The organism is Aliiglaciecola lipolytica (genome assembly GCF_018860635.1).
In the GTDB taxonomy this organism is placed as follows: domain Bacteria; phylum Pseudomonadota; class Gammaproteobacteria; order Enterobacterales; family Alteromonadaceae; genus Aliiglaciecola; species Aliiglaciecola lipolytica_A.
Genome location: NZ_JAHKPT010000021.1, coordinates 94,674 through 152,344 on the forward strand (window position 1 = coordinate 94,674; position 57,671 = coordinate 152,344).

General features: G+C 39.1%; 47 protein-coding genes (1 of these 47 only partly in view). 27 read left to right on the forward strand and 20 right to left on the reverse strand.

The window, feature by feature from the left end:
* Positions 1-35: 35 nt before the first annotated feature.
* The gene (locus KO530_RS08935; RefSeq protein ID WP_216048079.1) at positions 36-329 is read right to left on the reverse strand and encodes a hypothetical protein; all 294 of its coding nucleotides are present in this window, start codon (positions 327-329) and stop codon (positions 36-38) included.
* 162 nt (positions 330-491) lie between these two features.
* On the opposite strand from KO530_RS08935, the gene KO530_RS08940 reads away from it, so the two are divergent.
* Positions 492-854, forward strand: a complete 363-nt coding sequence (locus KO530_RS08940) for a DUF3192 domain-containing protein (protein ID WP_216048080.1) — start codon at positions 492-494, stop codon at positions 852-854.
* Between the two features lie 70 nt (positions 855-924).
* On the opposite strand, the gene KO530_RS08945 is transcribed toward KO530_RS08940, so the two are convergent.
* Positions 925-1,155: a DUF2789 family protein gene (locus tag KO530_RS08945; protein ID WP_216048081.1), complete on the reverse strand. Its 231-nt coding sequence runs from the start codon at positions 1,153-1,155 to the stop codon at positions 925-927.
* Positions 1,156-1,438: 283 nt separating this feature from the next.
* Here KO530_RS08945 and KO530_RS08950 point away from each other — a divergent pair, with 283 nt between their 5' ends.
* Positions 1,439-2,083: a GNAT family N-acetyltransferase gene (locus KO530_RS08950; RefSeq protein ID WP_216048082.1), complete on the forward strand. Its 645-nt coding sequence runs from the start codon at positions 1,439-1,441 to the stop codon at positions 2,081-2,083.
* 746 nt (positions 2,084-2,829) lie between these two features.
* On the opposite strand, the gene KO530_RS08955 is transcribed toward KO530_RS08950, so the two are convergent.
* Positions 2,830-6,393, reverse strand: coding sequence for a response regulator (locus KO530_RS08955; protein WP_216048083.1), 3,564 nt, complete (start codon positions 6,391-6,393; stop codon positions 2,830-2,832).
* Between the two features lie 332 nt (positions 6,394-6,725).
* Between KO530_RS08955 and KO530_RS08960 the strand changes: the two genes are divergently transcribed.
* The 3 genes from KO530_RS08960 (at position 6,726) to KO530_RS08970 (ending at position 9,974) form a co-directional block, all read left to right on the forward strand.
* The gene (locus KO530_RS08960; RefSeq protein ID WP_216048084.1) at positions 6,726-8,252 is read left to right on the forward strand and encodes a M20/M25/M40 family metallo-hydrolase; all 1,527 of its coding nucleotides are present in this window, start codon (positions 6,726-6,728) and stop codon (positions 8,250-8,252) included.
* Positions 8,253-8,400: 148 nt separating this feature from the next.
* Entirely contained in the window at positions 8,401-9,333 is a 933-nt protein-coding gene (gene lpxL, locus KO530_RS08965; protein ID WP_216048085.1) for an LpxL/LpxP family Kdo(2)-lipid IV(A) lauroyl/palmitoleoyl acyltransferase, read from the forward strand.
* Positions 9,334-9,362: 29 nt separating this feature from the next.
* A complete protein-coding gene (locus tag KO530_RS08970) occupies positions 9,363-9,974 on the forward strand; it encodes a TcpQ domain-containing protein (protein WP_216048086.1) in 612 nt (203 codons plus the stop codon).
* Between the two features lie 64 nt (positions 9,975-10,038).
* Here the strand turns inward: KO530_RS08970 and glnE are convergent, their stop codons facing one another.
* On the reverse strand, positions 10,039-12,915 hold the full coding sequence (gene glnE / locus KO530_RS08975; protein ID WP_216048087.1) for a bifunctional [glutamate--ammonia ligase]-adenylyl-L-tyrosine phosphorylase/[glutamate--ammonia-ligase] adenylyltransferase: 2,877 nt from the start codon (positions 12,913-12,915) through the stop codon (positions 10,039-10,041).
* 317 nt (positions 12,916-13,232) lie between these two features.
* On the opposite strand from glnE, the gene KO530_RS08980 reads away from it, so the two are divergent.
* Positions 13,233-14,135, forward strand: a complete 903-nt coding sequence (locus tag KO530_RS08980) for a DUF350 domain-containing protein (protein WP_216048088.1) — start codon at positions 13,233-13,235, stop codon at positions 14,133-14,135.
* 15 nt (positions 14,136-14,150) lie between these two features.
* Here the strand turns inward: KO530_RS08980 and KO530_RS08985 are convergent, their stop codons facing one another.
* Positions 14,151-14,513: a GIY-YIG nuclease family protein gene (locus KO530_RS08985; RefSeq protein WP_216048089.1), complete on the reverse strand. Its 363-nt coding sequence runs from the start codon at positions 14,511-14,513 to the stop codon at positions 14,151-14,153.
* A gap of 85 nt (positions 14,514-14,598) precedes the next feature.
* Between KO530_RS08985 and trhA the strand changes: the two genes are divergently transcribed.
* Positions 14,599-15,249 (forward strand): PAQR family membrane homeostasis protein TrhA, encoded by a 651-nt coding sequence (gene trhA, locus KO530_RS08990; protein ID WP_216048559.1) that lies wholly within the window; start codon positions 14,599-14,601, stop codon positions 15,247-15,249.
* A 65-nt stretch (positions 15,250-15,314) separates the two neighbouring features.
* Positions 15,315-16,742: a bifunctional D-glycero-beta-D-manno-heptose-7-phosphate kinase/D-glycero-beta-D-manno-heptose 1-phosphate adenylyltransferase HldE gene (gene hldE, locus KO530_RS08995; protein ID WP_216048090.1), complete on the forward strand. Its 1,428-nt coding sequence runs from the start codon at positions 15,315-15,317 to the stop codon at positions 16,740-16,742.
* A gap of 80 nt (positions 16,743-16,822) precedes the next feature.
* On the opposite strand, the gene KO530_RS09000 is transcribed toward hldE, so the two are convergent.
* Positions 16,823-17,665 carry a mechanosensitive ion channel family protein gene (locus tag KO530_RS09000; protein WP_216048091.1) on the reverse strand — a complete coding sequence of 281 codons (843 nt, stop codon included), beginning with the start codon at positions 17,663-17,665 and terminating at the stop codon, positions 16,823-16,825.
* Positions 17,666-17,866: 201 nt separating this feature from the next.
* On the opposite strand from KO530_RS09000, the gene KO530_RS09005 reads away from it, so the two are divergent.
* A complete protein-coding gene (locus tag KO530_RS09005) occupies positions 17,867-18,952 on the forward strand; it encodes an XrtA/PEP-CTERM system-associated ATPase (RefSeq protein WP_216048092.1) in 1,086 nt (361 codons plus the stop codon).
* A 736-nt stretch (positions 18,953-19,688) separates the two neighbouring features.
* Here the strand turns inward: KO530_RS09005 and KO530_RS09010 are convergent.
* The 4 genes from KO530_RS09010 to KO530_RS09025 are packed head-to-tail and all read right to left on the reverse strand — an operon-like array spanning position 19,689 to position 24,621.
* Positions 19,689-21,302, reverse strand: coding sequence for a TIGR03016 family PEP-CTERM system-associated outer membrane protein (locus KO530_RS09010; protein WP_216048093.1), 1,614 nt, complete (start codon positions 21,300-21,302; stop codon positions 19,689-19,691).
* Positions 21,303-21,314: 12 nt separating this feature from the next.
* Positions 21,315-22,334 (reverse strand): XrtA-associated tyrosine autokinase, encoded by a 1,020-nt coding sequence (locus KO530_RS09015; RefSeq protein ID WP_216048094.1) that lies wholly within the window; start codon positions 22,332-22,334, stop codon positions 21,315-21,317.
* On the reverse strand, positions 22,331-23,935 hold the full coding sequence (locus KO530_RS09020) for an XrtA system polysaccharide chain length determinant (RefSeq protein ID WP_216048095.1): 1,605 nt from the start codon (positions 23,933-23,935) through the stop codon (positions 22,331-22,333). The genes KO530_RS09015 and KO530_RS09020 overlap by 4 nt, the downstream gene beginning before the upstream one ends.
* A gap of 50 nt (positions 23,936-23,985) precedes the next feature.
* Positions 23,986-24,621, reverse strand: a complete 636-nt coding sequence (locus KO530_RS09025) for an XrtA/PEP-CTERM system exopolysaccharide export protein (RefSeq protein WP_216048096.1) — start codon at positions 24,619-24,621, stop codon at positions 23,986-23,988.
* Between the two features lie 158 nt (positions 24,622-24,779).
* On the opposite strand from KO530_RS09025, the gene KO530_RS09030 reads away from it, so the two are divergent.
* The 17 genes from KO530_RS09030 to KO530_RS09110 all read left to right on the forward strand — a co-directional run bounded on the left by KO530_RS09030 (position 24,780) and on the right by KO530_RS09110 (position 45,773).
* Positions 24,780-26,189 (forward strand): TIGR03013 family XrtA/PEP-CTERM system glycosyltransferase, encoded by a 1,410-nt coding sequence (locus KO530_RS09030; protein WP_216048097.1) that lies wholly within the window; start codon positions 24,780-24,782, stop codon positions 26,187-26,189.
* 28 nt (positions 26,190-26,217) lie between these two features.
* Positions 26,218-27,030 carry an XrtA system polysaccharide deacetylase gene (locus KO530_RS09035; RefSeq protein WP_216048560.1) on the forward strand — a complete coding sequence of 271 codons (813 nt, stop codon included), beginning with the start codon at positions 26,218-26,220 and terminating at the stop codon, positions 27,028-27,030.
* Positions 27,031-28,077, forward strand: a complete 1,047-nt coding sequence (locus tag KO530_RS09040) for a FemAB family XrtA/PEP-CTERM system-associated protein (RefSeq protein ID WP_216048098.1) — start codon at positions 27,031-27,033, stop codon at positions 28,075-28,077. It begins immediately after the preceding gene.
* A gap of 6 nt (positions 28,078-28,083) precedes the next feature.
* The gene (locus tag KO530_RS09045; RefSeq protein WP_216048099.1) at positions 28,084-29,277 is read left to right on the forward strand and encodes a TIGR03087 family PEP-CTERM/XrtA system glycosyltransferase; all 1,194 of its coding nucleotides are present in this window, start codon (positions 28,084-28,086) and stop codon (positions 29,275-29,277) included.
* On the forward strand, positions 29,274-30,728 hold the full coding sequence (xrtA, locus tag KO530_RS09050; protein WP_216048100.1) for an exosortase A: 1,455 nt from the start codon (positions 29,274-29,276) through the stop codon (positions 30,726-30,728). The genes KO530_RS09045 and xrtA overlap by 4 nt, the downstream gene beginning before the upstream one ends.
* Before the next feature lie 45 nt (positions 30,729-30,773).
* Positions 30,774-31,916, forward strand: coding sequence for a TIGR03088 family PEP-CTERM/XrtA system glycosyltransferase (locus tag KO530_RS09055; RefSeq protein ID WP_216048101.1), 1,143 nt, complete (start codon positions 30,774-30,776; stop codon positions 31,914-31,916).
* 10 nt (positions 31,917-31,926) lie between these two features.
* Complete coding sequence (locus tag KO530_RS09060; RefSeq protein WP_216048102.1) at positions 31,927-33,825, forward strand: XrtA/PEP-CTERM system amidotransferase; 1,899 nt, start codon at positions 31,927-31,929, stop codon at positions 33,823-33,825.
* Positions 33,826-33,837: 12 nt separating this feature from the next.
* Positions 33,838-35,034: a TIGR04063 family PEP-CTERM/XrtA system glycosyltransferase gene (locus KO530_RS09065; protein WP_252729130.1), complete on the forward strand. Its 1,197-nt coding sequence runs from the start codon at positions 33,838-33,840 to the stop codon at positions 35,032-35,034.
* A 26-nt stretch (positions 35,035-35,060) separates the two neighbouring features.
* Positions 35,061-36,245: a glycosyltransferase gene (locus tag KO530_RS09070; protein ID WP_252729065.1), complete on the forward strand. Its 1,185-nt coding sequence runs from the start codon at positions 35,061-35,063 to the stop codon at positions 36,243-36,245.
* Between the two features lie 3 nt (positions 36,246-36,248).
* Positions 36,249-37,607, forward strand: coding sequence for a phenylacetate--CoA ligase family protein (locus tag KO530_RS09075; RefSeq protein WP_216048104.1), 1,359 nt, complete (start codon positions 36,249-36,251; stop codon positions 37,605-37,607).
* Positions 37,608-37,686: 79 nt separating this feature from the next.
* Positions 37,687-39,018 (forward strand): putative O-glycosylation ligase, exosortase A system-associated, encoded by a 1,332-nt coding sequence (locus KO530_RS09080; RefSeq protein ID WP_216048105.1) that lies wholly within the window; start codon positions 37,687-37,689, stop codon positions 39,016-39,018.
* A gap of 10 nt (positions 39,019-39,028) precedes the next feature.
* Positions 39,029-39,727, forward strand: a complete 699-nt coding sequence (locus KO530_RS09085) for a tetratricopeptide repeat protein (protein ID WP_216048106.1) — start codon at positions 39,029-39,031, stop codon at positions 39,725-39,727.
* A 9-nt stretch (positions 39,728-39,736) separates the two neighbouring features.
* A complete protein-coding gene (locus tag KO530_RS09090; protein WP_216048107.1) occupies positions 39,737-40,729 on the forward strand; it encodes a hypothetical protein in 993 nt (330 codons plus the stop codon).
* Entirely contained in the window at positions 40,722-42,176 is a 1,455-nt protein-coding gene (locus KO530_RS09095; RefSeq protein WP_216048108.1) for an oligosaccharide flippase family protein, read from the forward strand. The genes KO530_RS09090 and KO530_RS09095 overlap by 8 nt, the downstream gene beginning before the upstream one ends.
* Before the next feature lie 34 nt (positions 42,177-42,210).
* Positions 42,211-43,962, forward strand: coding sequence for an asparagine synthetase B family protein (locus KO530_RS09100; RefSeq protein ID WP_354667869.1), 1,752 nt, complete (start codon positions 42,211-42,213; stop codon positions 43,960-43,962).
* Complete coding sequence (locus KO530_RS09105; protein WP_354667870.1) at positions 43,955-44,881, forward strand: polysaccharide deacetylase family protein; 927 nt, start codon at positions 43,955-43,957, stop codon at positions 44,879-44,881. The genes KO530_RS09100 and KO530_RS09105 overlap by 8 nt, the downstream gene beginning before the upstream one ends.
* Positions 44,882-44,954: 73 nt before the next feature.
* A complete protein-coding gene (locus KO530_RS09110) occupies positions 44,955-45,773 on the forward strand; it encodes a sulfotransferase family 2 domain-containing protein (RefSeq protein WP_216048109.1) in 819 nt (272 codons plus the stop codon).
* A 15-nt stretch (positions 45,774-45,788) separates the two neighbouring features.
* On the opposite strand, the gene KO530_RS09115 is transcribed toward KO530_RS09110, so the two are convergent.
* Complete coding sequence (locus tag KO530_RS09115) at positions 45,789-47,366, reverse strand: ArnT family glycosyltransferase (protein WP_216048110.1); 1,578 nt, start codon at positions 47,364-47,366, stop codon at positions 45,789-45,791.
* Between the two features lie 322 nt (positions 47,367-47,688).
* Here KO530_RS09115 and KO530_RS09120 point away from each other — a divergent pair, with 322 nt between their 5' ends.
* Positions 47,689-49,113 (forward strand): oligosaccharide flippase family protein, encoded by a 1,425-nt coding sequence (locus tag KO530_RS09120; RefSeq protein ID WP_216048111.1) that lies wholly within the window; start codon positions 47,689-47,691, stop codon positions 49,111-49,113.
* Positions 49,114-49,156: 43 nt separating this feature from the next.
* Here KO530_RS09120 and KO530_RS09125 read toward each other — a convergent pair whose 3' ends face one another.
* From KO530_RS09125 to KO530_RS09165, 9 genes are all read right to left on the reverse strand, one after another.
* On the reverse strand, positions 49,157-50,344 hold the full coding sequence (locus tag KO530_RS09125) for a glycosyltransferase (protein WP_216048112.1): 1,188 nt from the start codon (positions 50,342-50,344) through the stop codon (positions 49,157-49,159).
* The gene (locus KO530_RS09130) at positions 50,335-51,240 is read right to left on the reverse strand and encodes a sulfotransferase family protein (protein ID WP_216048113.1); all 906 of its coding nucleotides are present in this window, start codon (positions 51,238-51,240) and stop codon (positions 50,335-50,337) included. Before KO530_RS09130 ends, KO530_RS09125 begins: the two co-directional genes overlap by 10 nt.
* On the reverse strand, positions 51,240-52,373 hold the full coding sequence (locus KO530_RS09135) for a glycosyltransferase (RefSeq protein ID WP_216048114.1): 1,134 nt from the start codon (positions 52,371-52,373) through the stop codon (positions 51,240-51,242). The genes KO530_RS09130 and KO530_RS09135 overlap by 1 nt, the downstream gene beginning before the upstream one ends.
* A complete protein-coding gene (locus KO530_RS09140) occupies positions 52,370-53,323 on the reverse strand; it encodes a glycosyltransferase (protein ID WP_216048115.1) in 954 nt (317 codons plus the stop codon). Before KO530_RS09140 ends, KO530_RS09135 begins: the two co-directional genes overlap by 4 nt.
* A complete protein-coding gene (locus KO530_RS09145) occupies positions 53,313-54,512 on the reverse strand; it encodes a glycosyltransferase (RefSeq protein ID WP_252729067.1) in 1,200 nt (399 codons plus the stop codon). The genes KO530_RS09140 and KO530_RS09145 overlap by 11 nt, the downstream gene beginning before the upstream one ends.
* A gap of 93 nt (positions 54,513-54,605) precedes the next feature.
* Positions 54,606-55,574 carry a glycosyltransferase family 2 protein gene (locus KO530_RS09150; RefSeq protein ID WP_216048117.1) on the reverse strand — a complete coding sequence of 323 codons (969 nt, stop codon included), beginning with the start codon at positions 55,572-55,574 and terminating at the stop codon, positions 54,606-54,608.
* Positions 55,575-55,633: 59 nt separating this feature from the next.
* A complete protein-coding gene (locus KO530_RS09155; RefSeq protein ID WP_216048118.1) occupies positions 55,634-56,587 on the reverse strand; it encodes a glycosyltransferase family 2 protein in 954 nt (317 codons plus the stop codon).
* A gap of 10 nt (positions 56,588-56,597) precedes the next feature.
* Positions 56,598-57,620 (reverse strand): GNAT family N-acetyltransferase, encoded by a 1,023-nt coding sequence (locus KO530_RS09160; RefSeq protein ID WP_216048119.1) that lies wholly within the window; start codon positions 57,618-57,620, stop codon positions 56,598-56,600.
* A 7-nt stretch (positions 57,621-57,627) separates the two neighbouring features.
* Positions 57,628-57,671, reverse strand: partial view of a DegT/DnrJ/EryC1/StrS family aminotransferase gene (locus KO530_RS09165; protein WP_216048120.1) — the final stretch only. Its footprint extends 1,102 nt past the window's final position; 44 of the gene's 1,146 nt are visible here — the last part of the coding sequence; its start codon lies off the right edge, out of view; its stop codon occupies positions 57,628-57,630.

A 57,671-nucleotide genomic window follows, 5' to 3' on the forward strand; every position in this document is an offset into this window, starting at 1 on the left:
CCACCGCCTACAGGCCATGGAGTAGGGGGGTGCAATTATTTTTGCAGGGACTGGGTTAAATTCAATACTTGCTGTTCCAATGACTCGATGCGCTTTTCCAATGTAACAATATGCTGCATTAAATCATTTGGTTTTTGAGGCGATGCTTCCTCAACTGGTGTAGAAGGGAATTGATCTGGATCGTCTTGCCAGCGTTTTAGTACATCAATGATATCCCGCAATGGTAACGGACGATTTGAGGCCTTTTTAATTAATGCCACACTGGGAACTTTCCCGTTGGATTTTAAGTTCTTACATAGTGACGCAATATACTGAAACTGATTAGACATGATGAAAAACACTAATATTTAGCGAATGTGCCTATCTTAGCGGTATTGGTAATCACATGCATTAATTTTTTTATATATAAAACAATAAGTTAAATTTTGGCCTCGATTTTGTATTGTGGAATGCTAATTAACAAACATAAATACAACACCAAGGAAACTAAAATGAAAAAAACGCTTGTTGCTGCAGCATTAGTATTACCACTGACATTATCTGGATGTGTTATATCGGTCGGTGGGGAAGGGGATTACTCATACCAATCGGATTGGGAACAAAAAGAACGTAAAAATAGAAAGGCGATTGCAAGACTGGAATCCAATACAGCCATCGAAGATATTAGAAGTCGCATGGGCACGCCAGATTTCAGTGAACTATATCAACAAAATAATGATGAAATAAATGTTTTGTTTTATCGCACCCAGCGTCGCGAAGGTGATGGTGTCACAACTAAAGATGAATGCACGCCTTTGGTGTTCAAAAATGGTAATTTAATTGGTTGGGGCGACTCTGCTTACAACAATATCTAAGCTTCACTTTTTCTGCTACGCCTAGTTTGGAAGCAGCAGGCCAAGCCATATTCTTGGCCTGCTATTAATATTATCGTAGTCGATTGTCTAGCTGATCGATCAACTCAGTCCATTCCGCATCTTCAAAAAAAGATTGTCTAATAAAAGTCGATTGAGCCTGTGTCCAAAAACTAGCTTCTTCTAGTTTTGTCGATTTATCCAATCCTTTGTGTTTGGCTATAAAGTTTTCAATTGACTCCTCGTCATTGGCTAAACCTAATTGCAGAAACAAATCCTTTAACTCTAAATTTTCAGTTAGCATTTAATGTCTCCTTGATGGAATTTTAAACTCGAGTTGTGTTGGCATTTCATGTAGATTGATACTCGTTGAGAAAGTTTGGATTACTTGTTCTCACTAAGTCAATCAAGTTCATTGTCATTCGCACCCTTTCACTGCTTCTACTTAAGTCTTGGGGGGAATAGGCTATAAATCAACCTCATCTAGCCAAAATAGTAAAATTAGTTTGCCGTTATTTTTAATGAGTTGTTAACAATTGGTTAATAATTATGTAGAGTGAAACTTCCTAATTGAAGAGAGTCGAACTATGTCAAATACTGCACAAGACATAAATCCGCTAGATAAAATCAAAGCTGTTTATCTGGCCGCTGAAGATTTAAAAATTGCCGCATCAATTTTATATCAAGCTTATCATGATGATCCGCTGTTTTTAGATATATTCGATTCTGAGAAGGAAGGGTATGAATCCCGTTTAAGGGGCGCAATTAGAGAAGAGTTAAATGCCTTTTGGTCCGCTAAACAGCCAATGATTGGTCTTTTTGAAGATGAACGTTTATTGGCAGTAGCATGTATGATTAAACCTGATAGTGCGTTCAACCCCGACCGATTTTGGCATTGGCGCTTAAAGATGTTGCTTACCGCTGGTTATATAGGCACCAAGCAAATGATCGAAAAGGAACAGCGGGTAAGAGAGCGTATTCCCCATGAAAAATACCATATGTTGTCGTTTATTGGAGTGCATCCAGATCATCAGCACAGAGGTCTTGGACACGTTTTAATGAGTGCGATTGATAGTATTGTGCTAGAAGAAGAAAAAAGTGAAGGTGTTGGGGTTTATGTCACTCTACCTAAATGTTTGTCATTCTTCTCCGACGGAAAATATGACCATATTGATGAACTAAAAGTCTCACGCATAACTGGGCAAATAATGTTTAGACCTCGGTCAGAGTAAAAAACCGCGGAATTTATTCTAAAGGGTAAAGTAACCATCTTGCATTGTTTAGTCTTACTTTACCCTACTAATACCGTTTCTTATTGTCATTTTCAGCAATCTAAAATCCGCAAAATCAGTAAAATTTTAAATTCATTTTCATTAAATCCATTAGGTTCAAATTCTAGAGTAAGAAAATAACCTTTTTATTTGTAAGATATTTCGTACATGGCTGTAGGTCTTAAGCGGAATAAACACTTAGGGTAAAGCTTACCTTTTATTTAACTTTATGAATTTAAAGGCTTATTTTTCAAAATGTAGACTTTAGTATAATGGCTTACAAAATAAAGCTAGATTGGGTACTAGTAGAAACTTTTAATTGCTTTATCTTATACCTCGTCACAGGGAAATACGACGGGTCAGGAAGACTTAAGGAAAGCCAGAAGGACACTTTCATTGGATGAAAGAAAATGGTCAGGATGAGCATTTAGTAAAGGACTACAAACTCAAGGATAGATAGGGAAGACGAAGGACAATCTTAAGGATGAGAAATGCTGTAAGTAAGGATGTGCAGCTAAATAAGGAATAAAGGAAAGGGACTCACTTAGGAAGAGTGACTCACTTAAGGATGAGCGAGAATAGAGGGAAAGGGGCGTATACGGATGTTGACCGGGATGGTTTAATAGCGAAGGAAAGCTGAGAGGGATTCTCAAAATTCTGAAAGGTGTGTCTAATTTATTAGACACACCTTTTTTATTTGTTTAATGCTACTTTTCGATCCACTTGAGTATACCTTGCTCTAAATCTTCGATGATTATTGGTTTACTGATATATCCATCCATTCCAGCATCAAAGCACTTTTCCTTATCTCCTTTCATTGCATTGGCGGTTAACGCGATAATCGGAATGTTCGGATCAAAATTTACACCTTGATATCCACGTATTATTCTACTGGCTTCGTAGCCATCCATTATTGGCATCTGGCAATCCATTAGTACAATATCAAAAGGAGTCGTCGCTCGGCTCAACTGTTCAATTGCTTCCATACCGTTATTTGCTAACTCAGTAATACAGTCTAATTTTTTAAGCATTTCCTTTGCTACTGCTTGGTTAATCGCATTGTCTTCGACTAACAAAATACGCGGCACTGCTTTTGATGGACTGGTCGCGTTGTGTCGGGTTATTAATTCAATTTGTTGTTTTCTTGTTTCTGATTTAATGAGTTTTTGATTACTAATTTGGGTAATTGCAAAAAACAAATCGTCATTTTTAATGGGTTTATGAAAGTATGCATCAAAACCTATATTTTTAAACTTCTGAGCATCTCCTCGTCTTGCACTTGCTGTCATTAAAATCATATTCAACGATGCAAACCTTTCATCACTTTTAATCGCTTTGCCTAATTCTGTGCCATTGATACCAGGCATATCCGCATCGATAATTGCGATATCTATTTTGTCTCTAATTTCACAATGTTTACGCAGTGTTTTTAATGCTTCAGGAGAATTTTTGGCTTGCACAACCTTAATTTTTTCCGATTCCAGAATGGATGACAAAACGTCTCGACTGGTTTGGTTATCATCCACAACCAGCACTTTCAATTGCGCTAGATTTGCTTTGGATAAATCGTATTTTTGCGTGTTATGCTTGTTTACAGCAGGCTCAAACTGAAGGGTAAACCAAAATTCTGAGCCTTTTTGCCATTCACTGTTAACCCCAATTTCGCCGTTCAATAACTCTACCAGTTCTTTGGCGATGGAAAGACCCAAACCCGTGCCACCAAATTTGCGCGTGGTTGAGGCGTCTAATTGACTAAACTTGTGGAACAGTTGTTGTTGTTTTTCTTTGGAAATACCCATTCCAGAATCTATCACACAAAAGATCAGTTTATTTTCACTGGTCAAATTAACTTTAATAACGATTTCACCTTGTTGGGTGAATTTGATTGCGTTACTGGTTAAGTTTGTGAGTATTTGCCGTATTCTGCCAGGATCACCTTGAATCCACCTTGGAACACTTGGGTGCATGGAAAATATCAGTTCCAAATGTTTGTCTTCTGCTCGAATTGAGAAACTCTCAATAAATTTATTCAGCATTTCATGCAGATCAAATTCTATATTTTCGATTTCTAGCTTACCGGCTTCGATTTTTGAAAAGTCTAAAATATCATTAATTAAGGTCAGCAAAATGTGACCACTACTTTGCGCCAACTCTGCATATTTTAACTGTTGTTCTGACAACGGCGTATTTAGCAGAAGATCATTCATACCAATAATGCCATTTATGGGAGTTCGAATTTCGTGACTCATATTCGCTAAAAAGTCGCTTTTGGCCTGACTGGCAACTTTTGCTTTTTCCTCTGCTTCTTTTAATTCCGTTATGTCTTGAAATGCGCCTCGTAAAATAACCTCACCTTTTTGGTTGTGTTCTCTAAACCCAAAAGACTTCACCCATATTTTTTTGTTATTTGCGGTGATAAACGGCAATTGAAAATCGAATGGGATGTTGTTAGTGGTTGCTTCGGTTAATGCGTCTTGTACTTTTTGACGGTCTTCTGGCAGATAAAAATTAATCGCATTTTCAACATCAATTTTGCTACCGATGGGCAGTTCATGAATGCGATAGACTTCATCAGACCAATATATCTCGCCCGTTGTGAAATTCACTTCCCAAGCCCCTAATTTGGCTACTTTTCCAGTGGCCATCAATAACGAAGCACTGCGCTCTTTTTCTTCTTCAATGCGCTTAAGTTCAGTGATATCTCGCCCTATTAATAAGAAGCCTTCAACATCTTTGTCAGCATTCATCACTGGGGTTATCGTTAACTGAATTGGAATTAGCTTGCCACTCTTGCTTATAAATTGAGTTTCAAATTCGTCAGCAATCCCTTGTCTGGCGGAATAGGTTATTGACGCCATTCCTGACGGGATTTCTTTACCTAGCTTGGTGCTGAGGTGTTTGGCATGAACTGCTAATGACTCTGATTTAAAGAACAACTCTGGGGTTAATAGACCAACGACCGAACTTCGATGATATTCAAGTGTCTTTTCTGCAAAGTTATTGTAAGTGATGATATTGCCCGATAAATTGGTGGACATAATGAGCAGATTGGCACTATTTAGAATAGCGTCCTGCATGTTACTGTAGTTTACGAGCTCGAGTTCTTGTTGTTTAGATTTTGTAATATCTGTGGCAACAACTATGATTCGAACGATTTTGTCGTTCTCAAATAGCGGTTTTATATTTGCCCGAAACCAAAGAGTTTGACCTTGTTTATTATAATGAATTAACTCGTAACTGTGGCCCTTGCCATTAGCGATTGCTTGTTTGATTTTAAGCACCGTTGAGGTGTCTGTTTGAGGACCAAACAAAAACTCTTGAGGGGATTTACCGACGATTTCCGCTAGGGTGAAGCCACTCAATTTGATAAACGCCGGATTAACCCATTCGATTGTCATATCTGGGTTAAATATCATGATCGCGTTTTCGGATTCTTGCACAATGCTGGCTAAAAACTCATTTTCCGCCTTGCTTTCTAGTAGTTTTTGTTGGGTTTCATATTGCTCCGTTAAGTCAATATTGATACCCGTAATTTTAAGTGGGCTGTTGTCGCCTGTGCGTATAACCTGACCAAACGCTTGAATGTATTTTTCTTTTTCAGTTGCGGTTTTAATTCGAAATTCAGCTTCATATTTATTGTTTAATTTATTGGCTTGCTGAAATTCGTTGATCGCCATTTCTCTATCTTCAGGGTGGATAAATGAAAACCAATCTTGTATGTCAGTTGAGTAATTCTCTGGAGATACGTCGTACAATCGACACATCTGCTCGTCCCACACCATTTGTTTAGTAGAAAAGTCATATTGCCAAACACCAATGCCCGACTGTTTCGCCACTTCATACCTTGCCAATAGATTTTTAACGATGGTTTGAGCGGATAGCAGCTTTTTCGCAGGGCTGAAGGAAATGACCACACCTTGGAAATCATTGTTGGATAATTCATCGATTAAAACGGTGACATAACTAATGGCGAAAGTTGGGGTTGAAATAGCGATGGGATCGCCGTCATTTAATTCAAAGTGTAGGTTAAGTTCGTGGGGCGCATTTAACTGCTTAAATAATTCGACAAAAATAGCTCTGCTGTGATCTAAGGTGAAAAGCCCATCAACCGGATTGCCAATTATTGATGAGGTATCAACATCAAATAATCGCCGCGCCGCGTTGTTTAAATTGGCTACTTGGCCGGTGGTATTGCAGACTATCATTGCAATGGAACTTTGCTCGAATAACGATTGAGCTACATCAAGTTTCCAATTATCTTTTTTTGTCACGTTCAAATATCCTATAAGAGAATTCTCTACCCCTACCATTATAGATAAAGAATTCTTTTTTACGGTAAATACAATCAGTTTGTGTTTACCCTCTTTTACAACCAATCCAGATTTAACATTAGTGCAAAAGATCGTGTTATTGAGACCTGTCAATTTATTGAAAACAAATAATAATGACTAATCCATTTACAATACTCATATTGGCTTAAAGTTTGCCTTAAAAACACCTAAAGTTCGCAAACGGGCTAAAATTATTTAAATAAGTCTGAAAATCGCTAAGTTTGCGTCAATTGAGTGCAAAAAAATTCAACCTGAGAATAAAAAGGAGCAAAATGAAAACCCAAGTCAGTGCACATTTAACGCGGATTATTGCGGTCACTCTTGTTTTTGTTTCATTGACGGTAGTGGCCAAGTCTGATCTTGAATTACTTGTTGATGAAAATTTCAAAGAAACAATTTTACTGCACAAAGAACTGGTAAGTATCCCCAGTTTGCCTGCGAATCCTGAACAGATGCTTGAGAATATTCACTGGGCTGAAGCGCAATATAACAACTTGGGGTTCAAAACGACTTTATTAGAAACTCCTTCGTTACCTATTTTGCTGGCGGAAAGAGTCTTTGATCCAAGTTATAAAACCATATTATTTTACTTTCACATCGACGGTCAGCCTGTTAATCCAGCAGCTTGGGTGCAAGCAGATCCATTCGTACCTGAGCTGAAAGAACAAGACGCAAGTGGTGAATGGCGCACTATCGATTGGCAAACATTAAATCAACGTATTGACGATGAGTGGCGTATTTTTGCGCGTGCGGCTGCTGATGATAAGGCGCCTATAACAATGTTTCTCAGCGCCCTTAAAACTCTTGAGATGCAAGGGGAAAAGCCCAAAATCAACGTTAAAGTTATCTTCGATCCAGAAGAAGAATACGGTTCACGTGGGTTACAGTCCACCTTGAACAAATACAAAGCGCGTTATCAGGCCGATTATTTTATCGTGATGGATGGCCCCGCTCACGACTCTAATAAACCAACAGTCACATTTGGTTGTCGCGGCATAGCGACTGCTAGTATCACAACTTTTGGCGCTAAACTGCCGCAACACAGTGGACATTTTGGTAACTATTCTCCCAATCCTGTGTTTACTTTAGCGAATCTTCTGTCGTCTATGAAAGATGATAATGGTCGAGTGTTAATTAAAGATTATTACCAAGGAATAGTGCTAAATCCAGACACGCAAAAGCTTCTCAACGCAGTGCCCTTTGATGGCGAAAAAGTAAATCAAGCGTTAGGTATTCATTCCGCAGAACAGGTAGGCGCTAATTACCAGCAAGCATTGCAGTATCCATCACTTAATGTGCGTCAAATCGGTACATCTTGGAAAGGTGAGGGATTAAAAACGGTGATCCCTGAATATGCTACCGCTAACCTTGATGTCCGCTTGGTTCCAGAAACGCAAGGGGCAGTGCAGTTGGATAAGATTAAAAAGCATATTGAAGGTTTAGGATATTACGTCATTGATCGTGATCCCACCGACGCTGAACGACGTGAATATAAAAAAATTGTTAAATTCAATGGTTCAAAAGGGGTGAGTGCGTTTAGAACTGATCCAGATTCCGATTTCGGCTTACAGGTAAGAGCGAGCCTTGCTAAGGGCATGGGCGAAGAACCTGTGGTTATTCGTATGATGGGCGGCACGGTTCCGATTGTGCCAATCATAAATGCGCTGAATATTCCCACGGTGATTGTTCCTATGGTAAACATGGACAATAACCAACACAGCCCGAATGAGAACATCCGAATCGGAAATATACGCCAAGGCATTCATATCTCATTATCGCTATTGAACTCGGAATTTTAAATTAAGCCATGGCGGCACAGTTTCTCGTCATCAATGTCATTCAGTGGATAGTTTAATCTAGTGTCGCAATAATTTTCACGGTGACAATATTGGTAACTGTGGCGTTTGTTAATTACAATAGCGAAAATTTCTAATAAGAGGTTAACGCTTGTCGAACGCTCGGGTGACTGCCCCCCCATTTAAAATGTCTTTCTTACTGCCCCAATACTGGCCTGTTTGGATTGGTGTGGGGGTGCTCTATAGCATTTCATGGCTGCCTTACCGATTGCAGATATTTATTGGTAGAGGAATTAGCTTTTTATTAAAAATTTTTGGTAAAAAGCGTGTTGCCGTTGCCAAACGTAACCTCGAATTGTGTTTTCCAGAGAAAACTGAAGAACAGCGAGCTGAGATACTGGCTAAAAACATCGAGTATGCTGGCATGGCAGTCCTTGAGTCGAGTATGGGATGGTGGTGGCCAGATTGGCGGGTTAAGCGTCATGGGCAAATCGAAGGCTACGAGCACGTGCAGGCGATTTTAGATAAAGGCAAAGGTGTCTTTGGATTAGCTATCCATAATATGAATTTAGAACTAGGATGTAGAATAGCGGGTTTAAAAAATCCTTCAGTGGCATTTTATCGAAAACACAATAATGCGTTGATGGAATACATGCAGTATCACGGTCGGGCGCGTTCTAATAAGTACATGATTCATAAACGCAACGCCAAAGGATTAGTCAAGGCACTAAACCAAAAAGAAGTCTGTTTCTATTTGCCAGACCAAGATTATGGGCGTCATTTTAGTGAGTTTGTCCCTTTCTTTGCGGTTGAAGAAGTGGCCTCCACTAAAGGAACCATACTGTTTTCGAAAAATTCAAATAGCGAGATGGTGTTTATTGTATCGTTGCGCACCAAAGATGGTTATAAAGTCAAATTCGTACCAGGACTTAATAATTTTCCGTCTGGGGACGATAAACAAGATATAACTAGAATTAATCAAAAAATTGAAGAGTTGGTTAGTATTGCTCCTGAACAATACCTTTGGATGCATAAACGTTTTAAAACGCGTCCCCATGAAGATGACCCTTCGTTATATGATTAACCATTTAACTTGGAAATGAGGCTCGAAATATGAGCAAGAGAACATCGAACTTTCTGTTTTGGATTAGGCACATCGGCTTAGCTTTAGCGTTGATTATAATTGCCGCGATAGTTCTCAATTTTCAACGTTTTAATATGTCCAGCCCTAAACCTGAAGGGCAGTCAGAGCAAAAAAGTGTTTCCCAAGGTATGACTGACTTTTATGCTGCTTACCGGATGTCTTCATCGAAACCCTTTGAAGATGATATTGGTGATTTTGTGTTACCTGTCAATCCCCCCAAACAGCCCTTAGAAGAACGCTTGAAAAAAATGGAAAGTATTCAAAGTAATATTAATCCTAGGTGGGTTGGAGAACACAAGTATCGAAGTTTTCGAGCGGGTAGCACCCTTCGAGAAGCAATTACCAATTATGCTCAATCTGAGGGGATGCAAGTATTGTGGGAGCTGGATAAAGACTTCATTATTAAAAGTCAGTTCCAATTAGATGATACCATTACAGGCTCAATTGCCGAAATAGCCAGTGCTGTAAATGGCAGTTTTGAAGGGGAAGTAAAAGCTTATATTTGCCCCAAACAACGTTCGATGATTGTCACTCAAGAACTCAATGAGTATGTTCGGGAAAATTGTACTTTATTAGAGTAAGACGTGCCCTTTAACATCATATAAATTGAAAATGCAATGATGTTAAAGGGCTAACATAACTACGCTAATTACTTAGTTCAAATGTCGCATCCCAGATCTGTTTTACATTTTTTTGGTGTTCTGAATACTGGCTTTTATCGACTAAATTGTCTTTTTCTAACAAGGTTAATCTGTGAGAGCGGTTGCGGTAATCTAAGTAAGCTTCTTCTAGTTGTGTTTTACACTCAGCACTAATGCAATCAGCTTGACACAATTGTTCCAGTAATCGAATGTTATCAGACCAATCTACCATTTTAGGAAAATGCTGGGCATTTTTGAGCACCCAAAATTGCACTAAAAACTCGATGTCAGCCATAGCTCCAGCGTCTTGTTTAACATCTAACCAGTCCTCGTTTCCTTTATTTAAATGATCGCGCATTTTTTGCCGCATCTTTGCAACATCCTGTTGTAGAATTTGGTTATCTCTGGGGCGGCACAAGATATCCCGTCTAATAGCCTCAATGCGCTGGGTAAATTCTACCGTGCCATTTACTACTCTTGCGCGGACTAGAGCTTGGTGTTCCCATGTCCACGCTTCCTGCGATTGGTATTGTTCAAAGCCATTTATATGACAAACCAGCAAACCAGCATTGCCGGATGGACGCAAGCGCATATCGATATCGTACAATTGACCTGATGGCGTTTTGGTCATGAATAAGTGCATAATACGTTGCGCTAATTTCGTGTAGAACTGGTTGGCTTCTATTGATTTAGTACCATCGGTGACGGTCTGTGAATCACATTTGTGAACAAAGACCAAATCCAGATCTGAACCATAACCTAACTCTATTCCGCCTAGCTTGCCGTAGCCTATTACTGCAAACTTTTTATCTTGTTCAGAACTGCCTTCAGGAACACCATATTTTTCCTTCATTTGTTCCCAGGCCATATTCACCACTTCACTGATAATTGCCTCGGCTAAATAGGTGAGATGATCACTTACCTTCATTATGGGTAACACACCGGTGACATCTGCGGCTGCAATTTTAAGTTGCTGGATTTGTTTAAATTGCCTTAGGGTTTCCATTTGCAGTTCAAGATCATCCGGCTCTACTCGCAACAGTGATTGGCGCAATTCATCTGGGTATTCATGCAATTCTGTGGGGTGATATAACAACGCTGGGTTGAGGAGTTCATCCAGTAAAATTGGATATTTTGCTATTTGTTCGGCTATCCATGGGCTTGCATAACACAGTCTGACTAACTGATGCTGCGCTCCTTGATTTTCAACCAGTAATTGTAAATAGGTGGTTCTTCTTAAAACCGTTAATAGAATATGATTAATTCGGTCGAGTAACACCGATAATTCACTGCCATCTATATTCGATTCATCGAGGCTAATAATGTTCGCTAACAACTGCGGGACTAAAGTATTCAAGGCGACAATTGCTTTTGGTGATGGATGCTTTTTCTCAACCTGACTTTTTAATTCATTGATGTGTTGTGCAAGTAATTGCGAGGTTTCTGGTGAGGCCAATTGGTCGAATAAATCTGATATTTCTTGTATGCTCAGATCTAACTTCCATGCATCCATAAATGCAGTAATGTGAGTCAGGTCTTGGTCATCATTGTCACTTGGATTATCACCAATTAACATTTGAAACTGCTGATTTATCCAACTGCAATGCTTACTCAATTGTTGTTGCAATTCAGAATAATCCTTGCATTGCATAATACTACTAAGACGCTCTTCATCTAACGCTGTTTCTGGTAATACTTGGGTTTGTTTATCTGCAAATTGTTGCAGACAATGTTCAACTTTGCGCAAAAACAAGTAACTTTCTTTAAGCTGCAAGGATTCTTTTTCAGGTAACAGATCTAACTGCGTCAACTGCTCAAGGGTGTAGAGTAAACTTGGAAATTGTAAGCGCGGCTCTCGACCACCTTTGATAAGTTGAAAACTCTGCGCAATAAACTCCACTTCACGAATCCCGCCAGAACCCAGTTTAATATTATTGGTCAATCCGCGACGTCTAACTTCTTGATTGATTAACGACTTCATATCTCTGAGGGAGTCGATAGCACTGTAATCTAAATATCGTCGGTAAATAAAAGGTTTGAGTATGTCGTGTAATTCTTGTGCATATTCAGATTGATCGTTGAGGATGCGAGCTTTGACCATGGCGTAGCGTTCCCATTCGCGACCTTGTTCTTGATAGTAGTCCTCAAAAGCCGCCATGTGCATGACTAAGGGGCCGCTTTCACCTAGGGGACGTAATCGCATGTCTACACGAAACACTTGCCCCTGCTGATTGGTGTGGTTCAGGGCATGAATAAGGCGTTGTGCAAGTCGGCTAAAGAACTGCTGATGCTCTAGGGATTTTTTGCCATTATCTATTTCTCCTTTGCTTGGGTAGCAAAAAATCAGATCTATGTCGGAAGAAAAGTTGAGCTCTTTGCCGCCTAACTTACCCATCCCTAAAATTAATAGTGGCTGGGGCCCAAAGTCGCCCATAGGGGTGCCATAACGGGCACAAAAATTATCATATAACCAAGAATAGGCTCCGTTGATGAGAGTATCTGCCAACTCCGAGGTAAGGGTTAATGAACGTTCAATGGATTGTAGATTTAATAAATCTAAACCTGCAATAGCCATCATTTGTTGTTTTCGAAATATCCGCAAACAATCCAACAGTTCAGGCTCGCTGGTTACTTTTTCTAACTGCTCTGCTAGCCATTGTTTATATTCAAAATTCTGCGTGGGATTTTCGAGTGTTTGTATGAGTGGCTCTAGCTTCAGTGGATCAGCAAGTAAGGCGTCACTGATAAAGTCACTTAATCCTAGAAGCTGTTTTATCTTTTTCTGAATTGCACTTGGTTGCTGTTCAATAGCGGATATTTCAGATAACTGTTGCCAGTTTTTTTCAGCGGTTTTATTTACCAACGGGAAAGAAGTATTCATAGTGATTGCAACCAAATTGGAGTTGTCTTGAATGATCATAAATATCAATGCTATATCATGTGCCGCTACAATCAAAAGGTTAAATCAATTCTGTACTAGATCTGAACTTTTAATTTGTTTCTAACGTTTAATTATATTAATTGATTGTATTTCACTAGGGCGACAAGATTTTTCACGAATGAATTGTGAGGGATGCCAAATATAAAGCACAAAAGCAGCGAGTAAAATTCGTGCAGTAACGCTATCAACTCTAGTGTTTTCTAGCGTTAAACTGTTAATATGAAAATTGAAACATTAGAAGTTTGGAATTATTGTTTATGCAAGATTTGGTTAACTTAGTGCCATTATCACCTAAGACTTGGGTTTATCTGGGGATTGATATTTGCATCGCTATTTGCCTGTTATTTGCCTTGCGGTTAATGTCGGGAAAAATGGCATCAGTAAGTACCACCGAGGAACTTGGCTCGCAGGACAATATAGCCTTCGGCATTAGTGTAGCTGGACGCATGTTAGCGCTATGTTTGGTGTTATCTGCGGCTGCCGCGAGCTCTGACACAAATGGCTACCAAGAAGCTGCTTTGAGTATGTTGTTGTATGGTTTAGTCGGTATCTTTTTGATAAAAATTGGCAGAATTTTACACGACAAGATTATTTTAAATCGCATTAACAAAGAAGAAATGATCAAAGAGCGCAATACCAGCGTTGCAATGATAGATGCCGCTAGCTCAGTTTCTACCGCCTTGATTGTCAGTAACGTTATGTTATGGGTTATTGGCACCGATTTAAACGCTTTGTTTGCGGTCATATCCGGATTTATCGTTACCCAAGCTATTTTGTTAATCAGAACACGCATTTATGAACGTCGTTTTCTGGCCACTAATCAAAGTAGCACATTCCAACAAACCATTGGCAAAGGTCAATTGGCTGTTGCGGTTCAGCATTCGGGCAATTTACTTGCAACGGCAATCGTTGTTTCAGCCAGTAGTAACCTGCTGATTTATAATCCGATCGGTTACGTAAGTAATTTAACCGGTTGGTTGATTGTCGGTATGGGATTATCTTTATTATTGGTTGTTTTGGTGATTATCGCCAAAAAGGTTATTTTGGCTGGTTTGAATTTAGTTCAGGAGGTTGAACAGCAGCACAATGTGGGCGTAGCCAGTATTGAAATGGTGCTCAGTGTCGGCCTTGCATTAATCGTAAGCGGATTGTTTACTTAGTCTGACATTAATTATTCAAGTGTCAGGAGAGGTACCCTTCATCAATTTATTTTCGATTTGCTGTTGAAGCTCATTTAGTTGGCTCTGTTCAACTTTAATTGGGTCTGATGGCAGATTTAACTGCCCCTTAATTATTTTCAATTTTGTCGTTCTTGATTGTTTTTTGAACCAATACTCGAGCTTTAAAGCGCTTGAATGGTCGCCGACTATTGCCGCATATTTTAATACTAGCGGGCCTTTTCCCCGTAACGCTTTTGCGCAACGTTTGGAGTTGCTGGCATGTTCATAGAATCGCCTAGATAAATCAGTGCAAATTCCGCAATAGTTCATACCTAATCGGTTTTCGATCATGTAAATCGACCATTGTTTTTCTACCATCGTTCGCCTATAAATAATTCAGTGTACAAGTGTACGCTCAGTGAGTACACTTAAAATTCTGTCAACCTTAGAACAGGATTTAATCGTGAGACCGGCTCCATTAGTCAATACTTCCGAGCAAGCTTATTCCCACAAAGAAGAAGTCATGAATGTTGTGAGCCATGCTATTGGCTTAGTTTTCGCGATTATCGGTTTAGTATATCTTGTCTTAAGAAGTGACACAGCAACATCGGTCACATCATCTGCTATATATGGGGCAAGCTTAACCATTATGTTTTTGTCGTCGACAATTTATCATTGGGTGAGAGGCCCCCATGCCAAGCAATTTTTCAAGTTATTGGATCATAGTGCAATATATTTGTTGATAGCTGGTACTTACACGCCGATTTTGGCCATCAGTATTGGCGGTTGGGTTGGATGGGCTTCAATAGCTGTTATCTGGTCGATTGCAATATTCGGCGTGGTGTTTAAGTGTTTTGTTCGTCATCGTTTTCCTAAAGTATCTGTTATCACGTATTTAGTCATGGGATGGTTGTCGGTTATTTTGGTCTACCCGTTATACCAAAATTTGGCAGCATATGGCCTATTACTGCTGGTGGCCGGAGGGCTGTTTTTTAGTATAGGCGTAATTTTCTACGTTAAAAAACATCTGGCGTTTACCCATGCCATTTGGCACCTGTTTGTTATTGCTGGGTGTGCTTGTCATTATTTCGCTATTTACTATTTTGTTATTTAGAGTAAAGCAATTCCTTTTAACTTAAGTATAATTCAGCTAATTAAGTTTAGTTACGGAATAGGTTTATGCTGTTACCTGATTTTTCGAAAAGTCGTATCCTAGTCGTGGGCGATGTCATGCTCGATCGATATTGGACCGGTCCTACAGGACGTATTTCTCCAGAAGCCCCAGTGCCTGTAGTGGCGATTCGTGATATCGAAGACCGGCCAGGAGGAGCTGCAAACGTAGCAATGAATGTGGCAGCGCTAGGGGCTAATGTGACATTGCTGGGCATGACTGGGCAGGATGAATCTGCTCAGATTCTGCAGCGCGGCTTAAATTCTTTGGGTGTTTTGTGCGATTTTTGTCAAATATCCGGATTTGATACCATCACCAAGCTTCGGGTATTGAGTCGAAATCAACAATTAATTCGTTTGGACTTTGAAAAGAGTTTTGCTGACGTAGATAAAGCTCAATTGCAAGAGCGCTTTATTCAGCACCTAGAGAACGCCGATTTAGTTATACTGTCTGACTATGCTAAGGGCGCTTTAAGCGATGTGGAAACGCTGATAGCTCTTGCTAAACAGCATAATGTGCCAGTGGTTGTTGATCCTAAAGGGGACGATTTCGACAAATACCGTGGAGCTACGTTATTGACACCGAACATGGGTGAATTCGAAGCCATTGTTGGTCAGTGTCATGACGAAAGTGTTCTGGTTGAGAGAGCGCAGCAACTTATCTCAAACTTAGATTTAGATGCCTTCTTGTTGACCCGTTCAGAAAACGGTATGACGCTTTTGCAAGGCAATCAGGATGAAGTTCACTTCCCAGCTAAAGCCAAAGAGGTGTATGACGTAACTGGGGCAGGGGATACTGTTATTTCAACTTTGTCTGTCGCAATTGCTGCTGGTTGCAGTTTTTCTGAAGCAAGTTTTCTAGCGAACACCGCAGCAAGCATCGTGGTTGGAAAGTTAGGAACATCCACGGTAAGTAGCTCTGAGTTGCGTCAAGCAGTCGAGAAAGTTGAGCATTATGGTCGAGGGGTTATGACCCAACAGCAGTTGTCCATTGCTGTTCACAGTGCCAAGCGTAGTGGTGATAAAATTGTGATGACCAATGGTTGTTTTGATATTCTCCACGCAGGCCATGTTTCTTATCTGGAAAATGCCGCAAAACTCGGTGATAAATTAATTGTCGCAGTGAATTCCGATGATTCAGTGCGTCTTTTAAAAGGCCCTGGAAGACCGGTGAATAACGTTAATCGACGTATGTCGGTATTGGCTGGTTTAGCGTCAGTTTATTGGGTGGTTGAATTTGATGAGGACACTCCCGAGCGTTTGATTAGCGAATTGTTACCGGACGTGCTGGTCAAAGGTGGGGACTATAGTGTTTCTGAAATCGCCGGTGGCAAGCAAGTTATGGCAAACGGTGGGGAAGTGAAAGTACTGAATTTCGAAGACGGTGTGTCTACATCAAGTATCATCAAAACAATAGTGCAATCCACGGATACCTGATTTAGGTATCCGTAGTGTTCGTTATTTAGGTATCAGCAGTGCTCATTGCTGCATATTTACTGCAGCTAATTGCTGCCAATTTACTTAGCTTGAAATAGATGCACATCCCGTTGTGGGAAAGGAATTGTGATGTCGTTTTCGTCAAACGCGTATTTCACTTTTTCATGTAATCCGAAATGCACCTGCCAATAGTCTTCACTTTTTACCCAACAACGGGTGAGTATATTAATAGAGCTGTCGGCGTGTGCAGAAACAAAAATTTCCATCTCAGGATCGGTTAAAATGCGTTCGTCAGCACTTAATACATCTTTTAGAATTTGTTTTACTTTAGCAATATCATCGTCATAACTAATCCCAAAAGTGACTTCTACACGACGTTTTTCTTCGCAAAATAAATTAGTAACACAACCGTTAGAAAGTAATGAGTTGGGGATGACTACCCTTCGGTTATCAAGAGTCAGTACAATCGTATTAAAAATTTGAATTTCTTTGACTTTACCTAAAAATCCTTGAGCTTCAATGACATCACCGGCTTTAAAAGGTTTAAATAATAAAATCAGCACCCCGCCAGCAAAATTGGCCAAACTGCCCTGTAGTGCGAGTCCTATAGCCAAACCAGCTGCGCCAAGCATAGCGATTAACGACGCTGTTTCTACCCCTATCATTGAGGCAAACACTATTACTAACATTAGTTTGAGCGTGACACTGATTATACTGTGTAAAAATTTGTTTAAGGTCTCGTCAACTTTAGCCCCTGCCAAAGCTCGGTCAATGCCCTTTAAAATGACGCCAATGACCCAAAATCCAACAATTAATACGACCAAGGCGAGCACTAGCTTTGGCCCATAGGTCATTGATAACTCTATTCCTGTCTCAGTGATCATATCAATCGTATCTGAGCCATTTTGCATAGTTTCGTCCATTTTTTGTACCGCTTGAAGGTTGCTTGAATTGAGAGTATTGCAAAGTTTAAAAGAAAAGCATAAATTTTTATTTGCATATATCAAAAGGGTAGTTTTCTCCTTTTAAGCATCGTCATTTTGTATAAAAAATTTGCGACTTGCAGCACACCCCGCTAAGCTACTCACCTCAAAAGTAATCAGTATCTCAGGTGATTTTGCGCTATGTATGAAAATTATTATGGACTCTCGTCGAAGCCTTTCCAACTTACACCTGATCCTAGTTTCTTTTTTGCCAGTAAATGGCACAAAAGAGCTATGTCTTATCTTCAATATGGATTGTCGCAGGCGGAAGGATTTATCGTAATTACTGGTGATATAGGTACCGGTAAAACAACTATTGCTAATAGTCTTCTTGATAACATCGAAGATGATATTGTGGCTGCACAAATTGTGACGCCAAAGCTGTCGCCAGATGAATTAGTAAAAATGGTTGCTAGTAAATTTGAAGTCGATACGTTAAATAAAACCAAAGCTGACATTCTAAAAGACTTGGAAAAGTACTTATTTGATTTGCACAAGTTAGGCAAGCGAGCACTGTTGATTGTGGATGAGGCGCAAAACTTACCGTTGGAAACAATTGAAGAGTTGCGAATGCTGTCGAACTTTCAACAACAAGGTAAACCATTGCTACAGAGCTTTTTATTGGGGCAAGAAGAATTGCAACCGATTCTAAGAGCACCCAATATGGAGCAGTTTCGTCAGCGTATTGTTGCATCATGTCATCTTGCGCCTCTCAATGAACCCGAGTGCAGGGAATATATTGAGTACCGCTTAAAACATGCGGGTTTAGAAAATGACAAACTGTTTGCAGACGGTGCCTTTGACAAAATATATCAATTTACCAACGGCGTTCCTCGCCGAATAAATACACTAATGGATCGAATTCTTTTATATGGATTTTTAGAAGAGCTGACGTATTTAGATGAAAAGGCGGTTGATACCGTGACTGCAGAAGTGGCTGATGAAATGTTCCGTCCCGAAGAGGGGACAGGGGTAACACCATTGCCTGCTGCAGGACAACCGCAGCCCAAAGCCCCCGAACCAAAGACTGACGGTGGGGCTGAGGTGATGTCTGAGTTGACACCTGATGGCAGAGTCAAAGATGTACAATATTACAAAACCATGTTGAATGAATTGACTGACGCATTAGATAACGCTATCAGCCATAAAATAAAATTGACTCGCTATATCGACAATTTATTAAAGAAAAAATATAAAACTTATGTTCGCTTGAAATCGGATGACTAAAAACTAGACCTGAAATTTCAACTAATTGATTGAATTAATAGGTAAATTGTTTAAAAATGTTGTTTTACAATTTTACCTATGAAATTAATTGGTTGAAATTTGAACTAATTGTGTGTATTAATCTCTAATAGTTCTGGAGTATTTATTTTACCGATATTTTGGGGGAGCCATGAGACCGTTAAAAAGTACAGGAAACAGTGGGGCTAGATTTCACGACCAATTTAGAAATAGAAGAAAGGCGTATTTTCACGGTAAATATAATCGAGAAATATTTACCGTATTAATTGCTGTATCTATCTTAAGTTGGGTTTTGGCTAGCGCTAAAGTTATTTGACAGAACCTTACCGCGCTCATTGATTAAAACTAAAGAAATATTAGTTGAGTGACTGTTGAGGGAAGTTAGCTATTGGCTGTGGATTTATCGGTCGATTAATCCTCCGTGTGTCCCATTTTCTCGGTAATTAATTCCTAAAAACGTATTTATAACGCAGGCAGTATTTATTTATCTTATTTTGGTTTGAAGTTACTTTGATGTGTAAAAATAAAGATATATACATTACAGCTGAATTAAGAGATGAGGAACTAGCATTGAGTTCTTAACAATAATTTACCCTCGTATTAAGAACTATCCTCTTTAACACTTCTATTTTCGCCGCAGTTGACTAATCTTAAATTACTATAACTTTAAATCAATGTTAGTTTAAGTTAAGTCGAGACTTATACACCAACCGCAGAATTAAAACAGTTTGTATTTTAGCTGCAATGAAATTCGGTCAGAATCAAAATCCCGATTTTGCACGGGGGAGCGACGAAGTGTATGTTGATAACTAATCGTAGCGTTGAGATCTCGATTTATTTTTCGAGTGAAGTTGATATTTGCACTTAATACTTCGTCGTTATCTGCGCTCAATCTATCTTCATCTACTGTATTATCAAAACGAGTGTAAGTTAAAGAACCGCTAAGAGTCGACTTACGATTCATTTGTAAGCTGTTATTCAACGATATGGTTTGGGTTTGCTGTTCCCGTGAGCCGTCTAAATATTCTGTATTTGTATTTCTAAACGTCAGGTTAGAATTTACTTTACGGAAGCTGTAACCAATATTTGCTATAAAACTTTTTCTTAGTATTTCGGCTTCACTAATTTCAGGAACAATAAAACTGAAGTTCGAATATTCTTCCCCAGGTTGCAGCTCATAATTTATAGAGGGTGGCTGAAAGCACTGCAATATATCACTAGATCCAATAGGGCAAACAAAAGAACCGGTAATAACGTCACCCGCAATTAACCGCGTGTAGTTAGTTACATCTTCTTCATAAGTTATTTCGGTACGAATTTTTCTAGTTTTATGACTTAGCCCTAAGCTACCACTTTCTCCATAAAATCGGCGTCCGTATTCTCCGTGTATAGATGTTCTTGAAGTGAAGCGCCAATTAAATTTCAGGCCCAAGAAACCTTGGGTTTCATCCTCGTCTCTCGTGGAACGATTGTAAGTCACATCGATAAAGCGCTGTGCAGAATGATACCAAGATAAACCTAAACCATAACTATTGTAATCAAAGTTACTTGTAGAATCTGTATCAGTACTACTAATTTCATTTTTTTCACTTTGCCCGGTGAATACCAGGTTCAATTCGCTAAACAAACCTACTCTAAAATCGCCTTGATACATTTGTGATATAGAATCGTTGAAACCAGAACCATTTGTTTCATTGTAGGTACCAACAAGGTTCCAGTTAACTAATTTTACTTCATCACCAGAGTAGATTTGAGCATTTAAGGATGTATTGTCACTGTCCAATTTACTATCGGTATAAACTTGTCTATCACTTTTTACATTGGAATAACTGCCGCCCATTCCTAAACCAATCCAATCCCCTTGACTCAAATTAAGATTGAAACTGGCAGTATTTCTTTGCGTTTTAGATAACTCTTGGCTTCCAAATAACTCATCATTTACCAAAGCGTTTCCTGCAATGGTATTATTATATGACTGCGCACCAACTGCCGAGAGAGTAAGCACATTTTCTATCACATTTAATCGACCGTTATAATCAAAACTGGTAAAGGTATTGTTTTGATTAAGTTCGATATCACTAGCTCCACCACTAGCATTATTGTTAACTTTGATATATTTAACGTTCGCAGCGCCTTGTACTTTTTTAGCTGTGTACACGGCTCCCAAAGAGGGTTGCAAGGTTAAAATATTGGACTTACGACGAGAAAAAGCCTCAGATTTAGACGAGTCATTTACATAAGACGCCATAAAATTAGAATTGAATTTTAACTCAGCATTGGCTAGCGTTGAAAAAGCAAGCGTTCCAGATGCAAAAACATAAACTAATTTCAAAATTCTTCCCTACTACTTTTTCTCATCGCTACCATAGTAATAACCGTAATATCCTGCACCGTTACTATTATTTTGTTTAGACTTATTAAGCACAAATCCTTTAGCCATGTCTGGATTAAGATGCTCAACGGCTTGGGATAATCTATTTAATGAGGTTTTGCCTTCCTGCACTACAACCACAGCTTGCCCTGCTAGATTCGCTAATATGGCAGTTTCGTTTATGCCCAATAAAGGAGGACTGTCTATGATTACAACACGGTCTGGATAACGATTTGCAAACTCACTCACGGACTCCAACATTTTTTCACTGGCCAAAAGCTCGGTAGACAAATGGTGAGACTTACCCGCAGGGATGATTCTCAAAGTATCTAAGCTGGTATGATGAATAACGTCTGCTAAATCATCTACTTCCCCTAACAAATACTCCATTAAACCACTTTCAAATGGTTGATCGATAGTTTTCATTACACTGGGTCTAAGCACATCTGCATCAACCAGTAACACTGTTTTATCTTGTTCCAAGGCTATACTTAACGCTAAGTTAATGGCCGTAAATGTCTTGCCTTCATTTGGGTTCGGACTCGTTACCATCACAATATTTGCGTTGGTCAAAGTTTTTGACAAAGGACCAAAAGCGTTACTCAAAACTTTACGTTTTATCGCGCGATATTCTTCATTGATGGTATTGCGTCCCATATTAGAGACAAAACCTTCTTTTTGAATATGGGTTAAAGGAATAAATTTTTCCTTTGACGTCTCGTAGGACAATACTTCTGGCTCTTTATCAGATATAACAGGCTCTTGTCTTTCATCTGTTTGTGTAAGAGTGTCGCTTTGTTGAGCTGCTGAGCTCTCATTTTTAATATCTATATCAGTTTTAGACTCTAAACCACTGTTTTCACTGCTTGCCTCACTCTTAGCGTTTTGGGCTATTTGCTGGGCTTTTTCTTGAGCTGCTTCTAGAGTTGATTTCTCTGAATTCTCAGCCTTCAATTGTTTATTCTTTTGTAGTGCTTTTTCTATAGTACTCATATCAAATTCCCCAAAAGATAAATAGGCAATCTACCGTACACAATATCAGCATAGACTAATCCAATAAATATCAACAATAATGCAAGGCTTGAAGCACTAAATACAAGCATTCTACGCCGATCTACCTTAGCGATAGCCTTTGCATCGATATGGGAAACTTTACCAAATACAGGAATACCAAAATTACTTACTAATTGACTAGGACTAAGTACAACAGGGTTAATTTGGCTAACTAAAAACGCGATACCAAGACCTGTGCCAAAACCGACAAATAAAATCATTGAATAAAACAATATTCTATTTGGCCCAGAAGGTTTGGTAGGCAGGGTAGGAGGATCGATTACACGAAACTGTACATCATCGGAAGTTGCTTCAGCTTTACGTGATAGTTCAGCTTGTTCACGGCGACTTATTAACTCGAGGTATTTTTCCCGAGTAATTTCATAATCTCGGTTGAGACCTTGAGCTTCCGCTTCAATTTGCGGAACTAAATCAACAATCTTCTCTAACTCGGCGATCTTCGCTCGAATATTATCAGCTCGAACATTCAGTTGAGATAATTGGCCTTCATACTGTGCAACAGAAAGTTTTAATTCTTGATAAACGGGATTTTGGTTAATATTCCCAAATTGACTGTAGGAGCCAGTTTCTTCAGCCACATCACTTAAACTTTTTATATGCGCTTCACGTTCGTCATATAAATTCTCAAGTAAGTTTTTGGTTTTGACGACTTCAGGGTGAATTTCTGTGTATTGGATAAGTAAGTCATCAATGCTACTTTCAAGGGCTGCAATTCGATTATCATACTTAGTAGAAATCGAAGGAGCCACACGAGAATCTGGGGCTGCCAAACCGAAAACTGGAGCCTCGCCAATCATTTGCGCTTTAGCCGCTTCTAATTGGGAGTTAAGTTCTAAAATGCGTAATTCAGTGGACTGTAGTTCACTTATTTGACGTTGTAATTGACTGTAATAGTCACGGCTAGAGCCTGGGGCACGGTCAATGCGGCTAACTTTAAAGGCTGCTAATCGTTGTTCAGCTTCTTCAAGTCGTTGCTCGTATTCCTCAATTTGGCGATTAATAAACTCTTCTGCAGAGTCACTACTTTGGCGATTGTTGCCTAACGAGTTTTCGACAAATTCATTGAGTGTTATTTGAACGATTTTTTGCGCTAGTTCAGGGGAAGGGGAATTATATCTGATACTATAAATATTCTGCTCAGCAGTACTATTGAGCTTAATATCCCTGCGCATGTTATTTATCAAGTCATCCATTTCAGCTTGGGTGGTCACGGTAATGTCAAGATCCGCTTCCCTGGCTATTTTTTCTAAATTTGGACGACTCAATAAGGTTCGCGCTACAAGATTAACTTGTTCACTGGGGTTATTGTATACAGCGAGCCCCCTCAAAAGTGGACGTAACAAGCTACTGGTATCAACAAATAAACGCGCAGATGATGCATATTGGTCTGGTAAATTAGCCACATATGCCCATCCGAGTGGACATATTAACCAAGTCGATATGATGATATAGCGTTTCTTTATCCAGACACCTTTTACATAGGTGTGGATTTGATCTATCGCTTCCTGAATTCCTAACATAGATAAGTCTTTTTAACCTTTAATTTACTAATTATTACTAACTGTAAAGCCTAAAACCAAGCTTCTGGAATAATTAATATGTCACCGGGAAGGATATCTACATTGTCTGAAATATTCCCTTCTTTAACCAGTGAATCCAATCTCACTGAGAATTCCTTTTGCTCACCATTTACGACTCTGATTAATTTGGCACCGTCTCCGTCTGCAAATTCAGTTAGACCGCCTACTTGAATCATCAAATCCAATAACGTCATGTCCTCAGAGTAACTAATAGCTCTCGGTGAAGCTGCTTCGCCAACTACTCTAACTTGCTCACTAAAAGGGCCGTTGAAACCACTGACACTGACTGTCACGATAGGATCACGTATATATTTGCCAAGTTCCTGTTCTAAGTCACGGGCTAGAGCTGTAGGGGTTTTACCGGAAACTGGGATGTCTTCAACCAATGAAGTTGTAATCATGCCATCTGGACGAACCAAAAATGATCCGGATACATCTGGGTTACGCCATACAAAAATCGAAAGGTTATCTCCTGGACCGATCAAATAACTGTAGTCGTCTATATTCGTGGTTAAAGATGCTCTTGTAGTTGCTTGAGGCAAAGAATTGCCTGAGCTGGTACATGCATTTAACGCCGTAAATGCAGCAGCTGCAATCAATAATTGAGCTATTCTACTTGCTTTCATATTATGTCTTTCCTATCCAAACAGAAACAAATGTAGCAAATCAGCCATTTACCCGAGCGTTATAATCTCTATAATGGCTGACCAGAAAAGTTAGTCTATCTCAAATAATTCGTTTAGCATATGATAAATTTAGCAAAAAAATCCATAGGTAAGAGCTAATGGCAGCGACCAACAAACAAAATAAAAGGTCCAATGCTCTTGTTCTCGCAGAAGCAGTGATCGTTTCTTATTCTGCGTACTTAGCAAACTTTTTAGTAGTGAGTATTCTAGATGTAGAATCTCCAAGCATTTTAAAACTAGCGGCTAATATCTCTCTTATGACCTTTTTAGTGTTGGTTTCATCTCTCTCTGTGGGATTGTATGAAGCCAAATTAAGAGAAACCTTCCGTGGCATTATAAGACGAATCTTTGTTAGCTTAGCCCTAACTTATTTCGTTGTAGAAGTAATAACCAGTACCTTTATGGAAGAGCTGAGGATGCATCCTTACTTCCTGCCAGTCGCTGCTGGAGTAGTGATTCTATCTCTTGTCACATTCCGTTATTTTACCAATCGTTTAGGTCTACTTGGACTTGGACGTACTCGAATCGTGGTAATTGGAGCCGGTGAAAGAGCTTCAATTATTGAAAAAAGAATGCGTAGAGATGTTGATAGGTTGGGATTCGAGTTATTAGGTTTTATCCCTATCCCAGGAGACAATCGTGAGGACGGTATCCGTAACGAGCGATTAGTACACGTTAAAATCGATGATAATTTCCGTAATTATGTAATTGATAATGAAATTGACGAAATTATTATTGCCTGCGACCAGCGAAGAGGTACCTTACCCATCGAAGTTTTATTTGATTGCAGGTTACGCGGTGTTGAGATTACCGATTTGCTTGATTTCATGGAACGGGAAACGGGCCAAATTGTGGTGAACTTGATGTATCCGAGTTGGGTGGTATATTCAAATGGATTTAACTCCCAAAACTATTTAAGAGATATTCTTGAATATGGTATCAATGCCTTTGTGGCGATTTTTGTGATGCTGTTTACCTGGCCTTTCATGTTGCTAACCGCCGTCATTATTTATCTTGATGATGGTCGACGTACAGGAACCTCTGTTTTTTATAAGCAAGAGCGAGTGGGCTTAAATGGCAAGCTGTTTAAAATAATAAAGTTCCGCAGCATGCGCCCTGACGCCGAAAAAGACGGTGCAAAATGGGCCTCACAAAATGATAGTAGGGTAACTCGTATTGGTGCTTTCATCCGGAAATATCGTATCGACGAATTACCGCAATTAATTAATGTGCTGAAAGGCGAAATGGCATTTATTGGCCCTCGTCCAGAACGTCCGCAGTTTGTTGAACAATTAATAAGGGAAATTCCATATTACAATCAACGCCATAACGTGAAGCCGGGACTGGCAGGTTGGGCACAACTCAATTATCCTTATGGCGCAAGTGTCGAAGATTCGATGGAAAAGTTAAAATTCGATCTTTATTACGTGAAACATCAAAGTTTATTGTTAGATATGCTTATTTTTATTCGAACAGTGGAAGTTGTATTGTTCGGAAAGGGACGATGAAGTGGTAAAAAATACGGCGCTAAATGCTATGACAGTTGATGTTGAAGATTTTTTTCACGTTTCTGCATTCGACTCAATTATCAAGCCTGAAGACTGGGATCAATATAAACCCCGTGTTGACGCTAATACGCGCAGGTTGCTTGATGTTTTCGCTAAAGCCGATGTGAAGTCTACGTTTTTTGTTCTTGGATGGGTCGCAGAGCTTTATCCGCAACTGATTAAAGATATTCATGCCCAAGGCCATGAAATTGCTAGCCATGGTTACGCACATCGAAGAGCTTATCAGCAGAACCGTAAAGAACTCACTGCCGACATTACCCGCTCAAAAAATCATTTAGAAGATTTAATTGGTGAGCCTGTTATCGGTTATCGGGCACCAAGTTTCTCTATTGGTTATGATAACGAATGGGCGTTTGAAGTGTTAGCAGAGTTGGGCTTTAAATATAGCTCTAGCACTTATCCGGTTAAACATGATTTGTACGGTACACCTGATTGGCCTAGGTTTGCTTACCAACGACCAGAAAATATTATCGAAATTCCTATCCCTACGTTAAAGCTAATGGGCAAACAAATTCCTATTGGAGGTGGGGGCTATTTTCGATTATATCCGTATAAAATGACTCGAATGTTAGTGAATCGCTATTTGAGTCAGGAAAAACAACCTTACTCTTTCTATTTTCATCCTTGGGAGATTGATGGTGCGCAGCCAAGATTAACTAATGCCCCATTAAAATCGCGTTTTAGACATTATATCAATTTGGATAAAACCGAGGCAAAATTAGAAAGATTACTGGCAGACTTTAATTGGTCAACGATGAAAGACGTGTATGGAGTAGCATAAGTGACGGAAAACTACCAACTTTGTAAGTTAGGTGACGGTGCGCAAGAGTCGCAAAAATGGGATGATTTTGTAGATAGTATTGATACCGGCACTTTTTTCCATTTAACAGGTTGGAAACGAGTTATTGAGTCGGTTTACGGTCACTCCTGTCATTATATTTATGCAACCATTGATAACACTATTGTCGGCGTTCTACCCTTAGTTGAACAAAAAAGTTTACTCTTTGGTCATGCGCTCATTTCCACGCCATTCTGTGTCTATGGCGGTGTTGCTTCAGACTCTGAAGAGGCCACATTATTTTTAGAAAAGCAGGCTATTGAACTCGCCCATAATCTTGGGGTGGATTATTTAGAAATGCGTTATCCATTTGCGCGCAATAATCCTGATTTAACAGAAAAATGCGCCCACTCCTCTTTTGGTTGGGAGCTCGCTGATACACCAGAAGCGATCTTAGCGGGTATCAAAAAGAAACAAAGAGCCGTTGTTAGGCATTCTTTAAAAAATGATCTTAGTTTTCGTATCGAAGAGGATACTAAAACAGCCTACGATGTGTATTCTGAAAGTGTTCGCAACTTAGGGACGCCAGTATTTCCGAAAAAGTATTTCGCGGCATTAAAACAAGAGTTTGCTGAAAACTGTGACGTATTGACCGTAGAGAAAGACCATAAAGCAGTTTCTTCGGTGCTTAGTTTTTATTACAAAAATCAAGTCTTACCTTTTTATGGTGGAGGCTTGTTTGATGCCAGAGCACTGAAAAGTAATGACTTTATGTATTACCAGTTGATGTGCCATGCGTTGGAAAATAAACAATGCAATTACTTTGATTTTGGTCGAAGTAAAGACGACTCAGGTGCGTTTAAGTACAAACGTACCTGGGGTATGGAACCGGTTGCGTTGCACTATCAATTTCATTTGGTAAAAGCTGAAGCATTACCTAATTTAAGTCCAAATAATCCAAAGTATCAGTTCTTTATCAAAATGTGGCAAAAACTGCCTGTTTGGTTGAGTCGTCGCATTGGACCCTTTCTATCCAAATTTTTAGGATAGAAGCGAATGAATAAGCCGCCGCTGCTTTTTTTGTGTCACCGGATTCCTTTTCCACCCAATAAAGGTGACAAAATTCGTTCGTTTAATATGCTCAAAGTATTGAGCGAACGATTTGATATTTATTTAGGCAGTTTCGTGGATGATCCCTACGATTGGCAATATGCATCAAACTTGGATAAATACTGCAAGCAAGTCTTTCTCATTAATCAGAATAAAACCTGGTCCAAAATCAAAGGGTTAACTGCTTTTATTAGCGGTAAGTCAATTTCTGAACCCTATTACGCTAACTCTAAGATGCAACAATGGGTAGATAAAACGTTGCGCCAGCAACAGATTACACAAGTGTTCATCTACTCTTCGGTGATGGCTATGTTTACTTCATCCCATCAACAAAGGATTCATCAGGTTGTCGACTATGTGGACGTTGATTCAGATAAATGGCGACAGTACGCAGACAACAAGACAGGCATCAGTCGTTGGGTTTATCGACGAGAGCATCAGAAATTAAAAAGATTTGAAAATCGAGTTTGCGAGCGTTCGCAGCATGCTTTATTTGTTTCTGATCCTGAAGCCGAGCTATTTAAACAACAATTGCCAACGCTTCAGCATGGCAAGGTACAAGGTTTGTTGAACGGTGTTGACGTGGATTACTTTTCACCTGATAGCGACATTGAAGCGGTAACCGAACAGGTGGATGTGGTATTCACTGGAGCAATGGATTATTGGGCAAATGTCGATGCGGTGATATGGTTTGTCAATCACGTTTGGCCTAAAATCAGAACGCTACACCCAAATGCGAATTTTTACGTGGTTGGAGGCAATCCAACTACGCAAATTAAATCGTTAAACAATACTAATGGTATTGTGGTTACCGGCAGAGTGAAAGATGTTCGACCCTTTATACGCAGCGCCAAAGTATCTGTTGCTCCGTTGCAAATCGCCAGAGGGATTCAGAACAAAGTGTTAGAGGCTTTATCTATGGCCAAGCCAGTAGTGGCAACAAGTATGGCAATAGAAGGGATTGACGCTAAAAACGAACATATCAGAGTGACTGATGATGCAGAGCAATTTTGTTCAGCGGTTTGTCATTATTTGGATACTCCTGTAGAAGTACCCGAAAATCGTCAGTGGATTATGGAAAATTTACAGTGGACTGCCACTATGAGCAAGTTAGCTGGATTATTTAAGGTTGAATTATGACATTTTGGAAAAGTAGTATCTTCAAATATTTAATCGCGATATTTATTGTTTGGGGAGCTGTTTTCTTTGACAGTATTTCGTCAACAGCCGCCATATGGATTCGTTCAGAAACCTTCACCCATTGTTTTATTATTTTACCTATCTGTATTTACCTGATTAAACTTAAATGGACTAAATTAAATAACGCCACACTTCAACCTTCCTATATATCGTTAATTTTTGTAGTCGGCACTATTTTTGTTTGGCTATTTGGCAGCATGGCGCAAGTTTTAGTAATAGAGCAGTTAGCAAGCTTTGCTATGTTACCTATGATGATTTGGTGCGTGATGGGCAATCAGGTCGCGCGTATCCTGCTATTTACATCGTTCTTCTGGCTATTCAGCGTTCCTGCAGGTGAGTTTTTGATTCCCCAGTTACAAGAGTTAACCGCTGATATTACTGTTTTTGCGATCCAATTGACCGGTATTCCAGTATTCCGCGAAGGACTCTATATCGCTATTCCAGGAGGTCTATTTGAAGTGGCGGTAGCCTGTTCGGGGATTCGATATTTAATCGCTTCGTTTACTCTAGGTACGTTGTTTGCGTATTTGAATTATAACGGTCTTAAGAAGCGTCTGATTTTTATCCTGTTCTCAATCTTTTTACCATTACTGGCCAATGGAATAAGAGCCTACGGCATAGTGATGATCGCTCATTTGTCGGACATGAAATATGCTACAGGGGTCGACCACCTTATTTATGGTTGGTTATTTTTTGGTTTGGTTATTCTGATTATGTTTACTGTTGGGGGGAGATGGGCTGATCCGCTTCCGAAAACTGAAAAACTAGAAAATGAAGCTGGACCAGATTATCCCGTTTCTTCGATAACCAAACCTGTAGTTGCGTTGGTATTCATACTCGGAGTAAGCATAGGTTATAAATCAGCTTTCGAGAATCCAGTCAGTCCTGTTAACCCAGATTTTGCCGCAAGCTTTAATCTCGATGAGACGTCCAACACTGCAACTTGGTTGCCGATTTTTCATAATCCAACCAGTGTTTATCGTGGCACCAATGGTGACGTTGAATTCTTCATTGCGTATTACAATGCGAATATTCAGGGACAAGAATTGATTAACGGACGCAATAAACTGTATAACATCGAAAAATGGTCAATTGTGTCGGAAGATAGAAACCCAACTTATCGCTCGATGCAAATAATTGATAATTATGGGAATAAACGTTTATTAAGTTATACCTATGTCACTCCATGGCGGGTGACACACAAATCCTTAGAGATTAAATTGGTACAAGCCATTCAGGCGCTGTTTGGTCAGGCTCAAAATGGCTACTTGATTATGTTGTCAGTTCCTGATGACAAGAATGAAAAAACCAAACAAGCGCTAGAGAATATGTCGCAGCAAATTTTTAATGATGAATTGCAATCATTACTGAATGAAAGCAAGACTGAGTGAAGACAATTCTAGCTAAATTGAGATTGAGTAGGGAATAACATCGACATGGATTTCAAAAAGATTCACATTATGCATATCATTTACCGGTTTGACACCGGTGGATTAGAGAATGGTGTGGTCAATCTGATAAATCGTTTAGACTCTCAAAAGTACCAACATACAATTGTTACTTTGAAAGGTTATTCCGAGCTTTTTTGTCAACGTATTCAAACTCAAAACGTCGAATTTTTTGATTTAGCAAAAAAAGATGGTAACGACATAAGTATCTTTTTTAAATTGCGTAAATTATTAAAAAAGCTCAACCCAGATATTCTGCACACTCGTAATACTGCTACTATCGAAAATCAGCTGGTAGGATGGTGGTGCAGGGTGCCATACCGTATTCATGGTGAACACGGTTGGGATGTCAATGATATGCATGGGCAAAACAAAAAATATCAAATGCTTAGGCGCTTTATGAAAACCTATATTCATAAGTATGTTGCGTTATCTACTGAAGCCTTTGATTATTTGCGCGATACGATTGGTGTTTATACTGATGACATCCGACATATTTGTAATGGTGTCGATGTCGATAAATTTACTCCTCAAAATTCTGACCTCAGCTTATTTCCTGAACATTTCGCTACCGAAAACATGCTTGTTTTTGGCACTGTAGGTCGTTTAGCCGAAGTTAAAAATCAACCCTTTTTACTCGAAGCATTCATCGCGCTTGTTGGTCAATTTCCTGAACATAAAGAGCGTCTCCGTTTAGTCATTGTTGGTGATGGCGTGCTGATGGAAAAAATGTTGGCTAGGACACAACAAGCAGATTTGTCATCGCAAGTTTGGTTTGCTGGCAATCGTTCCGATGTGGCGCAACTAATGAACTGTATGGATGTTTTTGTATTGCCTTCCTTAGCTGAGGGGATTTCGAACACTATTCTTGAAGCATCGGCAAGCGGCTTACCGGTGATTGCCACCAATGTTGGTGGAAATCCTGAATTGATTGCAGCAGATTTAAAAAAGTCACATCTAGTTGAAGTTAATGATATTAACGCACTAGTCTCGGCGATGAGTCAATATGTTAGTTCACCTGAACTTAAGCATAAAAATGGCCTTATCGTAAGAAACCATTGCGTGGCAAACTTTAGTATAGATACAATGGTTGGGAAATATAATGAGCTTTATCAAGCCTTTAATGGTTGAGGATTAACGAATGTGCGGAATAGCTGGTATTTTTCACCTGTCAGATCAAACCCGAGTTGATGCTGATTTGATTGCAAAGATGAATGATCGACAAATTCATCGAGGACCTGATGCAGGTGATTACTTTTTTGACCCAGGCGTGGCGCTTGCTCACAGACGTCTATCTATTATCGATTTAGAAGGCAGCCCTCAACCGATGTTAAGCGCTGATAAGCGTGCTTGTGTTGTCTTTAACGGCGAAATATACAACTTTAAAGAATTGCATAAAGAGCTTTCTGCTAAAGGTTACACATTCAATACCCATGGTGACACTGAAACTATCCTTAATGCTTGGTTAGAGTGGGGGGAAGAATGTGTACATAAATTAAGAGGGATGTTTGCCTTTGCGATTTGGGATAGACAAAAAGAGTGTTTGTTTATTGCTCGTGACCGTTTAGGCATTAAACCTTTTTTCTACAGTCTATTACCTAGCGGTGAGTTTATTTTCGGCTCTGAATTAAAAGTCATCACAGCTCACCCAGCTTTTAATCGTGATCTTAGAAATACCACTATTGAAGACTACTTCAGCCTAGGTTATGTACCAGAGCCTCACACTATTTATCAAAACGCCTTTAAGTTGTCACCTGGTCACACCTTAATGTTGCACAAAGGTGATAGAGGGTTACCAGAATCTAAAGAGTATTGGGATGTACCTGTAAACTATGACCATCCGCTAGATCAGAAGGAAATCGATGAGCAACTTGTAGAGCGTCTCAAAGAAGCGGTCGATATCCGTATGGTTGCTGATGTGCCTTTAGGTTCATTTTTATCCGGAGGCGTAGACTCAAGTGCCGTTGTCGCTATGATGTCGCAGTTGCAAACGGAACCTGTGAATACCTGTGCAATCGGTTTTGATGTAAAAGAGTTTAACGAAACAGAATATGCACAATCAGTCGCAGATCGATATAAAACCAATCATCGTGTTGAAGTGGTTGGCCAAGATGATTTTGATTTAGTCGATCAATTAGCGCATTTATACGATGAACCCTATGCAGATAGTTCAGCAATTCCTACATTTAGAGTCTGCGAATTAGCGAGGAAGCACGTTACCGTAGCGCTTTCTGGTGATGGTGGCGATGAGTTGTTTGCAGGCTATAGTCGCTACAGAATGCATCAGGGGGAAGAAAAAATTCGTAACTTATTGCCGCTGGGAATACGCAAACCTATCTTTGGTCCACTGGGCAAGTTATATCCTAAAGCCGATTGGGCACCGAAGTTTCTGCGAGCAAAAACAACCTTTCAATCTATGGCTATGGATACCGTCGAAGGGTATCACAATACTATGAGTATTCTGCGCACAGGTGATCGAGCTAAATTATTTTCTGAAGACTATAAACAAAGTCTTAATGGTTACACTTCGCTGGAAATCTTCCAAAAATACGGTGATAAAGTTAAACATTTGGATGAAACCAAAATAGCCCAGTATATCGACATGAAAACCTATTTGGTTGGCGATATTTTAACTAAAGTCGACAGGGCTTCCATGGCACATTCTCTTGAAGTTCGAGTGCCAATTATCGATCACAAATTTGTTGAATGGGCGTTTAACGTGCCTACCAATAAAAACCTTGCTAACGGGGTCGGAAAACTCTCATTCAAGAAGGCATTAGAACCGCATCTTCCCCATGATGTTCTGTATCGCAAAAAAATGGGGTTTGCCGTGCCTTTAGCAAATTGGTTTAGGGGGCCTCTGAAAGAACGATTGTATGAAGGGGTTTTATCTAAACAGATGACTGAATCAGGTTATTTCAACAAGTCACAATTACAACGATTGATTAATGATCATATTTCTGGGCGACGAGACAACAGCGCGTCATTGTGGACATTAATGATGTTTGAGTCATTTTTACGTCAACAAAAGGCGCAGTAAGCCGTGAAAATAATGCACATTTTAGATCATTCCATCCCGTTGCACAGTGGTTATACTTTTCGTACTCGCTCTATTTTGAATCAGCAGCGTGCTCGAGGGTGGGAAACTTGTCATGTTACTAGCGCTAAACAAGGGATATGTGAAGCTGAAATTGAAGATGTGGATGGTTTAAGGTTTTATCGAACTAAACCACCTACAGGGTTAAGCAGCAAACTCCCCGTGTTAAATCAATTATCCTTAGTGAACCCTCTGCGAGATCGTATTTTAGAAGCGATTGAAATTGAGAAGCCGGATATTTTGCATGCTCATTCACCGGCCTTAAATGGTTTGGCAGCTATCAAAGCAGCCAACAAAACCGGACTACCTTTAGTCTATGAGATTCGTGCTTTTTGGGAAGATGCAGCGGTTGATCACGGTACTTGTAAAGAAGGCGACTTACGTTATCGTTTGACACAAAAAATGGAAACTCACGTGGTTAATAAAGCGAATGCTGTGACCACTATTTGCCAAGGTCTGCGTCAAGATCTGCTTGCTCGGGGCATTGCAGACAGTAAGATTACCGTTATACCCAATGCAGTCAATATTGAACAATTCAATATTATCACTGAGCGTAATCAAGCATTAGAAAAACAGTACAATTTAAATAACAAAGTGGTGCTGGGATTCCTTGGATCCTTTTACGGTTACGAAGGATTAGACTTAATCGTTGCCGCTTTGCCACAAATTCTTAAAACTATTCCTAATGCTGTATTTTTGTTAGTGGGTGGCGGACCTCAAGAACAGAATTTAAAAAATCAGATTAAACAACTTGGTTTGCAAGAGCATGTGATTATGCCTGGCCGCGTTCCTCATTCTGAAGTAGATAAATATTATAGTTTGGTTGATTTACTTGTTTATCCACGAAAACCCATGCGTTTAACTGAATTGGTGACGCCGCTTAAACCGTTGGAAGCTATGGCGCAAGGGAAACTTGTTCTTGCTTCTGATGTGGGGGGGCACAAAGAATTGATTGAAGACGGCAAAACCGGTTGGTTGTTTGACAGTGGCAATATTGATGCGCTGGCCAATACAGCTATAAAGGTTTTATCAAATCGTGATTCTTGGCCTGCAATGGTTGAGAATGGACGTAATTTTGTGATGCAAATTAGGAACTGGAAAAACTCAGTTGCCAATTATCAGTCTATTTACGAAAATTTACTGAGTAAGTGACAGTGAAACGCCCAAGAATTGTTGTCTTGAGTTCTTTATTCCCTAACTCAGTGCGCAAACAGTCTGGCTTGTTTGTGCGTGAAAGAATGTTTCGCGTGGCAGAGTATGCCGACATTGAAGTGATAAGCCCTGTTCCATGGTTTCCTGGACAAGGTTTGATTCGGTTTTTCAAACCTAATTATCGCCCTATGCCTGAAAAAAAGGAAGTTCAGCAGGGGATCACCGTTCATTTCCCTCGATTCTTATCTATTCCGAAGTTTTTTCGAAAGTTAGATGGGGCGATGATGGCCCGAGCGGCTTACAAAGTACTCAAAAAATTAGAGCAACAACACAAAATTGATATTATCGATAGCCACTTTACTTATCCTGATGGATTAGCTGCGACTAAACTTGCTAAGCGCATGAATAAAAAAGTCACTATCACATTGCGCGGAACAGAATTAACCCATAGCAAAGATCCTGATAAGTTGAAGTTAATGCTGCAAGCATGGCAAGACGCTGATCACATGATTTGTGTCGCCGACTCACTAAAACAGCTTGCCGTATCTCTAGGTGCTGATGGGAATAAATTTACGGTTGTAGGGAATGGGGTTGATACCCATAAGTTTTCCGCAATGAGTCCGCATAAAGCGCGACAATTTCTGGCAATCGAAGAAGATGCTAAAGTGCTTATTACGGTAGGCGGTTTGGTCAAACGAAAAGGCTTTCATCGGGTTATTGAATGTCTTCCTGAATTATTAAAAATCTATCCTAATTTGGTTTATCTCATTGTCGGTGGAGCGAGTGCCGAAGGTAATATTGAAGCTGAATTGCGTGCACAGGTCAAAAGGTTAGGGGTGGAGAGTCAGGTTAAGTTTTTAGGTTCACTACCTCCCGATAAGCTCAGTAATCCTCTATCATCTGCAGATCTCTTTGTGCTTTCGACTGCCAATGAAGGTTGGGCCAATGTTATTCTAGAGAGTATGGCCTGCGGTACGCCTGTTATCGCCAGTGACGTTGGCGGTAATAGTGAAGTCATAAATAGTGACGATGTTGGCGAGATAGTGCCTTTTGATGATCATTTGGCGCTGCTGACATCACTCAAAAAAGGCTTAAACAAAGAGTGGGATCGACAAGCTATCGTTGAATATGCACAGCAAAATCATTGGGATACCAGAATGGCTAAAATTATGGATATTTATAACAATTTATTGAGCCCAAAGGAGCACTAGTTTATGTCTGGAATGTATACCAAAATAGTCTCTAATGTGCTGTTTCCTTTGCATGAAAAGCTTAAAAAGCATGATACGGTTAAAATTCGAAAATCGTTAGAAAAGTCCCAGTGGTTTGATAAAGAAACCTTGCAGCAGGAACAATCGAATCGGTTGCAGCGTTTTATCCAAACCGTATATAAAAATGTGCCCTATTATCGTCAAATGTTTGATTCATCGAACATCAGTCCTAATGACATACAAAGCGCCGAAGATCTGGTCAAATTGCCGTTTTTAGACAAAGCCACTATTTCGGCAAATTTTGAAAAACTAAAATCTGAGATTGCCGGTCCTTTAGCGCGATTTAATACTGGTGGTTCAAGCGGTCAGCCTCTCATTTTTTTATTAGGCAATGAACGAGTATCCCACGACGTAGCAGAAAAGTGGCGTGCCACGCGTTGGTGGGATGTGGATATTGGCGATAAAGAGATTGTTGCTTGGGGGTCACCCATTGAGTTAGGAGCGCAAGATAGGGTGCGTTTGATTCGTGATGGGTTGTTTCGCTCTGAATTAATTCCTGCATTTGATATGACCGAACAAAAGCTGTTGTCATTTTTAAAAACCATTCGAGATACTAAACCGAAAATGCTATTTGGTTATCCCTCGGTGTTCGATTTGCTGGCGAAAACCGCTAAGCAACATGGAATGGAAATGAACAATTTAGGCATTAAGGTCGCGTTTGTTACCTCAGAAAGACTTTACCCCTATCAGCGCGAAAGTATTGAACAAGTGTTTGGTTGCCCAGTCGCTAATGGTTACGGTGGTAGAGATGCTGGATTCATTGCTCACCAATGTCCTGAAGGCGGCATGCACTTGTCTTATGAAGATATAGTCGTGGAGATAATCGATCCTCAGGGCAATCCGCTGCCGGCAGGACAATCTGGTGAAATTGTTGTTACCCATATGGGGACATCCGAGTTTCCATTTATCCGCTATCGGACCGGTGATATTGCCATTATGTCCGATAAAAAATGTGCCTGCGGACGCGGTTTACCCATGCTTGAATCAATTGAAGGGCGCAGTACCGATTTTGTTGTAGCTGCAGATGGGACAATTTTGCATGGCCTTTCTCTAATTTATATTCTCAGGGATATCAAAAGCGTCGAAGCGTTTAAAATTGTGCAAGAGTCGATGCAACATACCCATGTGCAAGTTGTATCAAAAAATGGTGAAGTCGATGAGCAGACGCAGAATATTATTATTACCGGAATTCAAGCAAGACTTGGCGCAGAAGTATCTGTTACTGTAGAATCTTTAACCGAAATTGCCCCTGAGAAATCCGGCAAATATCGATATGTAATCAGCAAAGTGAGCGTAACATGATAGACAGTTTGTATCTTATGGCTGATATTGCAGCTATTTGTTATATGTTTTGGTGGTCGAGTATGCAGGATGATGACTGATGCGTGATCTGCTCCTTGTTGGTTTCCTATTTGTTGCCATTTATTACAGTTTTAAACGTCCCTATATTGGCACGGCTGCATGGGTGTGGATTGCACTTACCGCACCGGCAAAATGGGCGTTTGGTTTTTCTAGTCACTTTCGTTTGAATCTAACCATAGTGGTTATCACTGCGCTTTCGTATATCATCGTCCAAAAGTATAAACAATGGAAATTCAATGGCTTAACTTTTTGGGTGTTACTATTTGCCCTGTGGACACTGCTTTCCACTGCGACGAATCAGACATCCTATTCTTATTTCGTATGGGATTATTGGAATCAATTTATTAAAGTAATCCTACTTTACTTTTTTATCACCTTAACTATCTATAAGCGACTGCACATAAATACAATGGTTTGGGCTATTGTATTGGCGATATCCTCCTTTGCAGCAATGGAGGCTGTTAAATTCATGTTATCTGGTGGTAGCCACCGAATTGTGGGTAAGGCAGGAATTATTCACGATCGGAATGATTTAGCAGTAGCGATAAATATGTGTATACCACTGGTTATTTATCTGATCTCAGTGACTGAAAATTTTGTAGTAAAACGTGGCTTAAAGATCATCTTATTACTCAATATATTGGCTATTATTGGTACGTATTCTCGTGGCGGATTTATTGGTTTGGTGATTCTTGGTGCAGCGTTTTGGTGGACTTCAAAGCGCAAATTTTTGTATGGGGTAATAGCCGCAATAATCATCCCAGTCTTTTTTGCTTTTGCTCCAGGAGAATGGAAAGAAAGGCAAAATACGGTGTCAACTGCTGCGAGTGAAGATGGCTCGTTTATTGGTAGATTATGGGCTTGGAAAATTTCTACTTTAATTGCTTTGGATAACCCTTTCACTGGAGGTGGTTTTCATGCGGTTAAAGATACTCCGTTATGGCGTTACTATGCGCCAATGACACCGAATTTTGGGCCAATAGAAACACCGCCAATTCCGCCTAAACTGGGTGCAAAGGCAGCTCATAATATTTACATGCAGGTGCTGGGTGATCATGGGTTTGGCGGTTTGTTTATCTTTTTGATGATACTCTTGGGTACACTAAGGATGAATTTTAAAAATAAAAAATGGGCAGAACAAAATAATGAAGTATGGCTAGTTAATTTAAGTAAGGCGCTGACGCTGACACTCGTTGGATATTGTATTACTGGTGGTAATGTGAGTTTGGCTTATTTTGATTTATTTTATACGATAGTTGGTGTGGTTTGCGCAATTTCAATTCATATAGTGAATGCCAAGAAAGTGACCGAAAATCGGTCGACAGTAAAACAACCTATTAAACAGATATAAGAACTTAAATATGGCTAAAATTAAAATAACGAAAACGACACTGATACAGTCAGTGCTTTTTGCTTTGTTGGCTTTTGGGCCAATTGCTGAAGCCTTTGCTAAATCTGATTGTATGAAAATGGGGTGGAGGCGTGGTAAGCCATTTGACTATTATGCGGCAGAAACGCGACAAAGTACCGGAACATACCGAGGGGGGTTATTATACTTAGTAGAATCAGCCCACTTTACTAAAAAGGTGCGACGATTAATAGAAGGTAGCACCAGTAAACAACCTGGTGATTTATTATTTGTGCTGGGGTCAATACCTAACCATCCTGTTGCTCTAGATGCTTATGCTCGCTATGAATATCAGTGGGAAAATTCCCGCTCTTTTAAAGCTAGTTTAAATACAGATGAACCTAAATATGACGCTGGATGCTTTTTTGAACGAGCCGCTAAAATTTATCCAGGACAAGCCTCTACCTATTTAACCTGGGGAATTTATTATTATCGCCGAGGTGAGCATCAGAAAGCCTTAGAAAAATTCTTGGAGGCTGACAAACTTTCACCAGGATCTGCAGAGGCAAAATATAATGTTGGGCTTGCATATGCTGAAGTAAACGATCTTGCCAATGCTAAAAAGTATGCCGAAGCAGCCTACAAATTGGGCTATCCTTTACCGGGTTTAAAAATGAAGATCGCTGAGTTAGAAAAAGCACAAAATAACTAGGAGTTGAGGGTGTCTAAGAAACTGATGTTGTCAGGAGGCTGTTTACGTTCAAATGGTTTTGAGTTGGGGGAAGGTAAATATTATGGAAAGGCCAGTTTAGTATTATTGGATCTAGAGTCTGGAGAGTTTTCTCAAATACTCACAAAAACGGAAGGCGGCGATAATTATCCAGATGAACATCCTAATTTACAATTTACCGCGGGGTGTATCGATGGCGATAAATTATGGTTGCCAACAGACACAGAAGTTCACTGTTATAGCTTGCCTGATTTAAAGCTATTGTCTGTTTTTTCTCACCCGTGCTTTCATAATATTCATTCAGCCCACGTTTTAAACGGCGATCTTGTTGTTACGTCTACAGGTCTAGATAACGTTGTTGTTATGGATATTGAGAGTGGAGAAATTAAATCAATTTTAAATACACAAGGAAAAACCCCTTGGCATAGATTTGATAAAGCGGTTGATTATCGATTAGTTCATTCTACTCGTCCACATGATAGCCATCCTAATTTTGTATTCAAAATTGGAGATGATTTATGGGCTACGCGCTGTACCCAAGAAGATGCTGTGAACTTGTCTAATCCTGATGATGTGATTGATATCAGTTTAGGGGGCGATGTTAGTGTCCATGATGGAATTTGGTATGACAACAAGTTGATATTTACCCGTGTAGATGGAAACCTGGTTTTTTGTGATCCAATCGAAAAGAAAGTCATCGAGACTTATGATCCCTTTGGCGGGGCATTAAATCGACCTATGGGCTGGTGTCGAGGTTTACATGTTGAAGGCGATATTTTTTATGTCGGCTATTCAAAATTACGCAAAACAAATCTGAAATCAAAAATTAAGTTTCTGTCAAAAGGAAATTTTAAATATTCCTCTGGAAACAATTCATTAGTGGTCGCATTAAATATACGCACACGGAAAGTCGAAAAAGTTTATTCATCGCCTGATGGTCTAATCGACGCTATCTACGGGATTTTGCCTTTCAATTATGACTGAGACAGTTAAGACCAATACGCTTTTTAGTATTATCTGGTCTATTTTATCTAAATGGGGTTCTAAACTGATTGGAATGGTGAGCACATTTGTACTCGCCAGACTTTTGGCACCAGCTGATTTTGGTATTATTGCAATGGCGACCATTGTCGTTGCCTTGCTAGAGTCAATGACTCAGGCTGGTTTGAATCTTTATATATTAAGATATAAAGAACATGATACTCGTGTTTTTAACGCCGCATGGACCGTTGGGATTATCCAGGCTTTTGTCATTGCAATTCCTCTAGTGATACTTGCCCCATTTATATCTGATTTTTATAGTCAACCTGTACTTACTGAGGTTATTTATTGCTTAGCGCTTGTTCGGATTATTCAAGGATTAAATAATTTTGGAATTATAATCGCCCAAAAGGAAATGAACTTTAAAGTCGATTTTGTGTTAACCATATGGACTCGATTAAGTTATCTTACCGCTACAATAGGCTTTGCGTGGTATTTGCAGAGCTTTTGGGCGCTAGTGTTTGGTCAATTGATATCTTCAGTGTTTGGCTGCGGTTTAAGTTATTTTTTACATCCATTTCGACCGAAATTTAGTTTGTATAACTGGCGGGACATGCTCAAATACTCTAAGGCTACCGTACCATTGAGCATTGCTAGATATATTAATAATCAGGCTGATGTTGCTATTGTTGGAAGAGTTGCCTCTGCGCAATTTTTAGGTTTTTATCATATTGCAGTTAATCTAGCCGGTTTATTCACAAAAGAATTGCTGATGCCAGTGATCCGCGGCCTAATACCTAATTTATCGGTACTTAGAGAAAGCGCTAACTTCAAAGACATATTATTAGTCACATTTGCTGCTGCTGTTTATGTTTTTCTACCTGTTGGTATTGGATTATCAATGGTTGCACAAGAGTTTGTGCCGGTATTTTTAGGCGATAAATGGCTTGCCGCAATTCCACTGCTACAGTGGTTTAGCTTATATGCGATGATTGGCGGTATAATGATGTTTTTTAGTGAGCAGTTTTTGGTCATGATGGAAAAAGAAGTCGTTTCCAATCGATTGATGTGGGCTCGGAATATCATTTTAATTACCACTATTGTATTGACGCTTTCTTATGGACAAGTTTCTGACTTGCCTAAAATGTTGTTCTTTAGTGCTCTGGTAGCGTTACCAATGGTATTAGTGAGTATCAGTCGTGAATTAGAAATAACTTTAAAACGTATTTTATACAGCTGGTGGCCAGCATTGACAGGAGCTTTCGTGATGTTTGTTGTCTTGCAGTTATTCCCTGTGCTTGATTGGCCTTTGTTTATAGTGTTGCTAGCCAAAGTTGCCCTCGGTGGGGTTAGCTATTTAGCCACTATTGTGTTGCTTTTTGTGGTTCGAGGTCGACCTGAAAATACACTGGAAAGCCTAGTGTTTAATAAAGCTTTTGGGTATAACTAACTTTGTTTCGTAATTTTTTAAAGGATAAATCAGCGTGCAATTAGCGGATTGGTATCAAATAGCCGATGGCAGTGAATTTGAGTTGTTCGTTCATCATCACAAGCAGACAAGTGCTTATACTTCACCAGAAGGCAACATCATCTTTCATGGTTATGTTTTGTTAAATGGTCTTAAAGCAGACTCCAAATCTGTTTTAGAGGCGTATTTAGCAAGCGCTTCGCTATCCGCTTTTTATCAACAGTTATCAGGTCAGTTTTGGATGGTTATCTATGAAAAAGACCAACCAGCTATTGTGTTAACAGACCACCTAGCCACTAAACCATGCTTTTATTTTAAGTTGGGCAACAAACTTTATATTAGTGATTCGTTAAAAGCCATTAAAGCGCTTGAAAACGTCTCATTACAAATAAACAAACAAGCTTTATACAATTATATTTATTTCCACTGTATCCCTGCACCTACTACAGTTTATGAAAACGTATTTAAAATTGAACCGGGTAAAGCTATATATTTTGGCTCTGACGGTATTGTAAATAGTGAGTTACTTTATTGCCCTGAATTCGCCACACAACTTGATGATCCTGAAGCTGCGTTAAAAACATGCTTAAGTACTATTGAAACCGCCGTAGAATCTCATTCAAGCGATAATGTTGGTGCTTTTTTAAGTGGCGGATTAGACAGCTCAACTGTGGCAGGTATGCTGGCTAAAATTCAAGGCAAAAAGGACACACCTGAAAAAGCGAAGACCTTTTCAATTGGCTTTAAAGTGCCGGGTTATGACGAAACAGAATATGCACTCATCACTGCTAAGCATTTCGATACAAATCATGAAGTCTTGTATTTAAAACCAGAAGAAGCCGCTAAAGAATTTGTTAAAGTGGCACAATTTTTTGATGAACCATTTGGTAATTCTTCAGCAATGGCTGCTTATTTTTGTGCAACATTCGCTAAAAACAAGGGCATAGACGTGTTGCTTGCAGGTGATGGTGGCGATGAGTTTTTTGCCGGTAATGAGCGCTATGCAAAACAAAAAGTATTTGAGCATTATACGAAGTTACCCAAATGGTTGGCGAATGGTTTAGATTTTCTGCTGAATAACCAACTCACACGTAAACTTCCATTGTTCAAAAAAGTAGCTAGCTATATTGCCCAAGCTAAAGTTGCTTTGCCAGGTCGACTGCAAACTCATAATTTTGTTAATCAGCTGGGAAATGACGCTATTTTTACTGCGGCAATACTTGATCAAGTAGATGTTAATCAGCCAGCTGAACAGCTGAAAAGTCGTTTTAAGGATTGTAAAAGCGAGCATCCTGTAGATGGCATGTTATATCTGGATTGGAAGTTCACATTGGCCGACAATGATTTGGTTAAAGTGAATAAAATGTGCGAGTTGGCCGGTGTTGAGGTACGTTATCCTTTAATCGATAAAAATATTGTTGATTTCAGTTGCACCATTCCTGCCGATGTTAAATTACCTGGTAAAACCTTACGCGATTTTTATAAGAAAACCTGCAAAGGATTCTTACCTGATGAGACCCTCAATAAAAGCAAACATGGTTTTGGCCTGCCATTTGGTGTTTGGATGAATGAAAACCAAACATTAAAAGATTTAACGATACAAGCATTAAACAGCTTTAAAAAGCGTAATATCGTTAAGCAAAGTTTAGTTGAAAAGGCCCTAGAGTCTCATGGCAGTGTTCACGCTGGCTATTACGGCGAGCTTATTTGGATCATGGTGGTGTTAGAGTTGTGGTTGCAAAAAGAAGCCGAGGATTTTCGTGCATAGTATTTTAGGGGCGATAAACAAAATAATTGGTGGTAACAAGCTCAGTATTTTAATTTACCATCAGGTATTAGAAGAATTTGATCCAATGCGCCCCTATGAAGTCACTGCCGATGTTTTTAATTGGCATATGAAGCTGATTAACCAACATTTTTCACCTATTAGTCTTTCAGAAGCTGCAAAACACATACAAAACAATACACTGCCTAAGCGTGCCATATGTGTCACTTTCGATGACGGTTATTTGAATAATCTAACCGTTGCCCAACCAATTCTGACGAAGTACAAAATTCCTGCGACTGTCTATGTAGCCACGGCCTTTACTGAGGGCGCTGATATGTGGAATGACAGGGTATTGGATTTATTCAAGGACGTTGCATTGGAGAGCTTACTAATCGAAGATGAAATGGTAGCCTTAGGTGATTGGGCGAACCGTAATAAACTAGCAGAAGCCCAATTGATGCGGCTTAAATATATGCCCATTGAAGCGCGTTTAGCTGGTGTACAAAAGTTATATGATGATAATAATTTGTCAGATCCTGAACCGCGAATGATGAATGCGTCGCAAGTCAAACAACTAGCACAATGCGGTGTTGAAATTGGCGGGCATACGGTTAACCATCCTATTCTTAAAGTACTTTCTAGAGAACAACAGTTTGAAGAAATTAACCAATGCAAAAAGCAATTGGAAGATTGGACAGGCAAACCTGTAAAACACTTTGCCTACCCTAATGGTTCATATGGCAAAGATTTAACCGATGAAACCGTTGCTCTTGTTAAACAGGCGGGTTATGAAACTGCTGTAGTAACTGACTGGGGCACTTCCAGCCATGGTGACGACCTGCTAAGGCTTAAACGCTTCACACCTTGGGATACCTCACCGTTTAAATTTCACGCACGTTTAGTGAAGTCACGCATTTAAATTGCTCTTTTCTTTTGCATGATGTTACGGAGTCCTATATTGTAACTTTTTTGTTACCTAAAAGTTGCGAGTTATGTTCATATCCAATGAGGTGGTTTTTGTAGAACTTCACAAAACAGCATGTACTCATATTGATAATCTTTTGTGTAAAATTTTGAATGGCAGACTCGAAGGTAAGCATAATAAGGCCTATTCCGAACTGTTTAATGGAAAGCGTCAGTTTATCGGCTCTATTCGTAACCCATGGGATTGGTATGTTTCTTTATGGGCATTTGGTTGCGAACACAAAGGCGGTTTGTATAAACATGTAACTGATACTAAAGTAAATTTAATTGGTATCACCGTTAAAGATGGTTGCAATGCGTTTGGCTTATCATTACTGGGTAAATTAACCAAAAATCCTAGTAAGTGGAAAGAGTCTTATAAAGATGTGAATGATCCAGCCTGTTTTAAGCGCTGGCTTAAGCTTTTACATGATCCTCGCCGTAGTTTTGATTTTGGAGAAGGTTATGGTGCGGCTCCAATGCATAATTTTGCAGGGTTGCTGACATATCGTTATTTTAATTTATTTTGCAGTATTGCGTCAGATATTAAGCCATTTTCAAAGCAAACAAGCCTAAGCGAACTTGTTCAGTATGATAAAGAAAACTGTTTTATTGATAGCTTTATACGCAATGAAAACTTAGAAAGTGATTTTTTAGTTGGCCTTGAAAAAGCAGGTATCAGTATTACTGAACAACATCGAGAAATCATTTTTTCGAGCAATAAAACCAATGTTTCTCAACATGATCGAAATACCGCGCAGTTTTTTGATGAAGAAACCAACCGAATAATTCTAAATAGAGAAAAATTCATAATTGAAAAGTTTGGTTATAAATCGCCTTTGAGTTAACTCGGTATGTAACTTCTAATTTTGATTCAAAGCGTTAAGGTCAACTTTATACAACCTAATTATTAGGTTGTTCTCGGAACTTGAACTCGTAGCTTGAAACAATTGTGTAAATGCCTGAGGGTTTTGTTCTACCATATATTCAGCAGGCTCACTCATCCTTCCAAATTTGTCATAGGTAACTAAATACTCAGTTCGATATTTTAACATTCGTGCAATGCTTTGCTTGTTGTCAGGGTCGTTAAGCAGAGGTATTGATCGTCTTTGCAGAACATAGGGCAGTACACCCCAGTCTACCGTAGCTATAACTGCATCTAATGGTAATTCTTGGTGAGCAAATTCTGATAGTCTCGTAATTAGATCTTGCTCATTTTGAAGTCTGTCTTTTTGACCATGTATTTTGGCTAGATTCGGTAGTGATAAAAGCATTAGCACGCACACAATTGTAATCGCACTATATTGAGCAGGCTTTTTTAGCCCCTTTAAAGCCTTCATTGAGGCAATTGTTTTAATACCAAAACCAAGCATAATCACTATAAATGGCAGCATTGGAATCCAATATCGATACACAATGTGTAAATTTTTATTCAATAATATATCTTTACTAATAAAGACTAATGAAAACCCAACGTATAGAAGTTCAAGTTTATTAGCTCGTTTGGCCCAAGGTCTAACACCAACGCCTATTAGTAGTAACATGGTGACTGTAATGATATGCCTATTCAGAGCGCTCACACCACCGTACCAAGATTCAAATAAACCCCCAACAAACATACTCGTTCGATATAAGGGGAACTGCCAGGCGGCCTCAACAACTTCTGACGAGGCATTGCCAGGTAATCCTTTGGCGTAGATGCTTAGTCCTTTTAAACCAAAAAAGTAGCCATTGGCCATATTAAATGTATCTGGTGTATGAGCCAAATAGTTGCGTAATGTCCATAATACAAAAGGTAAACAAACAGCACCTCCTATTACCAGCATTTTGAACACTGATAGCGTTAATGTGTCTTTATTATACTGATACGCATGGATGAGTAACGCTAAGCCTAAGGCACCGCAAAAAAACAATCCTTGAAGGCGAACTAACGACGAAAACGCCACTAAAGCACAGCATGCTAGTAAAAAACCTTTGTGTCCACTTTGATCATAATGACGCCAACAGAGCAAAGCCGCTATGGTGATGGATAAAAATAATGTGTCTGAAATTAAGGCATAAAAGTGAATCATCACAATACCACTACAGATCACAAAAAATGGCGCAAAGAAACCAACGACACCATACTTAGCAACTGAGAAATAACGAGCTACTCCCCAAATTCCTAAAAGTGAAATAACGCCCATAAACCCTTGGAGTACCCAAAAGTTTTCACCGGCTAAAAACAATGGAACACTTATGACAATGGAGGTGCCCGGATAATATTGGAGATTAGGCTGAAAGTTAAACCAATAGCAAAAAGAGTCTAGCATGGTTGTAGCAGTACCGAGATAATAACCTGAATCTGGGTATTGCAACCACGCACTAGGGATGGTCCAAAGCAGATAGGCACTCAAAATTGTAAGTAGTATTTTTTGTATAAATGATAATTTTTCTATCACTTTGCCATCCTAATTAATTACCAACATACAGAAAACTAAGTTTGTACTGAGATTTCAACTTTCGGGTTAAGTTGTATCATTAGCAACATCATCTTTCCTTGAAACGACATTTCAAATAGGTTGATTGAAAATATATATCCCTCAAATCACATATATAATAATATGCTTTTACCTGTTTAATACACTTTTATACATCTTAAAGAGTAAATTCATATCGAAGCTCTGTTTGTTACACTTTAACAGAATAAAGTGTTAACTTTACCCACTATTTTAGCCATTTTTGAACAATGACAAGAGGAACAAAGTGTCACATAAAGGGGCATTGAAAATACTTAAAAACGCGAAGTATTTGTACATGGCTTTGCTCATGTCACAAGGTTTGCGCTTTTTTTATATGTTGATTTTAGCGCGAATGCTAGGTGCTGAATTATATGGGTTATTTAGTTATGGGCAATCATGGTATTTGATGTTTTTGCCACTAACTGGCCTTGGTTTAGGGGCAATGCTTTCTCGAGAGGTAGGTAAAAATAGAAAGAATGTAAAATCCATAGTCGATTTAGTGGCATCTATTCGTATCGCTGCAGTTTGCATAGTTGCTATCTTATCTATGACCTTAGGTATTATATATGCAGATAATCAATTTATTGCTTCGTTGCTCGTTATTTTTTCTGTGGCGTTAATTGGGAAGGGCATGGTGTTGTGGGCAAATCAAATGTTCCAAGCGTTTGAAGCAACATACTTAATTTTCAAAATTGAACGTATTTTTAAGCCAAGTGAAATTTTGGTTAGTATTTCTGTTGCAATTCTAACTGAAAACATCCTGCTGATCGCTGCAGTTCATGCAGTTGGTCAAGTTATTCAAGGTTTAGTGAGTATCCATTTAGTTAATTCTAACTTAAAAAAAGTTACTTTGGTTTTTGTTCCACGGAAAATGATAACAACCGTTATAAAACTATTACCATTGGCTGTCGCCGTGGTCGCCGGGCAATTTCTTTTCCATGGCTCGGTAGTACAAGCAAAAAATCTATTTACAACTTCGGAGCAATTGGGTAATTTCAGCTTACTGATGCAATTATTTATTGTGTTACTTACAATTTTTTCGTCCGTCTCAAATGCAGCATTACCTGCACTGAGCCGATCAGCTGAAAATAATCAAAATAATCTCAAATTATATAGTCGAATAGCGCTCTATGTGGCTAGTGTTTTTGGTATTTTTGCATATATAGCCGCATCATTAATTGGGCAACAGTTAATAGTATTTATTTTCACTGAGAAATTTATGCTAGCAAGTGAGAGTTTTGCTTTTATTATGTTGACACTCATTCCTGCAATTATTGTTAATCTTCTGAATAGCGTACAAATATCATTAGGTCACAATATTAGAGTGCTAGTTTGTAATACTTCTGGTGCACTATTATTGGTGTCGAGTATGCCCTATTGCATACAACATTTTGGTTTTCAAGGCGCTCCAATCAGTTTATGTCTGAGCTTTTCTTTTAGTGCTTCAATTGGGGTTTTATTCCTCTTAAGAGAGCGAATTATTGCGATTAGAGATGCCGTCGCCGTGCCTATATTGATAGCGACGTTATTCACGATAACAGAATGGTTAAGTAGTATATTTGATGGTGAAAATATAAGTTTATTGGTAGGAGGAGGATTAGTTATTCTCGCTCTTTGGTACGTTGCACTTCAGAAACAAGAAAGAGTATTGTTTAAGTCAAAGATCGGGTCTTTATTAAAACGTTGATGCTCACAATTTTTCAGACTTCCGAATTAAACGACCATGATTATTACCCTGATTTTTGCATAATCATATGACATAGTGTCAATAGCATGTCAGTTTGACTAGTAGTTATTTCTTCAAATCTCCTATGACCCCTTGCAATTAAATCGTTGCGCTTGTTATTGTCAAAATATACTTCAGCTATTCGGTTCGCAATCTCTGATTCATTATAAGGATTAAAATATAAAACTGCGTCACCACAAACCTCGGGAATAGCTGATACCGCAGACGCAAGGACTGGAGTGCCGTGTTTCATTGCTTCCAAGGGAGGGTAGCCGAACCCTTCATTTAAGGAAGGGTAAATAAATGCATAGGCTTTAGCGAATGCCGATTCCAACTCGTCTCTTGATACATATCCCTTAAATATAAAGTGATCGTCGTGTGCAAATTCTGTAGGTGGTTTGTCTAGACCTAATACGAGAGTTTTTACATCGCATTCTGGATTGGAAGCGTAAAAACATTTCAAGGCTTTAAGTGCTCGGTATGAGTTTTTTATCCATCTGTTACCATTAATGAGTAAAAAATACTTAAACGTATTTTGAGAAGTTTCTTGAGTTTGCGTGTTTGCTTTGCCATCAAGTAATGGTGAATAGAGTTTAGTTAAATCCTCTGCGCTTACGATATCTCCAAATTGTTGTAATATCGAGTATTTACTGTGTTCTGAGATGGTTATTATTTGACTGTTAGGTTTTTGTAACAACTCTTTGAAACGATTTTTAGTGCGCTTTAGATATAATTGAGTGAAGCACATTGCAAACAACCATTCGACGATTCTTTTCCAGTGTAGGCTATAGCGCCACTGCTGCACTGAATAGGGGGCTTCCAATTCACGCAAGCCATGAATAGTGTACAAAAATCGAATGTTCTGAGTATCAGTTTCTGTGAAGTTTTCATATGGTAAAGCCGAATAAAGAGTATGGTATTTTCCCGTATCTATTAATGTTTGAATATCACTCCGAGTGTTAATTTTATGCTCAACAATGCCGTACTGTTGACACAGTGCAAGAATATTAGGGGCAATTTTTTTATGTGCGAAATAAAACACATCTAAAGTATTTTGTTCAACTAAAGATGCTAACTTTTCGAAAACAACTTCCGCATAAACCCCCCCACCATGCATCGAACCTAAAGCCCCTGGGTGAGTGGCAGCAAGATCAAACAAAATTTTTGTGGCCGATGGAGTGATTATTTCCATTGAGATAGGCTCCGGTCTAGTAAGTTTTCAAGTTCAACAATTTCTTCAGCATAGTGTGCTTGTAACATCGCTTTTGTGGCTGGTGCTATCTTAGGTTTATCAACTATTTTCATATTCTTATTTTTAATAAAATCTCTGATTTTCCATCTAGTCGTTTTAGGTAAAATAAAGCTTCCTACAGTTCCCATCCATTTTGGAGGAGTCGTGACAAAATGAGTGAGTTTTGGTGACCTAGCTATTTTACTTGGGTTATGTACTTTAAATGATTCTGGGTATATATAAGGCAAACCTAAAAAGTCTAACAACTTCTCATAGCAAACTTGGTTATTGTCTTTGAAATCATCAAATAAAATAATATGTACATTGTCTGCACCAAAAATGTTTCTGTAGTGTGTTATGTGACTGCTATATAGACCTAAGCTTTGATAACGGGTGGTATACTCCAGTCGTGCGTTGGTTGGCATACACTCTCCTTGTAATCTTTTACTTTCTAGCTCCCAAGCTTCCTCAAAGGTTTTTGCGTCTTCCCTATTACCAAATAGAGCTTCAAAGTACATAGAGTAAGCTACTTCCACCGGATTCCTCAACATGATAATGATTTTTGCGTCAGGGGATTTTTCCAAAAATTCACGAGGGGCAGAATCTGAATATAAATAAAAGGGTGAGGCATCGAGGGCATATTTTTCATCCTTCCAAGCTTCAAACCATTTTAAATAAGCCTTTTCTGTAATTAATTCGGCATAACGAACTAGATCTTTTCCAAAATAAGTGAATTCCTTTTGCAATGGCGTATAGATTCCAGGGTGGGCAACTAAGTGTCGGGCCATAGCAGTAGTGCCAGACTTAGGGGCTCCGACAATAAATAAATTAGGATATGAAGATTTTAGTTCTCGCATTAACAGATTTCCTCAATTAACGAATGCATATCCGCTACCGATCGTTGAATTTTATATTTTTCACTTACTAAACGTTCTGAGTCTATTCTCATTTGGCTCGAAATTGTTTTTTGATTTAATGCTTTTGATATGGATTGTGCCATTTTTTGTGGATCGCCAATGGGCACCAAGAACCCGGTCTGTCCTTCTACTACAATTTCCCTATTTCCTGTTGGACAACTTGTTATTACGGCAGGTGTCCCTAAACATTGGGCTTCAATTGCTGCGTTACATAACCCTTCAAAATCACTGGCTAATACAAAAAGTTTTGCATGCTTTACATACGGATAAGGGTTGGTAACAAACCCCTTAAAATGAACTTTATTAATAATACCTAGTTTATTGGCCAACGCCGTTAAATTGTCGTGTAAGGGACCACCACCTAAAATCAACAAAGGTATTTGGTCACTTTCTGGCAATTGTGCATATGCGGTTAAAAGTACGTCATGCCTTTTTTGATCTGTCAATGAACCAACTGAAACCATGAAAGGTTCATTTGGTATTAGTATGTCGGGGGATAATTGAGTGGCTTTTCCGTTTAATTCACTGAGGTTAAAACCATTGCGTATTAAATATGTTTTCCCAGATGAAAAGGGATAATGAGCAATAAAGTTATCACGTAACTCATTGCATAAAACAATGAAGCCGTCCGCCTTTTTGTATAGCCAATTAAAAACCCATTTTTTCCACCCAAACTCTTCATCAGCTGGATTATTCGCTATTCTAGGGATCCAAATACTCTTGCTTCTTGTAAAAAACATTGCCAGACCGGTTAATAAGCTGGGAAAAGACCAAACACTGATCACTATTTTAGGCTTAAGTTTAAGCAAATGGTACATCAATAAAATAAAACACAATGGAATATGAAAAGGTGAGCGTTTGCGCAAATCAACTATTTTAACTGATGATGGTACAGGGTAGGTAACGACACCATTTAGAAGTAAAACTGTGACCTCTAAATGAGTTAAATCCATATTACATAACAAGTTACTCAGTGCTCTTTCTGCACCACCATTTGATAATGTGCTGCTAACAAAACACAGCCGTTTCGATTTTTGAATACTTTGGTTTTGTGATTTCGATATACTGCTCATGTTCTTGTTGTACTTATAATCATACGTATTTTTAAATGATCCAATATGCGCTCTCTAACGTTCACGGAACAGAAAAATAGCGCTAACAAATATGGAATTCTAGTAATCGAATGTTTTGCTTCAGCTTTTCGCAGCTTGGTTATTAAACTGGCGACTAAGGGAGAATCTTGTTGTTGCGATAACAATTGTTCGAGTTCATCGGTAGAATAGTTATCTTTGCCAGAAGTAACTCTTTGTTGATGCAATGCCTTAATATAATGCCGAACTTTATAACGTTTTAAATTCATACCACTGGTAATGCTAGCGCCATGTAATCGGTATTGAAGCAAGGGACGATCCAAGTTAGTGATTTTGCCACCTGCATCTAAAATACGATATAAAAAATCATAATCTTCCGCACCCTGCAACATACGATAACCGCCTATTGAATCAAACATCGATTTTTTAAACATCCAAGTTGGGTGGCAAGCTACTGAGCAATAGGGAATAATTTTTTGTATAACCTCTGATGAGGACTGAAAGTGGCTAATACCTAGAGACGTCCCGCAATCATCAATGTTTTCAATTGCTGAGCCAATAAGACTCACATCAGGATTGGCTCGCAAATATTCAAATTGCATTTGCAGTCGTTCAGGTAATGATATGTCATCAGCATCCATGCGAGCAATGATCTGCGATTTTGACTGCTCTATACCTTTATTCAATGAGGCTGGTAAACCTATGTTTTTTTGATTTTTGAGTACTTTTAATCGAGAGTCATTGGTTTGTTTTTGTGCTAAAAAATCACAAATTTTAAGGTTGCTAGGGTCGTCAATCACGACTATCAATTCAATGTTGATAAAGGTTTGTTGTAAAATTGAGTCAATTGCGAGACCTAACCATTCGACAGGCTCCCGATAACAGGCCATTACCACCGAAACTAGGGGAGTGTCATTCGAATTACTTGACAACAGTGCCTCCATTAATAAAAGGCAAAATCAAAAAATCGGCATGTTGATGGATCATGTTATCCCATAAGAATGACTCCCCAGCCGCCTTTGCTTGCTTGGCGATTTGTTGCCGTTGAACTTCAGGCATCTTAGCAACTTGTTGAAAAATAGCGGCGAGAGCATCACTACTTTTGGCTTTGAATAACAGCGCTGTTTCCCCATCATCAATAATATCTGGAGCTCCTGACTCATCAGATGCACAGCAAAGTGCACCGGCAGACATAGCCTCCAATAAGCTCACTGGTAAGCCTTCAGCATCACCGTCGACAGTTACAATTGAAGGCAAAACAAATAAATCTGTATTTTGAATAAACCGAAACTTTTCTTGACCGTTTACGAAACCTTGAAAGTTAACATCGTTATCTAAGTTAAGTGCTTTCACTTGTTTTTGTATGGTATCGAGCAGTGGTCCATCACCTAATAAGTCTAAGTGCACCGACAGACCTTTGGCCTTTACTTGGGCCATGGCATTTAATAAGAATGTAATCCCTTTTTTTTCAGCTAATCGGCCAACAAAAAGTAATTTTAAACTTTCACCAATTGTAGTCTCCGGCTTTGGAATTTGTTGTTCCGGAAGTTGTAAATCAACGCCCATCGGTAGAACTTGACTATTGTCAGCGATCGCGGTTTGTTGTTCATCGTTAAAAAAAGCCAAAGCTTGATCTCTACCGCGACTACCAGCGAAAGAAATGGCTTTAAATTGCGGGATTATACGTTTAACCAGGAATGGACCTAACCAAGGGATTTTTTTAAGTATAATTATGTCTGCTGCATGGGACGTGAGAGTATGGGGAATGTTGTTGTCTCGAGCTACCTTGTTGCACATCAAACCTTGAGGAGTAAACCAATGGGAGTAAATCAAATCAAAATTATAGGTTTTAACTAATCTTTTTGTAGCTAAATAACATGACAATAGTAAAAAAGGGACCTGTAAAAGGCGAAATGGGTTCTCTTTTATATTTGGCCAAATTGCAGGATAGACTAAGCTCTGCGCTGACTCAGGTTTAAAATACGTATATCTATGTATATGCACACCTTCCCATACTTCATGCTTTAAAGATTCAGGCGCATGAGGCACTAATACATGAACTTCAAAATGCGAATAATGCTTTTTTAAATAGCGTGCTTGTTGCCATACAAAATCAACCATCCCATCTTCTTTGAACCGAGGGAACGTTGAGGCACAAATAAGGATTTTAATGGCCATGATTGAGATTTTAATCCATTTTAAATTTGCTGATGGTTACTTTTTGTTCGCTTTATCTTGTTCCATCAATTTCAATTCCAACCTTCTAATTTTCTCTAGGCTTTGTTCTATCAATTGACGATTAAAATTAATAAGGTCAGCTAACAATGCAATCAAAAAAGTAATAATACCTAAAATTGACAAGGTGCCGCCAAGAATGAGTGATTGTATATGTCCACTGCCATCACCGGTAAAGTAAAAATATAAAAATCGTACGATAGGAATAAAACCCAGAATGGATAGGGTTAACGCTATAAAAAAGAACACTTTTAGTGGCTGGTACATGGTGTACATGCGCACAATAGTTGTTAGTTGACGTTCAATAAATTTAGGTATGCTGGTAAAGAGTCTTGATTCCCGCGTTTTTTCGTTTGTGTCAACAGGTACGGATGTCACTGCCATGTGTTTTTTGCCAGCTTGGATTAAGGCTTCAATGGTGTAGCTGAAAGGCGATACAATATTTAACTGCAGAGCGGCTTCTCGGCTATAGGCTCGGAACCCACTTACTGCATCGGGTACATCTACTCCAGAAAGTTGACGCACTACAAAACTGCCAAGTCGCTGTAAAAATTTCTTTAATCCGGAAAAGTGGTCAATTTGTCCAGTGCGACGATCCCCCACTACAACATCTGCTTTATGATCGAGTATCGGCTGGATCAGTTTAGGTATGTCCCATCCCGCATATTGGTTGTCGCCGTCGGTATTAACAATAATATCGGCTCCCAATTTAAGACATTCATCGATACCTTTACGAAAGGTGCGGGCTAATCCTCTGTTATTCTTATTAATAACGATATGATCTACGCCAAGTTCTTTGGCAACTTCGATGGTTCGATCTTTGGAACCATCATCAATAATCATAATTTCTACCTGATCAATTCCCTCAATCGTTTTGGGAATATCATTGAATGTCGCAGGCAATGTATGTTCTTCGTTGTAGCAGGGAATTTGTACTATTAGTTTCAACGTATATTCCTAATACTAAGTGTAAATGTCACCACAGGTGAGTTGCATTTAAACGTCAGCTATTTAATTCGTTTTAAAAACGTGTCGCGAAAAGGTTTATTGTACGTAAAGTGTTTCAAAAGCAAAACAATTCCGGAGAGTTTAAGCCTTTTCAGCATAGATTGTAAGTTGCCAATATACGCATTTCGATTGTCGAAAAGCATTTCTACAACTCTTAGGCGATTAGACTCTGTCATCGCAATATTCTGCAGTAAAAAATAGCGATAATTAATTTCATCGAATAACCGTTTGCTTAAATGGGCACTGCACCAAGCTGCACCAGAAAACAAATTGATCCCTTCACCGCAGTGAGTGGTTATTTTATTTGTAAAACTAATACCATCAGTATTGCGTGTAATATCAAGCCACATTAGATAATCTTCACCAGCAAATTGAAAATCTGTTTTAAAACGACAATCTTTGTGTTTCTTGATGTCATAAATCACTGATGAAGCGCCAATTACGTTGGCAGTGGTTATCTGGCGAACAATATCACCTTTATAAGTATGATTGTATTCATTGTCTAACGGAGGATGTTCACTTGGTGTTATGTATCCTGCGCGCTCAAAAGCGCCAACGGTTTGGCCAATATGTGTGAAGTTATTAAAGTGGAAATCACTTCCAGATCTTAAAGCCTCCAAAGCAAGTTCTAGATGATCTGGTAACCAAACATCATCGGGGTCAAGCAAAGCAACATACTTTACTTCAGCCGATACCGCATCGATACCCGCGTTTCGAGCTGACGCAACGCCACCGTTTGGCTTTTCAATCAACTGAATTTTTTCGAGCAATGGTTGATTGTTGTTTAGTTGCTCAATTTCCTCTCGCGCACCGATGGGGGAACCATCATCTACAACAATAACTTTATCAATTTGCGAAAATGCACTTTGCTGCGCAACGCTAAGCAATGCTTTCTCAAGTAGGCCCATGCTTCGTTGATAAAATGGAATAATTACGGAAACTGAGTTTTTCATAATCTTATAATTACTTTTTCACTTGTTTTAATAGTTTTATGGCCGTTTTAACCAATTTGTTGGGGAAATAGGTTATGTGTTCTATTTCCCTTAACGTTGAATCTAGTCGCTTATGCCATTCCATCGCTTTACCGTAAAACTCTATGTTATTGATTCCTTCGAGTTCTCTTTGTTGAGAATAATGCTTTATCATTTCAATTTTAAGCATCAGCGCGGGAGATTGTTTATTAAATTGTTCGTTATAGGTGGTTTTTAAAATAATTAAACAGTCATCTTGCTGAATACATAAATCCACAGCGACTATTTCTTCATTAATTAAATAATACCAACAACATGCTTTACCTTGCTCTGCCAAATTACTTAATGCTTGTTGATAGAATTTTCCTTGCGTATTGTCAGGCGATATAGCTGTACCTTCTTCGCCTTTCCAGCCGTTACTTTCCAGCTCACCATACTTGATTATAGCTTGCTTAACCTCCGCTGGCTTAGTTACTTTTTGCCAAGATAATGTATCTTCGGCACGGGCTGCGCGATTAATCACTTTGTTGTAGTTCTGCCGCATATTTTTTCCAAGTGATTGAAAATACTTGTCAAAATCTTCAGGAATGGGGCGATTACCCGAAGTGATATAAGGCATGAGTTCAAAATCATCTGCAGGTGTGAACTGGGTGTATTTGGAATCCATCTGTAGCATATCTAACATTGCTACTTTACCTGGTAGGGCAGAGCATAATGATTTCATCAGATCACTACTAACGTGCTGTTCACGATGTAAAAACAACCCTAATGGGCATTGCGAGGGCATGGCTGTAGCCCATCGTCCTTTGCCTAAGGCTTTAAAAAATCCGGCGAGTTGCAATTCATCGTTTTGGTAAGCAACTACTAGTTTTTCGCTTCCATCAAAAAAGTGGGTAATTAGCCCATTGACGAAGTCAGGTTCAAAAAACGCTAGATTCATGGTTTTACGATTTAGATCTTCCCAAGCTTGTTGATGGGTAGAAAATTCAGAACAACTTAAAACTGACCAATTCATAACTATCCTAGGGGCGCAATTGATTGAAAGTGTCGACAATGAAATTTAGCT

Excerpts from the sequence above, each read along its gene's own strand:
- KO530_RS08935 (WP_216048079.1), bottom strand. The coding sequence starts at position 329 with ATGTCTAATCAGTTTCAGTATATTGCGTCACTATGTAAGAACTTAAAA.
- KO530_RS08940 (WP_216048080.1), top strand. The coding sequence starts at position 492 with ATGAAAAAAACGCTTGTTGCTGCAGCATTAGTATTACCACTGACATTA.
- KO530_RS08945 (WP_216048081.1), bottom strand. The coding sequence starts at position 1,155 with ATGCTAACTGAAAATTTAGAGTTAAAGGATTTGTTTCTGCAATTAGGT.
- KO530_RS08950 (WP_216048082.1), top strand. The coding sequence starts at position 1,439 with ATGTCAAATACTGCACAAGACATAAATCCGCTAGATAAAATCAAAGCT.
- KO530_RS08960 (WP_216048084.1), top strand. The coding sequence starts at position 6,726 with ATGAAAACCCAAGTCAGTGCACATTTAACGCGGATTATTGCGGTCACT.
- KO530_RS08970 (WP_216048086.1), top strand. The coding sequence starts at position 9,363 with ATGAGCAAGAGAACATCGAACTTTCTGTTTTGGATTAGGCACATCGGC.
- glnE (WP_216048087.1), bottom strand. The coding sequence starts at position 12,915 with ATGAATACTTCTTTCCCGTTGGTAAATAAAACCGCTGAAAAAAACTGG.
- KO530_RS08980 (WP_216048088.1), top strand. The coding sequence starts at position 13,233 with ATGCAAGATTTGGTTAACTTAGTGCCATTATCACCTAAGACTTGGGTT.
- KO530_RS08985 (WP_216048089.1), bottom strand. The coding sequence starts at position 14,513 with ATGGTAGAAAAACAATGGTCGATTTACATGATCGAAAACCGATTAGGT.
- hldE (WP_216048090.1), top strand. The coding sequence starts at position 15,315 with ATGCTGTTACCTGATTTTTCGAAAAGTCGTATCCTAGTCGTGGGCGAT.
- KO530_RS09000 (WP_216048091.1), bottom strand. The coding sequence starts at position 17,665 with ATGGACGAAACTATGCAAAATGGCTCAGATACGATTGATATGATCACT.
- KO530_RS09005 (WP_216048092.1), top strand. The coding sequence starts at position 17,867 with ATGTATGAAAATTATTATGGACTCTCGTCGAAGCCTTTCCAACTTACA.
- KO530_RS09015 (WP_216048094.1), bottom strand. The coding sequence starts at position 22,334 with ATGAGTACTATAGAAAAAGCACTACAAAAGAATAAACAATTGAAGGCT.
- KO530_RS09020 (WP_216048095.1), bottom strand. The coding sequence starts at position 23,935 with ATGTTAGGAATTCAGGAAGCGATAGATCAAATCCACACCTATGTAAAA.
- KO530_RS09025 (WP_216048096.1), bottom strand. The coding sequence starts at position 24,621 with ATGAAAGCAAGTAGAATAGCTCAATTATTGATTGCAGCTGCTGCATTT.
- KO530_RS09030 (WP_216048097.1), top strand. The coding sequence starts at position 24,780 with ATGGCAGCGACCAACAAACAAAATAAAAGGTCCAATGCTCTTGTTCTC.
- KO530_RS09035 (WP_216048560.1), top strand. The coding sequence starts at position 26,218 with ATGACAGTTGATGTTGAAGATTTTTTTCACGTTTCTGCATTCGACTCA.
- KO530_RS09045 (WP_216048099.1), top strand. The coding sequence starts at position 28,084 with ATGAATAAGCCGCCGCTGCTTTTTTTGTGTCACCGGATTCCTTTTCCA.
- xrtA (WP_216048100.1), top strand. The coding sequence starts at position 29,274 with ATGACATTTTGGAAAAGTAGTATCTTCAAATATTTAATCGCGATATTT.
- KO530_RS09055 (WP_216048101.1), top strand. The coding sequence starts at position 30,774 with ATGGATTTCAAAAAGATTCACATTATGCATATCATTTACCGGTTTGAC.
- KO530_RS09060 (WP_216048102.1), top strand. The coding sequence starts at position 31,927 with ATGTGCGGAATAGCTGGTATTTTTCACCTGTCAGATCAAACCCGAGTT.
- KO530_RS09065 (WP_252729130.1), top strand. The coding sequence starts at position 33,838 with ATGCACATTTTAGATCATTCCATCCCGTTGCACAGTGGTTATACTTTT.
- KO530_RS09075 (WP_216048104.1), top strand. The coding sequence starts at position 36,249 with ATGTCTGGAATGTATACCAAAATAGTCTCTAATGTGCTGTTTCCTTTG.
- KO530_RS09080 (WP_216048105.1), top strand. The coding sequence starts at position 37,687 with ATGCGTGATCTGCTCCTTGTTGGTTTCCTATTTGTTGCCATTTATTAC.
- KO530_RS09085 (WP_216048106.1), top strand. The coding sequence starts at position 39,029 with ATGGCTAAAATTAAAATAACGAAAACGACACTGATACAGTCAGTGCTT.
- KO530_RS09095 (WP_216048108.1), top strand. The coding sequence starts at position 40,722 with ATGACTGAGACAGTTAAGACCAATACGCTTTTTAGTATTATCTGGTCT.
- KO530_RS09110 (WP_216048109.1), top strand. The coding sequence starts at position 44,955 with ATGTTCATATCCAATGAGGTGGTTTTTGTAGAACTTCACAAAACAGCA.
- KO530_RS09125 (WP_216048112.1), bottom strand. The coding sequence starts at position 50,344 with ATGGAAATAATCACTCCATCGGCCACAAAAATTTTGTTTGATCTTGCT.
- KO530_RS09130 (WP_216048113.1), bottom strand. The coding sequence starts at position 51,240 with ATGCGAGAACTAAAATCTTCATATCCTAATTTATTTATTGTCGGAGCC.
- KO530_RS09135 (WP_216048114.1), bottom strand. The coding sequence starts at position 52,373 with ATGAGCAGTATATCGAAATCACAAAACCAAAGTATTCAAAAATCGAAA.
- KO530_RS09145 (WP_252729067.1), bottom strand. The coding sequence starts at position 54,512 with ATGGTTGATTTTGTATGGCAACAAGCACGCTATTTAAAAAAGCATTAT.
- KO530_RS09155 (WP_216048118.1), bottom strand. The coding sequence starts at position 56,587 with ATGAAAAACTCAGTTTCCGTAATTATTCCATTTTATCAACGAAGCATG.
- KO530_RS09160 (WP_216048119.1), bottom strand. The coding sequence starts at position 57,620 with ATGAATTGGTCAGTTTTAAGTTGTTCTGAATTTTCTACCCATCAACAA.